55 protein-coding genes (2 of these 55 running past the window's edge) are annotated in these 55,796 nt (G+C 71.0%); 33 read left to right on the top strand and 22 right to left on the bottom strand.

Going from position 1 to position 55,796, the window contains the following annotated elements; genetic code table 11:
* From ABEB28_RS05010 to ABEB28_RS05020, 3 genes are all read right to left on the bottom strand, one after another.
* Positions 1-2,087 carry the 5' portion of a winged helix-turn-helix domain-containing protein gene (locus ABEB28_RS05010; RefSeq protein ID WP_345726775.1) on the bottom strand. 481 nt of this gene lie to the left of the window's left edge, so 2,087 of the gene's 2,568 nt are visible here — the first part of the coding sequence; it begins with the start codon at positions 2,085-2,087; its stop codon lies beyond the left edge, outside the window.
* A 101-nt stretch (positions 2,088-2,188) separates the two neighbouring features.
* Positions 2,189-3,397 carry an MFS transporter gene (locus ABEB28_RS05015; protein ID WP_345726776.1) on the bottom strand — a complete coding sequence of 403 codons (1,209 nt, stop codon included), beginning with the start codon at positions 3,395-3,397 and terminating at the stop codon, positions 2,189-2,191.
* A 99-nt stretch (positions 3,398-3,496) separates the two neighbouring features.
* A complete protein-coding gene (locus tag ABEB28_RS05020; protein ID WP_345726777.1) occupies positions 3,497-4,429 on the bottom strand; it encodes an HAD family hydrolase in 933 nt (310 codons plus the stop codon).
* A gap of 196 nt (positions 4,430-4,625) precedes the next feature.
* On the opposite strand from ABEB28_RS05020, the gene ABEB28_RS05025 reads away from it, so the two are divergent.
* From ABEB28_RS05025 to ABEB28_RS05035, 3 genes are all read left to right on the top strand, one after another.
* Positions 4,626-6,128 carry an arylsulfatase gene (locus ABEB28_RS05025; RefSeq protein ID WP_345726778.1) on the top strand — a complete coding sequence of 501 codons (1,503 nt, stop codon included), beginning with the start codon at positions 4,626-4,628 and terminating at the stop codon, positions 6,126-6,128.
* Positions 6,129-6,175: 47 nt separating this feature from the next.
* Positions 6,176-7,084, top strand: coding sequence for a formylglycine-generating enzyme family protein (locus ABEB28_RS05030; protein ID WP_345727048.1), 909 nt, complete (start codon positions 6,176-6,178; stop codon positions 7,082-7,084).
* 131 nt (positions 7,085-7,215) lie between these two features.
* The gene (locus ABEB28_RS05035; RefSeq protein WP_345726779.1) at positions 7,216-7,713 is read left to right on the top strand and encodes a DUF6069 family protein; all 498 of its coding nucleotides are present in this window, start codon (positions 7,216-7,218) and stop codon (positions 7,711-7,713) included.
* 76 nt (positions 7,714-7,789) lie between these two features.
* On the opposite strand, the gene ABEB28_RS05040 is transcribed toward ABEB28_RS05035, so the two are convergent.
* The gene (locus ABEB28_RS05040) at positions 7,790-8,122 is read right to left on the bottom strand and encodes an SHOCT domain-containing protein (RefSeq protein ID WP_345726780.1); all 333 of its coding nucleotides are present in this window, start codon (positions 8,120-8,122) and stop codon (positions 7,790-7,792) included.
* A complete protein-coding gene (locus ABEB28_RS05045) occupies positions 8,122-8,589 on the bottom strand; it encodes a DUF6325 family protein (RefSeq protein WP_345726781.1) in 468 nt (155 codons plus the stop codon). Before ABEB28_RS05045 ends, ABEB28_RS05040 begins: the two co-directional genes overlap by 1 nt.
* Positions 8,590-8,869: 280 nt before the next feature.
* On the opposite strand from ABEB28_RS05045, the gene ABEB28_RS05050 reads away from it, so the two are divergent.
* The gene (locus ABEB28_RS05050) at positions 8,870-10,327 is read left to right on the top strand and encodes a hypothetical protein (RefSeq protein WP_345726782.1); all 1,458 of its coding nucleotides are present in this window, start codon (positions 8,870-8,872) and stop codon (positions 10,325-10,327) included.
* Positions 10,328-10,332: 5 nt separating this feature from the next.
* Here ABEB28_RS05050 and ABEB28_RS05055 read toward each other — a convergent pair whose 3' ends face one another.
* Both ABEB28_RS05055 and ABEB28_RS05060 read right to left on the bottom strand, forming a co-directional pair.
* On the bottom strand, positions 10,333-11,481 hold the full coding sequence (locus ABEB28_RS05055; RefSeq protein WP_345726783.1) for an AI-2E family transporter: 1,149 nt from the start codon (positions 11,479-11,481) through the stop codon (positions 10,333-10,335).
* Positions 11,482-11,537: 56 nt separating this feature from the next.
* Positions 11,538-11,768 (bottom strand): hypothetical protein, encoded by a 231-nt coding sequence (locus tag ABEB28_RS05060; protein WP_345726784.1) that lies wholly within the window; start codon positions 11,766-11,768, stop codon positions 11,538-11,540.
* Positions 11,769-11,999: 231 nt separating this feature from the next.
* Here ABEB28_RS05060 and ABEB28_RS05065 point away from each other — a divergent pair, with 231 nt between their 5' ends.
* Positions 12,000-14,726, top strand: coding sequence for a winged helix-turn-helix domain-containing protein (locus ABEB28_RS05065; RefSeq protein ID WP_376981215.1), 2,727 nt, complete (start codon positions 12,000-12,002; stop codon positions 14,724-14,726).
* 13 nt (positions 14,727-14,739) lie between these two features.
* Here the strand turns inward: ABEB28_RS05065 and ABEB28_RS05070 are convergent, their stop codons facing one another.
* Together ABEB28_RS05070 and ABEB28_RS05075 are read right to left on the bottom strand one after the other, a co-directional pair.
* Positions 14,740-15,255: a hypothetical protein gene (locus tag ABEB28_RS05070; protein WP_345726786.1), complete on the bottom strand. Its 516-nt coding sequence runs from the start codon at positions 15,253-15,255 to the stop codon at positions 14,740-14,742.
* A 23-nt stretch (positions 15,256-15,278) separates the two neighbouring features.
* Positions 15,279-15,776: a DUF1269 domain-containing protein gene (locus tag ABEB28_RS05075; protein WP_345726787.1), complete on the bottom strand. Its 498-nt coding sequence runs from the start codon at positions 15,774-15,776 to the stop codon at positions 15,279-15,281.
* 256 nt (positions 15,777-16,032) lie between these two features.
* On the opposite strand from ABEB28_RS05075, the gene ABEB28_RS05080 reads away from it, so the two are divergent.
* Together ABEB28_RS05080 and ABEB28_RS05085 are read left to right on the top strand one after the other, a co-directional pair.
* A complete protein-coding gene (locus ABEB28_RS05080) occupies positions 16,033-16,257 on the top strand; it encodes a hypothetical protein (protein WP_345726788.1) in 225 nt (74 codons plus the stop codon).
* Between the two features lie 81 nt (positions 16,258-16,338).
* The gene (locus ABEB28_RS05085) at positions 16,339-16,920 is read left to right on the top strand and encodes an HdeD family acid-resistance protein (RefSeq protein ID WP_345726789.1); all 582 of its coding nucleotides are present in this window, start codon (positions 16,339-16,341) and stop codon (positions 16,918-16,920) included.
* A gap of 40 nt (positions 16,921-16,960) precedes the next feature.
* Here the strand turns inward: ABEB28_RS05085 and ABEB28_RS05090 are convergent, their stop codons facing one another.
* The 3 genes from ABEB28_RS05090 to ABEB28_RS05100 all read right to left on the bottom strand — a co-directional run bounded on the left by ABEB28_RS05090 (position 16,961) and on the right by ABEB28_RS05100 (position 20,765).
* Positions 16,961-18,277, bottom strand: coding sequence for a GDSL-type esterase/lipase family protein (locus ABEB28_RS05090; RefSeq protein ID WP_345726790.1), 1,317 nt, complete (start codon positions 18,275-18,277; stop codon positions 16,961-16,963).
* Positions 18,278-18,372: 95 nt separating this feature from the next.
* On the bottom strand, positions 18,373-19,569 hold the full coding sequence (locus tag ABEB28_RS05095) for a PucR-like N-terminal domain-containing protein (protein ID WP_345726791.1): 1,197 nt from the start codon (positions 19,567-19,569) through the stop codon (positions 18,373-18,375).
* On the bottom strand, positions 19,566-20,765 hold the full coding sequence (locus ABEB28_RS05100) for a cytochrome P450 (protein WP_345726792.1): 1,200 nt from the start codon (positions 20,763-20,765) through the stop codon (positions 19,566-19,568). Before ABEB28_RS05100 ends, ABEB28_RS05095 begins: the two co-directional genes overlap by 4 nt.
* A 359-nt stretch (positions 20,766-21,124) precedes the next feature.
* Between ABEB28_RS05100 and pgfA the strand changes: the two genes are divergently transcribed.
* Complete coding sequence (gene pgfA / locus ABEB28_RS05105; RefSeq protein WP_345726793.1) at positions 21,125-22,135, top strand: cell envelope lipid trafficking protein PgfA; 1,011 nt, start codon at positions 21,125-21,127, stop codon at positions 22,133-22,135.
* Here the strand turns inward: pgfA and ABEB28_RS05110 are convergent.
* Together ABEB28_RS05110 and ABEB28_RS05115 are read right to left on the bottom strand one after the other, a co-directional pair.
* Positions 22,132-22,938: a class I SAM-dependent methyltransferase gene (locus ABEB28_RS05110; RefSeq protein WP_345726794.1), complete on the bottom strand. Its 807-nt coding sequence runs from the start codon at positions 22,936-22,938 to the stop codon at positions 22,132-22,134. The genes pgfA and ABEB28_RS05110 overlap by 4 nt on opposite strands.
* 41 nt (positions 22,939-22,979) lie before the next feature.
* Positions 22,980-23,972: an ATP-binding protein gene (locus ABEB28_RS05115; protein WP_345726795.1), complete on the bottom strand. Its 993-nt coding sequence runs from the start codon at positions 23,970-23,972 to the stop codon at positions 22,980-22,982.
* Positions 23,973-24,091: 119 nt separating this feature from the next.
* On the opposite strand from ABEB28_RS05115, the gene ABEB28_RS05120 reads away from it, so the two are divergent.
* Positions 24,092-24,934: a mycofactocin-coupled SDR family oxidoreductase gene (locus ABEB28_RS05120; protein ID WP_345726796.1), complete on the top strand. Its 843-nt coding sequence runs from the start codon at positions 24,092-24,094 to the stop codon at positions 24,932-24,934.
* 31 nt (positions 24,935-24,965) lie between these two features.
* Here ABEB28_RS05120 and ABEB28_RS05125 read toward each other — a convergent pair whose 3' ends face one another.
* Positions 24,966-26,543 (bottom strand): methyl-accepting chemotaxis protein, encoded by a 1,578-nt coding sequence (locus ABEB28_RS05125; RefSeq protein ID WP_345726797.1) that lies wholly within the window; start codon positions 26,541-26,543, stop codon positions 24,966-24,968.
* 137 nt (positions 26,544-26,680) lie between these two features.
* Between ABEB28_RS05125 and ABEB28_RS05130 the strand changes: the two genes are divergently transcribed.
* The 10 genes from ABEB28_RS05130 (at position 26,681) to ABEB28_RS05175 (ending at position 35,987) form a co-directional block, all read left to right on the top strand.
* The gene (locus ABEB28_RS05130) at positions 26,681-27,505 is read left to right on the top strand and encodes a transporter substrate-binding domain-containing protein (protein WP_345726798.1); all 825 of its coding nucleotides are present in this window, start codon (positions 26,681-26,683) and stop codon (positions 27,503-27,505) included.
* Positions 27,506-27,632: 127 nt separating this feature from the next.
* The gene (locus ABEB28_RS05135; RefSeq protein ID WP_345726799.1) at positions 27,633-30,059 is read left to right on the top strand and encodes an AAA family ATPase; all 2,427 of its coding nucleotides are present in this window, start codon (positions 27,633-27,635) and stop codon (positions 30,057-30,059) included.
* A 26-nt stretch (positions 30,060-30,085) separates the two neighbouring features.
* A complete protein-coding gene (locus ABEB28_RS05140; protein WP_345726800.1) occupies positions 30,086-30,352 on the top strand; it encodes a helix-turn-helix domain-containing protein in 267 nt (88 codons plus the stop codon).
* Positions 30,353-30,544: 192 nt separating this feature from the next.
* Positions 30,545-30,988 carry a VOC family protein gene (locus ABEB28_RS05145; protein WP_345727049.1) on the top strand — a complete coding sequence of 148 codons (444 nt, stop codon included), beginning with the start codon at positions 30,545-30,547 and terminating at the stop codon, positions 30,986-30,988.
* Between the two features lie 4 nt (positions 30,989-30,992).
* Positions 30,993-31,181 carry a bleomycin resistance protein gene (locus ABEB28_RS05150; protein WP_345726801.1) on the top strand — a complete coding sequence of 63 codons (189 nt, stop codon included), beginning with the start codon at positions 30,993-30,995 and terminating at the stop codon, positions 31,179-31,181.
* Positions 31,178-32,518, top strand: coding sequence for a dihydrolipoyl dehydrogenase family protein (locus tag ABEB28_RS05155; protein WP_345726802.1), 1,341 nt, complete (start codon positions 31,178-31,180; stop codon positions 32,516-32,518). Before ABEB28_RS05150 ends, ABEB28_RS05155 begins: the two co-directional genes overlap by 4 nt.
* The gene (locus ABEB28_RS05160) at positions 32,515-34,002 is read left to right on the top strand and encodes a DHA2 family efflux MFS transporter permease subunit (RefSeq protein WP_345726803.1); all 1,488 of its coding nucleotides are present in this window, start codon (positions 32,515-32,517) and stop codon (positions 34,000-34,002) included. The genes ABEB28_RS05155 and ABEB28_RS05160 overlap by 4 nt, the downstream gene beginning before the upstream one ends.
* Positions 33,999-34,721, top strand: a complete 723-nt coding sequence (locus ABEB28_RS05165) for an SDR family oxidoreductase (RefSeq protein ID WP_345726804.1) — start codon at positions 33,999-34,001, stop codon at positions 34,719-34,721. The genes ABEB28_RS05160 and ABEB28_RS05165 overlap by 4 nt, the downstream gene beginning before the upstream one ends.
* 4 nt (positions 34,722-34,725) lie before the next feature.
* Positions 34,726-35,427, top strand: coding sequence for a hypothetical protein (locus ABEB28_RS05170; RefSeq protein ID WP_345726805.1), 702 nt, complete (start codon positions 34,726-34,728; stop codon positions 35,425-35,427).
* 11 nt (positions 35,428-35,438) lie between these two features.
* Complete coding sequence (locus ABEB28_RS05175) at positions 35,439-35,987, top strand: SDR family NAD(P)-dependent oxidoreductase (RefSeq protein WP_345726806.1); 549 nt, start codon at positions 35,439-35,441, stop codon at positions 35,985-35,987.
* A gap of 4 nt (positions 35,988-35,991) precedes the next feature.
* On the opposite strand, the gene ABEB28_RS05180 is transcribed toward ABEB28_RS05175, so the two are convergent.
* A complete protein-coding gene (locus ABEB28_RS05180) occupies positions 35,992-36,501 on the bottom strand; it encodes a GNAT family N-acetyltransferase (RefSeq protein ID WP_345726807.1) in 510 nt (169 codons plus the stop codon).
* 191 nt (positions 36,502-36,692) lie between these two features.
* On the opposite strand from ABEB28_RS05180, the gene ABEB28_RS05185 reads away from it, so the two are divergent.
* Positions 36,693-37,337 carry a dihydrofolate reductase family protein gene (locus ABEB28_RS05185; protein WP_345726808.1) on the top strand — a complete coding sequence of 215 codons (645 nt, stop codon included), beginning with the start codon at positions 36,693-36,695 and terminating at the stop codon, positions 37,335-37,337.
* Here the strand turns inward: ABEB28_RS05185 and ABEB28_RS05190 are convergent.
* A complete protein-coding gene (locus tag ABEB28_RS05190; protein WP_345726809.1) occupies positions 37,318-38,160 on the bottom strand; it encodes an MEDS domain-containing protein in 843 nt (280 codons plus the stop codon). The genes ABEB28_RS05185 and ABEB28_RS05190 overlap by 20 nt on opposite strands.
* 531 nt (positions 38,161-38,691) lie before the next feature.
* On the opposite strand from ABEB28_RS05190, the gene rph reads away from it, so the two are divergent.
* On the top strand, positions 38,692-41,319 hold the full coding sequence (gene rph / locus ABEB28_RS05195; protein ID WP_345726810.1) for a rifamycin-inactivating phosphotransferase: 2,628 nt from the start codon (positions 38,692-38,694) through the stop codon (positions 41,317-41,319).
* A gap of 21 nt (positions 41,320-41,340) precedes the next feature.
* Here the strand turns inward: rph and ABEB28_RS05200 are convergent, their stop codons facing one another.
* Complete coding sequence (locus ABEB28_RS05200) at positions 41,341-41,529, bottom strand: nuclear transport factor 2 family protein (RefSeq protein WP_345726811.1); 189 nt, start codon at positions 41,527-41,529, stop codon at positions 41,341-41,343.
* Positions 41,530-41,830: 301 nt separating this feature from the next.
* On the opposite strand from ABEB28_RS05200, the gene ABEB28_RS05205 reads away from it, so the two are divergent.
* The 6 genes from ABEB28_RS05205 to ABEB28_RS05230 all read left to right on the top strand — a co-directional run bounded on the left by ABEB28_RS05205 (position 41,831) and on the right by ABEB28_RS05230 (position 46,297).
* Positions 41,831-42,379, top strand: coding sequence for a TetR/AcrR family transcriptional regulator (locus ABEB28_RS05205; RefSeq protein ID WP_345726812.1), 549 nt, complete (start codon positions 41,831-41,833; stop codon positions 42,377-42,379).
* A 207-nt stretch (positions 42,380-42,586) separates the two neighbouring features.
* The gene (locus ABEB28_RS05210; protein WP_345726813.1) at positions 42,587-42,919 is read left to right on the top strand and encodes a TraR/DksA family transcriptional regulator; all 333 of its coding nucleotides are present in this window, start codon (positions 42,587-42,589) and stop codon (positions 42,917-42,919) included.
* A gap of 9 nt (positions 42,920-42,928) precedes the next feature.
* On the top strand, positions 42,929-44,206 hold the full coding sequence (locus tag ABEB28_RS05215) for an NAD(P)/FAD-dependent oxidoreductase (RefSeq protein ID WP_345726814.1): 1,278 nt from the start codon (positions 42,929-42,931) through the stop codon (positions 44,204-44,206).
* Positions 44,207-44,259: 53 nt separating this feature from the next.
* Positions 44,260-44,592, top strand: a complete 333-nt coding sequence (locus ABEB28_RS05220; protein ID WP_345726815.1) for an STAS domain-containing protein — start codon at positions 44,260-44,262, stop codon at positions 44,590-44,592.
* A 149-nt stretch (positions 44,593-44,741) separates the two neighbouring features.
* A complete protein-coding gene (locus tag ABEB28_RS05225; protein ID WP_345726816.1) occupies positions 44,742-45,938 on the top strand; it encodes a PucR family transcriptional regulator in 1,197 nt (398 codons plus the stop codon).
* 2 nt (positions 45,939-45,940) lie between these two features.
* On the top strand, positions 45,941-46,297 hold the full coding sequence (locus tag ABEB28_RS05230; RefSeq protein ID WP_345726817.1) for a hypothetical protein: 357 nt from the start codon (positions 45,941-45,943) through the stop codon (positions 46,295-46,297).
* Here the strand turns inward: ABEB28_RS05230 and ABEB28_RS05235 are convergent.
* On the bottom strand, positions 46,294-48,159 hold the full coding sequence (locus ABEB28_RS05235; RefSeq protein WP_345726818.1) for a RyR domain-containing protein: 1,866 nt from the start codon (positions 48,157-48,159) through the stop codon (positions 46,294-46,296). The two genes, ABEB28_RS05230 and ABEB28_RS05235, sit on opposite strands and share 4 nt — an antisense overlap.
* 61 nt (positions 48,160-48,220) lie before the next feature.
* Between ABEB28_RS05235 and ABEB28_RS05240 the strand changes: the two genes are divergently transcribed.
* The 4 genes from ABEB28_RS05240 (at position 48,221) to ABEB28_RS05255 (ending at position 51,510) form a co-directional block, all read left to right on the top strand.
* Positions 48,221-49,339, top strand: a complete 1,119-nt coding sequence (locus tag ABEB28_RS05240; protein ID WP_345726819.1) for an NAD(P)H-binding protein — start codon at positions 48,221-48,223, stop codon at positions 49,337-49,339.
* Between the two features lie 119 nt (positions 49,340-49,458).
* On the top strand, positions 49,459-50,607 hold the full coding sequence (locus ABEB28_RS05245) for a toll/interleukin-1 receptor domain-containing protein (protein ID WP_345726820.1): 1,149 nt from the start codon (positions 49,459-49,461) through the stop codon (positions 50,605-50,607).
* Between the two features lie 24 nt (positions 50,608-50,631).
* Positions 50,632-51,057, top strand: coding sequence for an NUDIX hydrolase (locus ABEB28_RS05250; protein WP_345726821.1), 426 nt, complete (start codon positions 50,632-50,634; stop codon positions 51,055-51,057).
* Positions 51,058-51,093: 36 nt separating this feature from the next.
* Positions 51,094-51,510 (top strand): hypothetical protein, encoded by a 417-nt coding sequence (locus tag ABEB28_RS05255; protein WP_345726822.1) that lies wholly within the window; start codon positions 51,094-51,096, stop codon positions 51,508-51,510.
* A gap of 41 nt (positions 51,511-51,551) precedes the next feature.
* Here the strand turns inward: ABEB28_RS05255 and ABEB28_RS05260 are convergent, their stop codons facing one another.
* Both ABEB28_RS05260 and ABEB28_RS05265 read right to left on the bottom strand, forming a co-directional pair.
* Entirely contained in the window at positions 51,552-52,220 is a 669-nt protein-coding gene (locus ABEB28_RS05260; protein ID WP_345726823.1) for an NADPH-dependent F420 reductase, read from the bottom strand.
* Complete coding sequence (locus tag ABEB28_RS05265) at positions 52,217-53,248, bottom strand: LLM class flavin-dependent oxidoreductase (RefSeq protein ID WP_345726824.1); 1,032 nt, start codon at positions 53,246-53,248, stop codon at positions 52,217-52,219. Before ABEB28_RS05265 ends, ABEB28_RS05260 begins: the two co-directional genes overlap by 4 nt.
* A gap of 73 nt (positions 53,249-53,321) precedes the next feature.
* Here ABEB28_RS05265 and ABEB28_RS05270 point away from each other — a divergent pair, with 73 nt between their 5' ends.
* Both ABEB28_RS05270 and ABEB28_RS05275 read left to right on the top strand, forming a co-directional pair.
* Positions 53,322-53,801, top strand: coding sequence for a MarR family winged helix-turn-helix transcriptional regulator (locus ABEB28_RS05270; protein WP_345726825.1), 480 nt, complete (start codon positions 53,322-53,324; stop codon positions 53,799-53,801).
* Between the two features lie 113 nt (positions 53,802-53,914).
* Positions 53,915-55,342: a diguanylate cyclase gene (locus ABEB28_RS05275; protein ID WP_345726826.1), complete on the top strand. Its 1,428-nt coding sequence runs from the start codon at positions 53,915-53,917 to the stop codon at positions 55,340-55,342.
* A gap of 84 nt (positions 55,343-55,426) precedes the next feature.
* On the opposite strand, the gene ABEB28_RS05280 is transcribed toward ABEB28_RS05275, so the two are convergent.
* Positions 55,427-55,796: the 3' portion of an amidohydrolase gene (locus ABEB28_RS05280; RefSeq protein WP_345726827.1), read on the bottom strand. 1,532 nt of this gene lie beyond the right edge of the window; only the last 370 of its 1,902 coding nucleotides appear in the window; its start codon lies off the right edge, out of view — the gene reads right to left on this strand; the stop codon is at positions 55,427-55,429.

Below are 55,796 nucleotides of genomic sequence, written 5' to 3' on the forward strand. Positions count from 1 at the left end.
TACCGCAGCAGTTCCTCGGCGCGCCGCAGGTCGTGGGCGGCGAATGCGAACCGGGCGCGGGCCACTCGGTGGGCGAAGTCGAGTGTGGCGTCCGGAGCGAGCGTGATGTCTGCCCGGTGGGGCTGCTCGGACCCGCCGGAGGCGAGGTCCACCTCGGCTTCGATCAGCGACATCCAGCGGTCCAGCGTGGGGGCGTGCAGTCGAGGGCTGCGTTCACGACGGGCCTCGTCGAGGAAGAGGCGTGCTCGGGTCGGCTCCCTGCGGGTCACCGCCAGCCTGGCCTCGATGCCGAGCGCAACGAGCCGCTGTGCGGCTTCCGGGTTGCCGTGGTGGGCATGGGTGCCCTGACGCAGTGCCTCTTGGGCGGCGTCGAGGTCGTGACGCTCCAGCTCGACGAGTGCTTGGGCGAAGTGGGCGGCCACCGTCTGCAGTGAGTATCGCCAGCCCCTCCGCTCGGCCAGGGTGCGGACGCCGGTGGCGAGTTGGGCGGCCTCGTCGGCCGAACCACAGAAGATCTGCAGCAGCGCCAGGTGGCCGGTGGCGTTCATCTCGGTCAATTCCAGGTCCGCCGTGCGCGCTGCGCTGGCGGCAGCTCGGAGGTCGCGGGCTGCGGCCTCCGGTCGGCCGGTCCACAGCAGTGCGAGACCCCGGTGATTGAGGGCGACGGCGCGTTGCTGGGTGGCGACCAGGCCGTCGGCCGACGCGTCGGCGGCGAGCAGGTCAAGCAGCTGGGTGCTGACCGCGATGACCGCCCGCATGTTCCCGACGGCACGTTCGGCCAGCATCTCCGGGGTCAACAGCATGAGCTCGGTGGGGCGGCGAGTGGCGGTGTCACCCCGCTGCCCGAGCATCTCCCGGGCGCGAGCGATACGTGCCGGGATGGCCTCGTAGTTGCCGGCCTGGAAGAGCAGCACCACGCTGCAGAAGATCAGCTCCGGCGTCGACGAGCTCTGGTCCGGCGGCACTCGTTGGAGGATCTTGAGGAACGCGTCTTGCTGCGGGGAGAGGATGAGTGGGGCGCCCTGGGTGGCGACGAGCTGTCCGACGTAGGGCCAATCCTGAGCGGCGAGGGAATGGTCCAACGCCTCCAGGACCGAGTTGTTCGCGGCGTACCACCGGGCGGCCCGGCGGTGCAGTTCGGCCACCGCCGCGGGGTCCTCCAGCGACAGCCGGTGCCTCAGCGCGTCGCGCATCAGGTGGTGGTAGCGGAACCACAGCGGTTTGGCGCCGAGCCGAACGACGAAGTCGTTGCTGTGTTCCAGCTGTTCGAGCGTGCGTTGTCCGTCGTGTCGCGCCGTGATCGCGTTGGCGAGGCCGGCACAGAGCCGCTCGCAGATGCTCGTCTGCAGCAGGAACCGGCGTTCGTTCGCGGGCCAGTTGGCCAGGACCTCGTTGGTCAGGTAGTCGTCGATGCTGCGGATGTCCCCGGCGAGGTCGGCGATCGAGCGCCCGCCGTTGCCGTCGGCGAGGAAACCGGCACCGAGCTGTAGCCCGGCCGCCCACCCTTCGGTCCGCTCGAGCAGTTGTCCTACCTCGGCCGCGGCCAGCTCGAGCCCGTGCCCGTGCGCCAGGGCGGCGGCCTCCTCATCGGTGAACATCAGGTCGTCCGCTCGGATCTCGGCGACCTGGCCCTCCGCACGGAGGCGTTGCACGGCCAGTGCGGGTAGCTGCCGACTGATGAGGACGAGGCGCAGCGGCGTCGGTGGCCGCCGGAGCAGATCGTTCATCTCCTGCAGCACCCGCGGATCGTCGATCTCGTGGAAGTCGTCGAGGACCAGCACTGTCTTGTTCGACAGCTGCCCGAACCCGGAGCTCAACAGCCGGCCGCGTTCCCGCTCGTCCGTGGGGACGGACCGTAACTCGGCGAGTGCGTGGTTCGGCGGGACGATGCCGGCGGCATCGAGTGCCGCGAGGACGTACCCCCAGAAGCGCTGCGGGTCGTTGTCGTGCTTGTCCAGGCTGAGCCAGGCGACCGGAGCGGTCCGCGTGCGTGCCCAGGTCGAGACCAGCATGGTCTTGCCCCAGCCGGCACCCGCACAGACCAGCGTCACCGGGTTCTGCACCCCGGCATCGAGCAGGCTGAACAAGCGCCGACGATCGACACCGGGACGAAGTCTCCGCGGGGGCGCTGTCTTGGCGACGACCAACACGGGAAGCGCGCCCGGATCGACGGGCTGCCCGAGGGCCGTCACGGAGTCCGACCGGCGCGTCGTATCTGGATCACGGCGATCCACGCCGCAAAGGCACTGCCGGCGGCGAGTGCCCCCAGAGCGGGCCCGTAGTCGCCGTACCGGGTGAAGGAGAACGCCATGAGCAGTGGGCTCAGGAACCCGGCGATTCCGGCGATCGCACAAGTCACCCCGGTGACCAGGCCAATCATCGTCGGCGGCACGGTCGCGGCGATCTGGGCGATGACGGTGGTGTTGACGATGCCGAGGCCGACCGCCAGAACGGGCAGGGTACCGGCCAGCGTCAGGGCCAACGGCGGGGTGAACGCCTGCACCGCCGTGGCGACGGCGAGAACGATCATCGCGGCGGCGAGGGGCCGTGCCGGCGTCAGCCGATCCGCCAGCCACCCGCCGACGGGCCGGGTGAACACCGAGACGAGCACGAACACCGCCAGCACGTCACCGGCCCGAGCCGCACCGAGGCGGTAGGTGTTGACCAGGTAGAGCGGCAGGGTGGCGGAGAACGTCGCGAACAGGGCGAGGCTGACCGTGTACCAGAGGGTCGCCTGTCGGGTGATCGGCAGCCGCAGCACCGCGGCGACCCTGATTCGCGCCGCTCCCGCGCGCGGTGTCTGCGCCGGCGCGTTGCGCGCAGCCGCGCCCGCGACCAGCGCGAACACGCCAAGAGCGGCGGCGGTGACCAGATAGGGCGCGGCCATGCCGTACTCCTGGGTCAGCCGGACCGCGGTGAACCCGCCGATCGCGTTACCGCACAGGCCGGCGCCGACCGCACCGATAGCGAGGCCCCGATGAGCGTCGGGGAACCAGGCACTGACGAACGGCACCCCGACGGTGAGCATGGTGCCCGCGACGCCCAGCAGCGTCGCACCGATCAGCAGACCCCCCACCGATCGAGTTCCGAACGTGGCGAGCACCAGCAACGCGACGATCGTCGCGCCGGTCACCAACACGAAAACCAGCCGACCACCGAACCGATCGGTCAGCGCGCCGACCGGTACCCGCCCCAGCGTGCCCACGACCACGGGTAACGACACCGCGAGGGCCTGCTGCATCGGAGTCAGCCCGAGAGCGTCGTCCAGCAGCGGCGCCAGCGGCGCCATCAACGCCCATGCCCAGGAGGCGAGCACGTACCCCAGGACCGCGACGGCGAGCATCGCGCGACGGTCCGGCCGCCTCGTCGGTGCGGTCACGGTACGAGCCACTGCCATCACGGCACCCCCGGTGTCCCCAGCGGACTATTCCAGGCATGCTTGCAGCGATCAATGGCATTGTCTGGCTACGGCCTCAGTGTCTGGGTGTCGCCGTCTTCAGTCGAAAACGGTCGACCAGTCGTCTTTCATGCTGACGACCGTCCAGCCGAGCCGGTCGGCCTCGTCGAAGGCTTCCTCGGCACCCGCCGCGTAGGCGAACTCCCGATCCTTGTCGTCGTGCCGGACGAGCAGACGCAGGAACGGCTTGTCCGCATGCTGGGTGAAGTGCAGCATCGGGACGTCGCCGTTCGAGTTGCCTGCGGCGAGCAGCGGTCGACGGCCGGTTCGATTCCAGATCCGCACGGGCTTCTCGTCGCCGTCGTCCAGGTAGTCGGCCTCCGGACGGCGGATGATCGTGCCGCCGCTCTCGTCGCCGCGGTAGGCCAGCGCGACGGCGCTGCCGATGACCCGCTCCCGGGAGATGCCGTACACCTCCTGGCTGATCGGCCGCATGAAGTCCCGTCCGCCGCCGGACACGATGTAGTTGGCGAAGCCGTGGGCGGAGAGGTAGTCGAGCAGCTCGACCATCGGCGTGTAGCCGCAGCGCAGGTAGGCCCGGCCCAGCGTCGGGTGCTCCGCGGTACGCAGGAACTCGCCGGCTCCGGCCTCGAACTCCTCCACGGAGATCCCACCGTGGGCAGCCAGGATGCCGCCGGCGATCACGTTGGCGTTGCGGTCGTCGCCGGCGTAGTGCTCGACCAGCGCCGCGTCGAGCCATCCGTAGTCGCGTTCGTACGCCGACTTCCACGGTTGCCGGTCCCGTAACGCCGGATCGGCCTCGGCCATCTCGACGAATCGACGCAGGATGAAGTCGAGCTGGATCGGCAGTGGTTTCTCGCACCACAGTGTTCCGTCGTTGTCGAACACGGCCACGCGTTCTTCCACCGGCACCTCGGAGGAGGCGCGCCGGACGAACTCGACGATGCTGCGCTTCGCGTCGCCCTCGCGCCAGCTGGGGAGCGCCGGTCGATCTTCAGGAATGGAGGTCACCGGTCCACCATCGGCCGGCACGTGGTGCGCGGCCTCATCCCGCACGAGTGATCGCAGCGCACGGCACTTCGGCTCGCGGCGGCCAGGGACTCCGGTCCTCGGAACCTTCATCCACGCCGGATGAGGCGGCCGGAGGAGTGCCCATCGTTCACTCGCCAGGAACGGTACTGATCTGTCCACGACGTGGAGGCCAACGATGCCGACAGACCGGCCCAACATTCTCGTCATCTGGGGTGACGACATCGGGATCGCCAACCTGAGCTGCTACACCGATGGGCTGATGGGCTACCGCACGCCGAACATCGACCGCATCGCCGCCGAGGGCGCCCGCTTCACCGACTACTACGGCGAGCAGAGCTGCACCGCGGGACGCGCCGCCTTCATCTGCGGCCAGAACCCGATCCGTACCGGCCTCACCAAGGTGGGCATGCCGGGCGCGACCGTCGGACTGCAGCCGGAGGACCCGACGATCGCGACCGCGCTCAAAGCACACGGCTACGCGACCGGCCAGTTCGGCAAGAACCACCTCGGCGACCGCGACGAGCACCTGCCGACGGCGCACGGGTTCGACGAGTTCTTCGGGAACCTCTACCACCTCAACGCGGAGGAGGAGCCCGAGCTCGAGGACTACCCGACGCCGGAGGAGATGCCCGACTTCCACAAGCGGTTCGGTCCGCGCGGGGTCATTCACTCCTGGGCGGAGAAGGACGGCACGCAGCGGATCGAGGACACCGGTCCGCTGACCAAGAAGCGGATGGAGACCGTCGACGAGGAGTTCCTCGCGGCCGCGTCCGGCTTCATCCGGGACAAGGCCACCGCCGAAGAGCCGTTCTTCATGTGGTTCAACTCCACCCACATGCACTTCCGCACCCACGTCAAGCCCGAGAGCAGGGGCCAGGCGGGGCGGTGGCAGTCCGACTACCACGACGCGATGGTCGACCACGACAAGCTCGTCGGCGAACTGCTGGGGCTGCTCGACGAGCTCGGCATCGCCGAGAACACCATCGTCGTCTACTCCACCGACAACGGTCCGCACATGAACACGTGGCCGGACGGCGGCATGACGCCGTTCCGCGGGGAGAAGAACTCCAACTGGGAGGGCGCCTACCGGGTACCCGCTGTGGTGCGGTGGCCGGGACGGATCACCCCGGGCACCGTGTTCAACGGGATGGTCAGCCACGCCGACTGGTTCCCGACGCTGCTGGCCGCCGCCGGCGTGCCGGACATCGTCGATCAGCTGAAGGCCGGCGTGGAGCTGAACGGCACCCGGTTCAAGGTGTGCCTCGACGGCCACGATCAGACGGCGTACCTCACCGGGGAAGCCGAGGAGAGCCCACGCCGGCACTTCTTCTACGTCTCCGACGACGGCGACCTGACCGCGGTGCGGTTCGCACACTGGAAGCTGGTCTTCATGGAGCAGCGGGCCCCCGGAACGCTGCGGGTGTGGGCCGAGCCGTTCACCCCACTGCGGGTGCCGAAGATCTTCAACCTGCGCACCGACCCGTACGAGCGGGCCGACATCACCTCGAACACCTACTACGACTGGGTGCTCGACCACGCATGGATCGTGGTGCCGATGCAGTCGTACGTGTTCAACATGCTTCAGAGCTTCGCCGAGTTCCCGCGGAGGCAGGAGCCGGCCAGCTTCAGCCTCGAGCAGGTACTGGCGAAGTTGCAGACCGGGATCGGCAGCGCGTGACCGAGGCGACCTTTTCGCTCGGTCATCGACCCCAGCCGGCGGACGACATGGTCTGGGTCCCCGGGGGCACCTTCCGGATGGGATCCGACGAGCACGGGCCGGAGGAGGCTCCGGCCCGCTCGGTACAGGTGGACGGGGTCTGGGTCTGCCGGACCACGGTGACGAACGCGGCTTTCACCGCGTTCGTCACCGCGACCGGCTACCGGACGGTCGCCGAGCGGCCGCTGGACCCGGCCGACTTCCCCGGCGCTCCGCCGGAGAACCTGGTGGCGGGGTCCATGGTGTTCGTCGGCACGGCGGGCCCCGTCGATCTGCGCCACCTCAGCCAGTGGTGGGCGTGGGTTCCGGGCGCCTGCTGGCGGCGTCCGGAGGGTCCGGGCAGCAATCTCGACGGCCGGGCGCACCATCCGGTGGTGCACGTGGCCTACGAGGACGCCGCGGCGTATGCGGCGTGGATCGGGCTCGCGCTGCCCACCGAGGCGCAGTGGGAGCACGCGGCGCGCGGCGGCCTCGACGGGGCGCCCTACACCTGGGGCGACGCCCCCGAGACGCCGCAGCAGCGCCGGGCCAACTACTGGCACGGCGACTTCCCCTGGCGGGCCGAGCCGGGCTACGGGGCGACCACGCCGGTCGGCTCGTTCCCGGCGAACGGCTACGGCCTGGCCGACATGGCTGGCAACGTCTGGGAGTGGACGCAGGACTGGTACGCCGAGCGCCGTTGGGTGGACCTGTCACCCTGTTGCGCGCCTCGTGACCCCCGTGGCGGGAAGCGGGAGCAGAGCTACGACCCCGCACAGCCACAGATCAGGATCCCCCGCAAAGTCATCAAGGGCGGCTCCTTCCTCTGTGCGGACAGCTACTGCCTGCGGTACCGGCCGGCGGCGCGGCGGCCCCACATGATCGACACTGGAATGAGCCACATCGGCTTCCGCTGCGTGTCGCGGGCCGCGCACTGAGATTCGCCGGGCCCGCGAACTCCGTCGCAGCCACCCGGGAGCGCTGAGGCTTTCATCCACGCCGGGTGAGGCGAGGCGGACCGCTGGGCAGGACGCTCGGCCGGTAGCTTCCCTGCATCTCGGAGGACCACATGACCGGTATGAATGCGCCGATGACCCCCGCGCCGCGGCCGGCCGTGAACGCCGGCTTGCTCTGGGGCGGCGGCGCCGCGACCGCTGCGGTCGCGGCGCTGATCGCGATCGTCGGCATCCTGGTCGGCCGCGGATTGTTCGACGTGGCCGTGCTGGCCCCCGAGGAGAACGGCGTCTGGGGTGACGCGTCCACCGGCTGGTACGCCGTGATGGCTGCGCTGGCCGCCCTGGTCGCGACCGGGATCGCCCACGTGCTGCTGCTCACCACGCCACGACCGATGAGCTTTTTCGGGTGGGTGGTGGGGCTGGCGACGGTGGCCGCCATGCTCGCGCCCTTCGTGACCGACGCGAGCCTCGGCTCGCGGCTGTACACGGCCGGGCTGAACTTCGTTCTCGGCCTCGCGATCGGGTCGCTGGTCGCCGGGACGGCGAGGAGCGCGGTCGTGCGAGCCCCGGCGCGTCCGGCACCGGGGCAGGCTCCTTACGGATATCGCTGATCGGCGGGCGGGCCGGCGCACAGCGGTGCGCCGGCCCCCGTATCGGTGACTGCCCGTACGGAGACCGGCGCGGAATCTAGGAGGCCAGGATCCGGGCCTTCTGCTGCTCCACCTCAGCGTCGGTGAGCACGCCCTGCGCCTTCAGCTCGCCGAGCTGCTTGAGCTGCTCCAGTTTCGCCGACATGGCGTCCGGCGGCGGGGTGGGCTGCGGTGCCGGCTGTGGGGGCGGCGGCGGAGCGTAGTACGGCTGCTGCTGGGGCTGTGCGTACTGCTGCTGCGGCGCCGGCTGCTGCGCCGCCGCCTGCTGCGACCACCGGCCGGCCTGCCGCCGGGAGACGCGGTTGGACACAGTGGTCGCGGTGCCGGCGACCACCGCGGTACGGGCAATGCCACGAAGTAGACCCGGCATCAGACTCCCCTTCCTCCCGCGACGGCCGCGCGTTCGGCGTCCGCCTCGATGTCGTCCAGCGTCGCCAGCAGTTGCTGGACCGGGATACGGCCACCCGCGACGAGGCGGGCGCCGGAACGGCGCAACGCGACGGCGAGCGGCGCCGCCCACAGGTTCTCGTAGACCAGGATCGCGGCCGCCGCGCCCGGCTCCAGGATCTCGCCGGCCTCGCGCAGGTCGTCGCCGCCGAGCATGCCCGACGACGCGCCCTGGAACACCCCCAGCCCGCTGAACTCGACGGCGCTCTCGTCCAGTGCGATGACCGTGCCGTCGACGTTCTTGCGGACGAACATGATGTCGAGGATCCGGACGATTCCCCGGTCCACCAGGTCGACCAGGAGCGGCAGCGCAGTGCCGTCGAGGCTGCCCTGGGGGAACTCGATGCAGAGGTAGTCGACCGGACCCATCTCCTGCAGGTCGTCAGCCATCGGTTGGTCTCCTGCCCATGGTTTCTCCTCGGATTCGTCGTGGACGGTGCCGGCCGGGGCGGGGGCAACGCCGGACGAAGTCCAGCGTGCGCTGTCGGGGGAGGGTCAACGTCATCCGCCGGGGATGAACGGCGGGCCGCGGCAGCGCTCGCGCACGGCACAGCCGTCGCAGGGCGTTCATCCCTACCGGATGAGGCGACGGTGGCGGTTGCCGTGGAAGGTCGGCGGGACTTGGCGAGCACCTCAGTGGGGTGCGGCCACCTGGTGCGGAGGAAGAGACATGACAGCGACTCCCTCGCCCGCGACCTCACCCGGCGGGCAGCCGACAGCCGGGCAGCCGACAGCGGCGGACCAGAGCCTCGCCCCGGAGCCGCACCACGACGGGGACACCAGGCCGCCCGGGGCCGTGCCCGACGACGACGAGCTGGTAAGGCTCCGCGCCGAGGTGGCTGCGTTGCGCGAGCGTCTCGCCGCCCCGCCCCGGCAACGAACCGGAATCACGACGGCGCGTCGCTTCGTCGCCGCGACCCTGGTGGTGATCGCCGCATTCGCGCTCGTCACCAGCGTCGTCGGGCTCTGGGCGGCGCGGACCACGCTGGAGACCGACCGCTGGGTCGCCACGGTCGCGCCGCTGCCGCAGGACCCGAAGGTGTCGGCGGCCGTCGCCGAGTACGCCACGACCGAGTTGTTCCGGGTGCTCGACGTCGACCAGCGACTGCGCGAGGTGCTGCCGCCGCAGGCCGGGTTCGTGGTCGGACCGCTCACCGGCCAGATGCGTGAGCAGGTCCGCCGGACCGTCGACACCGTCCTGACGAGCGACCGGTTCCAGGCCATCTGGGTCGGGCTGAACCAGGAGCTCCACCAGCGTCTGCTCGCGGTGATCGAGGGGGAAAGCGACCTGATCACCGCGCGCGACGACCGCATCCAGATCAACCTGTTGCCGCTGATCAACCAGGTACTGCGAGAGCTCAGCGCCGAGCTGCCCACCCTGTTCGGCAAGCAGATCAGCCTTCCCGACCTGAGTAGCGGCGAGATCCCAGCGAACCTGCGGGCCCGCGTGGAGTCGGCCCTCGGCGTCGCCCTCCCGGCGAACTTCGCCCAGTTCACCGTCTACGACGCCGGTCAGCTCCAGGCGGCCCAGGAGGCGGTGGCGACCGCGAAGCGGGACCTGGCGATCTTCGTCGGTGCCACCATCGTGCTGCTGCTCGCGGCGTTCGCCATCTCGCCGCTGCGCCGGCGCACCGCGGTCCAACTCGGTATCTGGCTCGTCATCGCGGCGGTGGCGATCACCGCGATCCTGCGCGCGATCCGACGGCAGGTCCTGGCCGAGGTGCCGGACGGTGTGTATCGCGACGGCGTGGACGCCGCTCTGACCACCGTGCTCAGTTCGCTCCGGGAGCGTGGGACGCAGCTGATCTGGATCGGGATCGCGCTCGCGCTGATCGCCTACCTGGTCGGGCCGGGAGTGCTCCCGGTCTGGCTGCGCCGACAGGTGCGCCGCGGCGCGGCGGGCGGCGTGCGCTGGACCCGGACCGGAGCCGGTGCGCTGGCCACCCGAGGGCCGGGCTTCGTCGTGCGCTACCTCGACCCGCTGCGCATCGTCGGCTTGGTGGTGGCCGGCATCCTCGCGCTGGTGTTCTCGTCGTGGACCGCCCTGCTGATCATCCTGGTCGTGCTGGTCGCGTACGAGGTGACGGTCACCCTCATCGGCCGCGGGCAGCAGGAGCGCCTCGCCTGACCGCGTCAGCGCGCTGAGCCGCGTGGCGGGGGAGACTCCGTCGGGGCGAGCGGCTCGGCCGGCCGACCGCCTGCCAGCAGTCTGTTCAGCCAGGAGGCGGACGGATCGATGTCGATCAGCAGTCCTTTGGCGAGCAGGCTCAGCGGGATCGCGAGCAGCGCGCCCAGCGGGCCGAGCATCCAGGCCCAGACCACCAGGGACAGGAACGACACGGTCGCGGACAGACCGACCGCATCGCCGACCACCTTCGGCTGAATCAGCGACTGGATGACGAAGTTGACGGCGCAGTAGAGCAGGATCACCGTCACCATCAGGTCGGCGCCGCCCTCCAGCAGGCCCAGCAACGCCGGCGGAACCAGGCCGATCACGAAGCCGACGTTGGGTACGTAGTTCGTGATGAACGCGAGAAGGCCCCACAGCACGGGTAGCGGTACGCCCAGCGCCCACAGCATCAGGGTGTCGATGATGGCGACGATCAGTCCGAAGACCGTCGAGACCAGCAAGTACCTTCGCGTGCCGTGAGCGAACGTACGGAGCGCGCTCACCACCTGGGGGCGCTCGGCGATGGCGGAATGCAGCCGGGCCGGGAAGTGCACCGCGTCGACGCACAGGAAGAACAGCACCGCGAGCAAGAACACCCCGTTCGAGAGGACGCCCGCGAGGCTTCCGGCTACCGTCCCCACCAGTCCCGCCAGAGCGGTGGGATTGACGCCTGCGACCGCGTCGCGGATCTGCTCGGTGCTGACGCCCAAGCCGCTCAACCCCTCAACCATGTCTTCGCGCAGCGTGGCGAATCTGGCGGCGTACTCCGGCAGCAGATCGATCAACTGGGCTGCCGAGACGATCAAAGCGCCGCCGAGGCCGATGAGGATGAGATAACTCGCGACGATGGTGGCGGTGATCGCCAGCCAGACCGGGGTCCCGTGCCGGCGCAGCCACTGGGTCAGTGGGCTCACGGTGATGGTGAGCATCAGCGCGAGAAAGACCGGTGCGACGATGTCGGCGACTCCGCGTACGCCCGCGACGACGACCACCGCGCAGGCCGTTCCCAACAGGACTACGACGCCGCGCGGTAGTCCGGTGGGCGGGCTGGGGACCGGGGGTCCGTTACCGCGGCTGTCCGGCCACGGCGCGAACCGCTTCCGACCCGGCACCGGCCGCGGCCGTCTCCGCGGCCGGACCCAGCCGGGCCTGGCTTCCGACGTCCCTGTCACGGCCGCACGCGATCCGGGTCGACTGACGCGGCCGATTCGAGGCTCAGGCAGAGCACTTCGACTCCGGATCCGTCCAGGCGGGCGAGGAGGCGATCCAGGTCGTCCTCGGTCAGCCGACCGCGGATGGTGCTCTGCCGGGGCAGGGCGCGGCAGCGCACGTCGCCGAGGGCGAGCCGCAGCACCGGACCGAGGAGGCCGCGTACCCGGACTTCGTAGCGCGCGTGCATGGCGTGTCTCCCTGTCTGCCGGCGGCCCGGTCTCCCGGCGGAGTGCGTCCCCGAGACTGCCCGCGGCTGCGGCGCGCGACCTCACCCGACAGGAATGAGCGGGGGAAACCGCCGAGCGCGGAGTGACGGAAGTGGTACGAGGGGTTACTACTATCCGATCCGGAGGATGCGGTGCGGTGGTGGCGGGCCGAGTCTGAACGCGGAGTGCAACCGGGTCGGCCTCCGAAGGGAATGGACGTGACGACGGAACTCATCGCCAATCCGCCCGTGGCTTCAGGGGACCAACCGGCTTCCGAGGACCACCCGGACAGTTCGTTGCTCGCCTCCAAGTTCGCGATACCGGCGGCCCCGCCGTTCATGGTTTCCCGACCGGCTCTGCTGGCCCGGGTGACCGAGGCGGTACGCGGCCCGGTCACGCTCGTCACCGGTCTGCCCGGAAGCGGCAAGACCCAACTGCTCGCGTCGTGGGTGCGGAATCGCGTCGTCGACTGGCCGATCGCCTGGATCACTCTCGAGGACGGCGACGAGCACGCGTCGACGTTCTGGACGTACGTCATGGAAGGGCTGCGCCGGGCCGGTGTGCCGGTACCGCTGCTCACCCCGGCGGCGCCGGGGGCGGCGGTCAGCCGTCCGACGCTCGGGCGGCTCGCCGCCGCGATCGAGGAGCATCCCAGCCCGGTCGTCCTCGTGCTGGACGGGGTGTCGCAGCTTCCCGGCCGGGACTGGGCCGACGGCCTCGATTTCCTGCTCACCCACACGCCGAAGCTGCGACTCGTCCTCACCGGCCGATGGGACCCGCCGCTTCCGCTCTACCGCTACCGGCTCGCCGGGGAGCTCCAGGCGCTGCGGACCGCGGATTTGGCGTTCACGGCGGCCGAGGCCGGGCGGCTGATGGAGCTGCACGGCGTCATGCTGGGGAAACGCGAACTCGACGCGCTCCTCGAACACACCGAGGGCTGGGCGGCCGGAATCCGGTTCTGCGCCTGCGTACTGCAGGGCAGCGGCGACGCGGAGCGGCTGGTGTCGACCATCTCCGGCGGGGAGTCGACCATCGCCGAGTACTTCATCGGAGAGGTGCTCCGGCTCCAGTCGCCGTTGGTGCGACAGTTCCTCCTGGAGACGAGCGTCCTGGACACCTTCACGCCGGAACTCGCCGCCGCGGTCACCGAACGGCCGGACGCGCACCGCATGCTCGCGACCCTCAGCCGGGAGAACGCGTTCATCCAGCCGGTCGCCGAGGGTTCGGACGTGTACCGGTACCACCGGCTCTTCGCCGAGTTGTTGCGGGCTCAGCTCGCGTGGACGGAGCCGGAGCAGGTGGCGGTCCTGCATGCCCGGGCCGCCGAGTGGCTGGCCGAGAACGGTGAGCTCGTCGAGGCGGTCGGTCACGCGATCCGGGCGGGCGACTGGAGCCGGGCAGCCGCGATGCTGATCGAGGGTTACGCGGTGGGCCGGCTCCTCATCGAGGGCAGCGCCGGACGGCTCGGCGGGCTCTTCGCCGAGATGCCGGACCACCTCGAGCATGCCGAGGCGGTGATGATCCGCGCCGCACTGGCCTACGGCGACGGTCGGCCCGCCCACGCCGCCGAGCAGCTGGCGTACGCCGGGGATTTGCTCAGCGCAGGGGGCAGCGACAGCGCCGACGGGCTCACGCTCACCTGCTTCGTCCTCCAGATCCTGCTGCTCGCGGACGGAACGGACGCGGCGCAGGTGGGGGAGTTGCTCCCGGTCGTGGACGCGTTCCTCGGCATCACCCCGAAGCACCTGCTCGCTCGGCATCCGGAACTGCGGGCGCTGCGGCTCGCGGCCGAGGGAAGGGCACTCAGCGGGACCGGCGCCGTCGATGCGGCTGCGGACGTTCTCGGCGCCGCCGCGGCGGCCGTTCCGATCGGTAGCGAGTCGCTGAAGATCAGCTGTCTGGGTCACCTCGCGCTGATCGAGGCCTACCGGGGCCACCTGTCCCGCGCCGAGAGCGCGGCCCTGCAAGCCCTCGACCTGGCCGGTCAGTGCGGCCTGAGAGGACTTGATCTCGGGCGCTGGCCGGCCGCCGCGGAGGTCGCGCTCGCCTGGGTAGCGCTCGAACGGTACGACATCGACGCCGCTGACCGGCACCTTCGCGCCGCGCAGCCGCTGTGTCAATCCGACGCCGACGCGCTCCCTGCTGCGGCGTACGCCCTCGTGAGGGCCCGCCGACTGCAGACCCGGGGAGATGTGCGGACGGCGATGGACGTCCTGCGCGCCGGCGTCGAGAGTGGCCTGACTCCGCCGACCTGGCTGGGCCGGGAGATCGTGCTCAGCCGGGTCGGCATGTCGATCGCGGTCGGACACCCGGACGAGCCGGCGGTCGAATCGTTCGACCGGTTCCCCGATCCGCACGCGCCCGAGGTGGAAGTCGTGCGTGCGGCACTCCTGCTCCTGCGGGGCGAGCGGCGGCAGGCGCACGAGATCGCGCGGACCGTCGCCGACGCGGCCGGGGTCTCGGTGCCGGTCTCCCTGGATGCCTGGCTCTTGCTGGCGACCATCGCCGCGAGTCAGGACGACGCGCCGGGTGCTCGCGAGGCGGTGCGCAGGGCGATGCGCGTCGCCGGGCCCGAGTCGTACCGCCGGCCGTTCCATCAGGTCTGGGGTGGGCTGCGCCGGGTGCTGCGCGACGACGAGCGGCTCATCCTGGGCAACCGTCCACTCGGAACCGAGCCGACACCGAGCCGCCTGGCGCCGGCCGATCCGGCACGTACCGATCCGGCGAACGCCGAACCGATGATCGTCGAGGCGCTGAGCAAGCGGGAGCTCGACGTCCTTCGGGGGATGGCGGAGATGCTGCCGACCGAAGAGATCGCGGCGACCATGTACATCTCGGTGAACACGGTCAAGACGCACGTGCGGAGCATCCTCCGCAAGCTGTCCGCCTCTCGGCGCAACGAGGCGGTACGGCGGGCCCGTGCACTCAACCTGATCTGAGGTCGGTGCCGGGTCAGTGCAGCAGCGTCTTGAGCGCGATGAAAGCCGCGCCGAAGAGGCCGGCGGTCACCGCGGAGGCGAGCCGTTCCATCGGGCTGAGCCGACCGTTCACGCCGATCCGCCAACCCGCGAAACAGAGCAGAACGGTGGTGCAGGTCAGCGAGGCGATCTCCGCGACGATCAGCCGGGCCCCGGCCAGCCTGGCGACGAGCAGGACCAGGAGGGGCAGGCCGGAGGCGGTCACGAGCTCCCATCCGCTGGTGAGCTGCCGGCGGACGGTGCGCCAGGCCGGCCGGTGCCCCGCGTGGATGCGTTCGGCCACGATGCGGGCGTAGCGTTCGGCCGCCCAATAGATCACGAGCGTGCCCAGGACGGCCAGGGCCACGGCCGCGGCCCGCGCCGCGTGGGAGGCGACCAGCACCGCGGCCCCGACGATCAGGCCGTAGATCCCGGCCGCCGTCGCCTCCTCCGACTCGTGCGTGAGACGTACCCAGAGGGAGCGGCGGGGCCGGGAATCCGCGTCGGTCATGCGCGGTAAACCTTTCGCCGCTTCTACGACCGCTGTTCCGGGCCGTGCAGGGCGTCCTGGAGCTCAGCCTCGGCGTCCTTGGACAACGAGGACTTGAGCACGGTGCCGCCGTACCGGCTGAGTGCCTCGACGGCCCGGTCCGGGGTGACCTTCTCGACGACCAGGAACAGGGCCGACGTACCGGGCTGGAGCATGTCCCGCACCTGCTCCTCGAACTGCTTGCTGACCGCGTTCTTGGTCAGCTTGCCGGTGAGTGCACCGAGCCCGGCACCGACCGCCATGCCCAGCACAGGGATGAAAAAGAGGATACCGAAGAAGAATCCCCAGAACATGCCCCAGCTGGTGCCGGTGCGTACCTCCTGATGACTGGTGGTGACGTGGAACTTGCCCTCCTTGTCGCGGATGATCGCTGCGATCGCGTCGGGCTGGATGATGAGGTCTTTGCTGAGCCGATGCGCCTCCAGTGCCGCAGCTGTCGCGGTGGTCTCGTCCGGATAGCCGATGGCGACAAGTGTTGCCATGATCCAGGGCCCTTCCCTTCAGTTCTCGTGCGTCGTGCCCCAAGTCCACCCGTGCCGGGTCGGCACGTCGTCACCCCCACCGGATGAGGCGCAGCCCGGTCGGGCGACCGCCGGCGTCGGTCACGATGCGGCGTCCGGGCTCATCCCCGCGGGATGACGTGCCCCCGGTGCGATCGGCACAGGCTTAGGCCGGCGGGATCGATCTCCGGGCCGCACTACCCGGAGGTCGGACGTGGCGGGCGGAGGGAGTGCATCGATGCCTGAGGCGACATATCAGCTCAGGGTCTCCGGGGTGATTCCCCCTGAACTACTGGCTGAGCTGCGCGACCTCACGGTCAGCGTGGAGCCGCCGGAGACCGTGCTACACGGATCGCTGCCGGACCAGTCGGCCGTAGTGGGACTCATCGCCCGGATCCACGGCCTCGGGCTGCACCTCGTCGAGGTGCGGCGGCTTCACCCGGACGACGGCCCGGACCAGTGACCGGCTCCGTCTCACTTCCCCCCGCGTTCGCCCGCCGGGGATGACGCATTCGAGCCGGTCTCGGCTGACAAGGAGAGAGTGATGACGTACGACACCGAGCACCGTGCCGACCGCATCAGCGGAAACTCGGCGGATAGCTTCCGCGCCTGGAACTGGGTGCAGTTGGCCGCGGGCATCGTGACGATCGTCCTCGGCATCGTCGCGTTCGCCTGGCCCGACGCGACGTTGCGCGTGGTCGCGTTCCTGTTCGGCCTCAACTTGCTGGCGACCGGGGTGTCGCGGACCGCGCTGATGTTCTTCACCACGGGGACACCGCTGCTGCACCGGATACTCGGCATCATCTTCGGCGTCTTCGTCGCCATCGTCGGCATCCTCTGCATGCGCAACGTCACCGGCTCCCTGGCGCTGCTGCTGGTGATCGTCGCGATCGGTTGGCTACTCGACGGGCTCGCTGCCATCGTTCTCGCGGTCGGCTCCGGTGGGCCGGCCAAGGGCTGGCGGATCGCTCTGGGCGTGGGTGCCATGATCGCCTCGATCGCGCTGCTGGTCTGGCCCGGGCTGAGCCTGACCGCGTTCCTCTACATCGGCGCGACGACGCTGATCGTCCTCGGTGTCGGCCTGACGTACGTCGCGATCGCCGCCCTGCGTACTCGCCCCGCCTGAGACACCTGCGCGGCGGACGCCCAGGCCGGAGCCATCGGCCTCAGGCAGCACAGCCGGGGGAGGCGAGCAGGTTCAGGTCGACCGTCTGGGCCATCGCTCGGTACCCGGCCGGGCTGGGGTGCAGGTTGTCGACGGAGGCGTACTCCGCGCGCAGCACGGAGGGGTTCGACGGGTCGCGCAGCGCGAGATCGAAGTCGACCACACCGTCGGCGAGATCCTGTTGCCGGATCCAGGTGTTGACCTGCTGCCGGTTCCGTTCGCTGTCGGGCGCGAGAAGGGTGCCGTCGATCAGGGCGTTGGACGCGGGCAGGATGGTGCCGAGCCAGACCTTCACCCCGGCAGCGTGTGCCTGGTCGACCAGGGTGGTGAGCCCCGCGATCAGGCTGACGGCGGAGCTCCGGGTCAGACCGAGGTCGTTGATTCCTTCGAGGAGCAGGACGCCGGTGACGCCGGGATGCGCCAGAGCGTCCTGACCGAAGCGCTTCACTCCGCTCGGCCCCAGCATCAGCGGCGTGCCGTCGGTGAGCAGCATGTTGCTGCCGATCCCCGCGTTGACGATCGAGATCGGTGCCCCGGCGTCGAGAAGACGGCGTTGGAGGAAGTCCGGATACCGCTGGTCGGTGTCGGCGACGGACTTGTCCGCGGGGATGCTCAGCGGGCTTCCTCCAACGAAGCCGTCGGTGATCGAGTCACCGAACGCGACGACCGCGTGGGTGGAGGTCGGGGCCTCGACGTCGAGGCCCCCGAGGTAGAGCCAGCTACCCGTTCGGGTCGTGAACGGCGCGCCGCTGGTCTCGGCGGTCCGGTCGCCGCTCAGCGCCGGGGTGAGGTACGACGTGGCGTTGGCGTTCCAGTGCTTGGTGACCGACTCGGCGCGGCCCGGGACGTACATGCTGACCGCGAGGTGGTCGAAAGCGGCGAAGGTGAACTGCGTGGCGTCGCTGACGAGATCGGATCCCGCCGGGACCGTCACGCTGGTCTTGCCGCCGAACAGGACCGGAGTAGCAGCCCCGATCGCGGCGCCGCGTTGCTGTTTCGCCACCGTCACCCGGCCGAACGTCACCGGCGACGAGCCGAACCGGTTCGTGAGCCGGATCCGCAGCGTCGAACCACCCAGGTGCGGGCTGATCATCATCCGCAGCGTCTGGCGTGTGACGCTCGTCGGTGCGGGACCGCCGCTGGCGTCCACTGGCACCAGCGCGTCGGTGGGGCTGGCCGCCCAACTGGCGACCCAGCCGCTGCCCGTGCACGCCGCCGAGGCGGCGGTACCCGGAGAGACGAACAACGTTCCGAGGAGGAGCACGGCCGTGAGTGCGGCCCCACCGTGACTGCGGCGGAGCTTTCGCCTACGCGACATCTGCGTCTCCTTTGATCCCAGCGTCGTCCGGCCAGGCACAGGGTAGGGAGATGAAACGAGACAAAAAACCACCCGCGAATCTCGTTGGTGCGCGGTCACCCGTCGCGAAGCGTCGGCTTGCGCCGCCGCAGGAGTTGCCGGACCCGGAGCGCCATCTCCAGCTCCAGGCGGTGCGCCGGGTCGCGCAGCGCTTCCTCGCCCAGGACCGCGCGAGCCTGGCGAATGCGGTGGTGCACGGTCTGCGGGTGGACGCCGAGCCGGGCTGCTGCCGACGCGACCCGTCCGCCGCAGTTCAGCCAGACGAGCACGGTGTCGACCATCCGGTCCTGCTGCTTCGCGGTGAGGCGGGCCAACGGACGCAGGTGCCGATCGACGAGCGGACCGAGCACCGCCTCGTCGCGGAGGAGCAGCACGGCGTCGAGGTGGTCGGTCGAACGAACGGCGGTGCCGGGCGGCGGCGGAGGCAGTATGCCGCGACGGACCAGCTCCAGGCAGTTCCGCGCCACCCGCAACGACGAGCGCAGGTTCGCCACCGGTACGGCCGGACCGGCGATCACCAGCCACGAGGGTGGTACCCACCCTCCGGCGTCCGCGGCGCGTTCGGCGGCGTGGGCGCCCGGCACCACCAGGAAGGCGTCGTCGGTCGGACCACTCAGGACGTCCGGCGGTACGACCGGTTCGTCGGACGGGGCACCGCGGCGGTCGAACGCGACGCCCGCCGCGGTCTCCGGAATCGGCCAGCGTGCTGCCCGCGCTGCATCGGCCAGCGCGTCGGACGGGGCGTCCGACACGCTGAACAGCAGGTACAACAGACGATTGCGGGCGCGCACCAGCGGCTCGCCGGCGAGCGCCTGCGCGGAGGCGTAGCCGTCGGCGGCCCAATGGGCGACCTCGCAGGCGTGTGCCAGGACGGCGTCGCCCAGCCAGTAGACCGCGGGCAGCGGAGTTCCGAGGGTCTGCCCGAGGTCGGTCCAGCGGCGCCAGGACAGCCGGGCGCCGATCCAGTAAGCCGCGTGCATGGCGTCGGCGCTCCGGCCGATCCGCTGTTCGCCCCGCCCGACTCGCCGCGACGCCTCGATGACGTCGCAGGCGTGCGCCGGATCGGCGAGGTGCCCGAGAAAGTCCCCGAGCGTGTGCATCACGACGCGCCGGAGCTCGTCCCGCTGCCAGGTGTCCGCCCCCGACGCGTAGCCCGGGACGGTGGTTTCGATCCCCCAGGCGATCGCGTCGGCCAGCGCGGGTAAGTCGTCGCGCATCGACGAGGTGAGTACGTCGGGGACTCTGGGTGTCACGGCAGGCGGATCGGCAGTGTCTCCCAGCCGCGCACGGTCGACGTGGGAGACATTCTGGCTGCCGACAGATCCACGTCCCAGGTCGGGAACCGCTTCAACATCTCCTCGAGGACGACCCGCCCCTCCAGCCGGGCCAGTGCGTTGCCCAGGCAGAAGTGGATGCCACCGCCGAACGAGAGGTGCGCGACCTTGCGCCGGATGTCGAACGTATCCGGGTTCTCGTAACGCCGCTCGTCGCGGTTGGCTGCCGCCAGGATCGCCATCAGGACGCTGCCGCGCGGAACCGTGGTGCCGTACCACTCGACGTCGCGGGTGACGTAGCGGCAGAAGAACGGGCCCGGCGGTTCCAGCCGCAGGATCTCCTCGATCGCGCCCGGGATGAGCGAGTGGTCGGCGACCAGCTCGCGTCGTTGTTCGGGGTGCTCGGCGAGGAGCTTCGTCGCCCAGCCGATCAAGCGTCCGGTCGTCTCGTTGCCGGCGCCGGCGAGCACGGTGACGTAGGTGACGATCTCCTGCCGGGCGAGCCGCCGGACGGTGCCGGTCTCGTCCTCGATCTCGGCTTGCAGGAGCTGGCTGATGATGTCGTCGGACAGGTGGTCGGCCCGCCAGTCGACGTACTGCGTGAACGCCTCACCGTCCACCAGCAATTGGTCCTGGCTCATCGGCTTTCCCGGCTCGGTGCGCAGCGACTCGTCGACCGCGTCGCGCACCGCCTCCTGCTCGGACTCCGGAATGCCGAGCAACATGCCGATCGCGCGCATCGGCACTTGGGCCCCGAGGTCGGCGATGACGTCGAAACCGCCGGAGCCGACCAGCGGGTCGAGCGCGCGCACGCAGAAGTCTCGAATCTCCGGTTCGAGCGCGGCGATCCGCTTCGGGGTGAAGATCCGGGACAGGATCCGGCGGTGGATCGGGTGGATCGGGGGGTCCTCGAAGATGAGCACGCCGGGCGGGTACTCGATATCGGCCTGGATGAGCTCCAGGATGTCGCCCTTCGCGCTGCTGTAGGTCGTGTGGTCCTGCAGGACCGCCGACACGTCGTCGTACCGGCTGAGCGCGAAGAAGTCGTGCGTGTCGTTGCGGTAGAGCGGCGCTTCGTTGCGCAGTCGCGCGAAGACCGGATACGGGTCGGCGACGATCTCGTGGTCGTACGGGTCGAAGTGGACCTGGTTGGTGCCGGTGGTGCTCGCGGTCATGACCACTCCTCGGTGAGCGCGGGTGTCATCACTGGGGCCTCCGAGGAGCGCCCGAACCCGGGATTTCTCCTACAGGTGTCCGACATCCTGGCACGCGCTCGGGGGGCCCGCAATAGACCAATCCCGGACAACCCGGGTTTTCTATAGATAGTTCGTTAACTATTGACGAGTCGCACGGGCTGCAGCACGCTGTGGTCTCACTCGTGGCGCCGACAGGCCGCTGAGGCGAGCGATCAGCTCCACGAACCCCCAATCCGCAGAACCAGCCCGGTGAGGGCAGATCGACGGCGATCGGACGGTTCGACATGTCTGCTGCAGCAAAATCCACTTCCGCGTCCCATCGGACCAGGCAACTCCCGGTGGCCGACGACGCCGAACCGGCGGCGAGAACCCCGGCTCCGCGACGGCATCGGCGTCGCGGCATCGGGCGCCATCTGTGCCTCGCCGCCGGCTGTTTCGCGCTCACCGCTGCGGTGCTGCTGCCGCTGCTGGTCTACCCGCGGCTGGCGGTACTTCCCGACGACCCACAGCAGGGGCAGACGCTCACCGCCTCCGATGCGACGGTGCTCGTCCCGGACGCGAGCGCGCCCGCCGGGGCCCGAGTGCTCCAAGACGTGGACGTGACCGTCGAGAACTTCATCTCCGGGGCGCCGTCCGGCCGGTCCGGCAACAGCGTCGTCTGGCAGATCGCGACGCGGTTCAACGTGGACGGCCGAGGCATGGTCACTGCGCGGTTCGAGCGCATCTCGCTGAATCGGCACACGAGCCGGCCCACCAACTGCTGCGGCGACCGGATCGTGACCGCCCTCGAAGACCCCAGTGGCGAACTCCTCACCCACGACGGATACCTCGCCTGGCCCTTCGACGTGCAGAAACGCTCCTACCGGCTGTGGGACGTCAACCTTCGGCGCGCCAAGACCGCGGAGTACGTGGGCGAGGAGACCCAGCACGGCCTCCGCACGTACCGGTTCCGCAGTGTCGTACCCCTCCAGAAGGTCGGCACGATGGACCTACCCGGTGCCCTCTTCGGCAGCACGGCCCCGTCGGTGACGGCCGACGCCCAGTACGCGGATGTCCAGACGTACTGGATCGAGCCGCGGACCGGCGACGTCGTCCGGCTCGAGGATCAGGTGACGCAGCAGTACGTTCACGCCGGTCGGACGCTGACCGCCTTCGCGGCGCAGCTGGAGACCCCGCCACCCTCCGCTGACCGCTTGAGTGCCGACCGGCAGGGCTCGATTCTCCTTCCGTTGATCCGGATTCAGGCGACGCTGGTCCTGGTACCGCTCGGACTGCTCCTGATCGCGGCCGGCCTCGTCCTCACTCGACGCAGCCGACGCGGCGCCGCCGGGGAGCGCGCAACGGCCTAGGGCCGATGGCCGCTGCCGATCAGGGTGGTGGCGTCGAGTTCGGTCACCCCGTCGGCGCGCAGCGAGGCCAGGTACCGCTCGCGGACGCCCTCCACGACGTCGGGAGAGAGCTTCACCAGCGCGGCGCGGTAGCCCGACCCGAGGATCACCAGCCACGCCACCTCGGGGCTCATCGTCAGGTGCCTTTCCTCGACCGTCACGTCGACGTCGGTGAGGCCACGCTCGGCGAGCCAGGCCGCGTAGCTGTCGGCCTGGTTGATCCGGTCGATGAGGCTGGGTGGGCGCTGGCCGAGGGCCGGGGTGTTCGTCGCCTCGGCGACGGCACGGCCGAGATGATGTCCGGCGGCCGCCATCGCGTCGCCTCGCCAGATCGTGAGGGCCACTCGGCCGCCGGGGCGTGCGCGGCTGATCAGGTGCTCGGTGCCGGCGGTCATGTCCGGGAAGAAGAAGATGCCGAGGGCGCACTGCACGACGTCGTAGTCGGCGCCCGTCCAGGTCGTCACGTCGGCGCGGTGGCCGCGGAGCTGCGGGAGTCCGGTCGACCGTCTCCGCAACTCGTCGATCAAGGGCCCGGACACGTCGACCGCGTCGACGGCGCCGTGTGGCCCGACTCTCCGTGCGGCGGGCAGGGCGGAGGCCCCGGTACCGCAACACGCGTCGAGGACCCGCGCGCCCTCGGCCGGCGCGGCGATCGCGACCATGGCCGCGCCGATGGGGTCCCATAAGTAGGAGCCGAGCGCGGTGAAGTCCGCCGCAGCCGCGTCGAACCCGCGCCGGAGATCGTCCTGCCGGAGGTCGGTCAAGGTGTTACCGCCGTTCGGTCGAGGGGCCAGTCATACACGATTCACCGCGAGGCGGTGCTCAGGGCGGTAGGCGCTGGGTCGTTCAGCGCGGCGGGGCCGAGCACGAAGTCCGGGTCGACCTGCGCGGCCAATTCCAGGCCGGCCGCCTCGTTGCCCCAGGCCGCGGCGTTGCGGAGATGGAACTCGACGGCCTGGCGCGTGTAGCGCTGCCAGTCCCGGGGCGTCGCGTCGAGGGCCGCCTGAATATCGGCGAGTGCCCGGTGATCGGTCTCGGGCAGAGCGCTGAACACCAGCGGCTGCCCCCGCTCGGCGGCGCGGATCGCGGGGGAGAGCCCGACGTGCCCGAGTAGGTCGGAACCGATCTGGTCACGCAGGAAGCTGGCGTCGCTGTCGTCGACGACCTTGTTGCCCACCACGGAGATGGCCACCTGGTGCTCGGCGGCGTAACTCCGGTACTGGTGGTAGACGCCGACGCTCTTGCGCGTGGGCTCCACCACGAGCACCGTGCGGTCGAAGCGGGTGAACAGGCCCGACGCGAACGCGTCCGCGCCTGCGGTCATGTCGACCACCACGTACTCGCCTGGTCCGTCGACCAGGTGATTGAGCAGGAGCTCCACCGCGCCCACCTTGCTGTGGTAGCAGGCGACGCCGAGGTCGTCCTCGGTGAAAGGCCCGGTGACGAGCAGCCGGGCACCGTCCACCGGGTAGCCGTAGCGCTCCCACAGCGGCTCGTCGTCCGACACCCGCAGCAGGCGGGAACCGCGGCCGGGTGGCGTCGTCTTGATCATCGCCTCCGCCGAGGTGATGAGCGGGTTGTCGCCGCGGAGGTAGTCCTTGAGCGCCGCCAGGTTGTTGCCCAGCGGGGGCAGGCCCGCGGCAACGTCGTCCGGGAGCCCGAGTGCCGCGCCGAGGTGCTGGTTGATATCCGCGTCGAACGCCAGCACGGGAAGCCGCTGCGCGGTGAGCGACCGGATGAAGAGTGAACTGAGCGTGGTCTTGCCGCTTCCGCCCTTGCCCACGAACGCAATCTTCACCACTAGGCTCCCTTGATACTTGGCCGAACCGGACCACTGTTGAAAACGACTACCACAACCAGGTTACTCATCGTGATCCGCTCGTGTCGTGGTAGGTGGTGTGTGTCGAGAGGACTTCGATGACGAACAGCAGCACGGGGCGGGTGGCCGGCAAGGTCGCGTTCATCACCGGCGCCGCCCGGGGGCAGGGGCGCGCTCACGCGTTACGGCTGGCCGAGGAGGGCGCGGACATCATCGCCGTCGACCTCTGCGGCGACGTCGACACCGTCGGCTACCCGGGCGCGACGGAGGCGGATCTCGCCGAGACCGTCGCCCAGGTCGAGAAGCTGGACCGGCGGATCGTCGCCGCCAAGGCCGACGTCCGGGATCTCGAGGGACTGCGGGCGGCGCTGGAGCGCGGGGTCGCCGAACTCGGGCGGCTGGACATCGTCGTGGGCAACGCCGGCATCGCCGGCGACGGCACGCCCACCGAGGCGCTGGCCGAGCACACCTGGGCCACGATGCTCGACATCAACCTCACCGGCGTCTGGCACACCGCGAAGGCTGCCATTCCGCACCTGGCCGACGGCGGGGCGATCGTCCTCACCAGCTCGATGCTCGGTCTGCGCGGCGGTGGCTACATGGCCCACTACGCCTCGGCCAAGCACGGGCTGGTCGGCTTGATGCACGCGCTCGCGAACGAGCTGGCACCACGGTCGATCCGGGTCAACTCCATCCACCCGGGTAACGTCCGGACCCCGATGGTGGAGAACGAGCACTTCATTCGGTCGATGCGTCCGGACCTGGCCGAGCCGACGCTCGCCGACGTCGGCACCGTGATCGGGCACTACCACCTGTTGCCGGTGCCGTTCGTCGAGGCGCGTGACATCAGCAACGCGGTGCTGTTCCTCGCCTCCGACGAGGCCCGGTACATCACGGGCGTCGCGCTCCCGGTCGACGCCGGAGCGGTCGCCAAGTTCTGACGCGACCTCCCGGACCGCGCCGCCCCCCGGTCTACTGGTGCTCGAACCGGTCCGACAGTTCCCGGAGTCCGTGGGAGAGGCGAGCGAGCTCGACCGCCGCCGCCTCCGTCTGCGTGGCGGCTTCGTGCGTCAGATGGCTGGTCTGCGTCAGCCGGGCAACCGAACCGGCCACGCCGGCGGACGAGTTCCCGGCTACCCCGACGCTGTCGGCGATCTGCCGGGTCGCGGTGGTCTGGGTGTCGACCGCGCGAGCCACCTGCTGCTGGAGCTCGTCGATGCGGCCGATCACATCGCTGATCCGGCCGATCGCCTCGGACGCGCGGGAGGTGTCCGCCTGCATCGCCGAGACCTTCGAACCGATGTCCTCGGTGGCCGTGGCGGTCTCCCGGGAAAGCTCCTTCACCTCCCCGGCGACGACCGCGAACCCCTTCCCCTGCTCACCGGCGCGGGCCGCCTCGATCGTGGCGTTCAGCGCGAGCAGGTTGGTCTGCTCGGCGATGTCGGTGATCAGGCTGACGACCGTGGACACGTCGGTGCTGGACGTGCCGAGCCGCCCGATCGTGTCGTGCGTGGCGGCGGCGAGGCGGACCGCCTCCGCGGCGACTGCGGCCGCCTCGGTGACCGCCGTGGTGATCTCGCTGATCGAGGCTTGCAGGCCGTCCGCGGCTTCGGTCGTCTCCGCCATGCTGGTGGTGACGCGGTCGATGTTCTGGTCGGCTTCCAGCGCCTCGGCCAGCACGGCGCCGGCGCCTTCGGACAGCTGGCGGCTGGTCGCGGTCAGCTCTTCGGAGGCGGCCGCCACCGACTCCGCGTTCTCCTTGATCTCCGACAGGGCGCCCCGCAGCGATCCGACGATCGCGTTCAGGCTGGCTCCCAGCTCGGCGAACTCGTCGCTGCCGTCGATCGCCACGGTGCTGCGCAGATCATGGGCCGCGACCTGCCTGGCGGTGCCGAGGCACCGGTCCATGCGCTGGGCGATCCGGCGGGCGAGCAGCAGCGCGGCACCACCCAGCACCAGCGCGGCGACGAGGCCGGTGATCAGCGTGAGTAGCTTCACCTGGGTCGCGGCGGTCGCGGCCTGGTCGGAGGATTGTTTCACCCGCTCCCCGATTGCGGCTTCCAGCGTGTCGAGGGCCGTGGAGACCTGCGTGTCGACCTGCTCGTAGGCGGGTCGGGCGGCCAGCGCCGCCCGGCGACTGGGGTCGGAGGCGACCCGGCTCGCGAGGGTGACCATGCGCTGCCCGGACGCGATCAGCTCGTCGAAGCGGGCCAGCGCCGCGTCGGCCTGGGGCCGCACCTCGGGCGTGTACCGGATGACGTCGTCGATGCCCGCCCTGGCGCTGGCGACGTTCACGCCGAGACGGTCGAGCACTTCTTGACGTTCGGTGGGGTTGTTGGTCACCAGAGCGGCCAGGACGTTCGCACGGTAGGACGCGCGCGCGACGTCGACCGTCTGCGCCGCACGGTCCGCGGTGGCCGCACGCCGGGCCGCCGCCTGTTCGTCCGCGAGCTGGGAGACACCTCGGTATCCGATGCCGCCGGCGGTCGTCACCAGCACGAAGCCGACCACCGCAAGGCCGGCGACCTGGCGTCGAAGTGTGAACCGCACGAAGGCCCCCTCGGCTGTCTCAACTCCGTATCGGCCGGCCGGGACCGGAGTTGAGCGCTCAGGTCGGTGCGGTCCGTGCCGATGAAGCGGATATGCGTCCGACCGAGGGTCGTGGGCTGACGGGCAGGAGCGTCAGAGTGCTGGCCGCCCTTCTGCTCGCCGTCACCAGCGCGTGCTCCTCCGCCTCGCAGTCGATGGGTCGGCCGATCGACCGGATCGCGGAGGCCAAGGAGGCGCTGCCGACCGCGATCCGCGACTCCGGGCAGCTCGTCGGCGGGACCGATCCGACGTTCGAACCGATGACGTTCCTCAAGGGGGGCGTGCACACCGGCCTGGACGTGGACATCGCCGAGGCCATCGCGGCCGAGCTCGGGCTGCGGGTGAAGTGGCAGACCGTGTCCTTCGGGGAGCTGCTGAACCAGGTGGAGGGCCACCAGATCGACTTCTCGATCTCCTCGATGTTCGACCGTGCGGAGCGGCAGAAGAAGGCGGACTTCGTCGACTACCTGAACGCTGGAACCTCCATCGTCGTGCGGAAGGGCGTCGGGGACGTCGGCGGCATGCCGGGTCTGTGCGGCCGCCGCGTGGCGGTGCAGCCGGACACCGTCTTCGTCGACATGGCCAGCCAGCAGAAGAAGGCGTGCGGCGCTCGGACGCTGACCGTCGTGCTCTCCGACACGCCCTCCGCGGCGGTCCGCGACGGCCGGGCGGACGGTGCCCTGAACGACTTCCCGATCGCGGCGCTCGACGTGAAGAAGATGCCGGCGCTGGAGCTGTCGGGGCCGCAGATCGAGGCGATCCCGTACGGCATCGGCGTCGCCAAGGATCGGAAGACGCTGACCACGGCGTTCCAGACGGCGCTGTACGCGGTGATCAAGGACGGTACCTACGACGAGCTGCTGAAGAAGTGGGCCGTTACCGAGGGCGCACTGCGCACCGGCGCGATCAACGGCGGTGCATGACGGACTGTTCCGGACATCCGGCCTAGCGCGGCACGAGCCTGCACTCGGAGGCCTGTACGACGCATCGCCCTCATGCCAAGGTAACGATCGACCACATGGCTGAGTCGAGCGTGCGGGGGCGCGGGCGATGGCGGGCACCGGGAGCGGTCTGATCGATCGGACGAGCGAGCGCGAATCGCTCGACCGGCTACTGAACGACGCGAGTGGCGGCGTGAGCCGCGTCGTGGTGCTGCGCGGGGAGGCCGGCGTCGGCAAGACCGCCCTGCTGCGCCACCTGGTCGACCGCACCCCGGACTGGTGCGTGCTGACCTCGGTCGGCGTCGAGTCCGAGATGGAGCTCGCCTACAGCGGCCTGCATCAGCTCTGCGCGCCGCTACTGGGTGCCCTCGACCGGTTACCGGCCCCGCAGCGTACCGCGCTCGCGACCGTGTTCGGCCTGAGCGACGGCCCGCCGCCGGACCGCTTCCTGGTGGGGTTGGCGACGCTCTCGCTGCTCGCCGACGCCGCTGACCAGCAACCGTTGCTGTGCCTGGTCGACGACGCGCAGTGGCTGGACCAGGCCAGCGCGCAGATCCTCGCGTTCGTGGCGCGCCGGGTGCTCGCCGAGCGGCTCGCGCTGGTCTGTGCGGCTCGCACCGGCACCGACGTCCTGCCGGGGCTGCCCGACCTGACCGTCGGCGGGCTCGCCGACGCCGACGCCCACGCGCTGCTCGGACTGAGCCTGCCGGGGGTGCTGGATACCGCGGTGCGTGACCGGATCGTGGCGGAAGCCCGCGGGAACCCGCTGGCGCTGCTCGAACTGCCCCGGACCTGGCGCACGGCCGACCTGGCCGGCGGGTTCGGCGTGCCGGACGGCGCGCCGCTGATCGGCCGGATCCAGGACAGCTACGCGCGGCGCCTGCGCGAGTTGCCCCCCGAGACCCAGCTGCTCGTGCTGGTCGCCGCGGCGGAACCGCTCGGTGACCCCGGTCTGCTGCACGACGCCGCGCACACGCTCGGCGTCGACCTGGCCGCGACCGCGCCCGCCGTCGACGCCGGGCTGTTGCAGGTCGGGGCGCGGGTCCGGTTCGCGCATCCGCTGGTGCGGTCCGCCGCCTACCAGATCGCGTCGGCCGCCGAGCGTCAGCGTGCGCACCGGGCACTGGCGGACGCCACCGACGTCGGGACCGATCCGGACCGACGAGCCTGGCACCGGGCGCGGGCCGCCCCCGGACCGGACGAGGAAGTCGCCGCGGAGCTGCAGCAGTCGGCGAGCCGTGCGCGGTCGCGCGGCGGATCGGCGGCCGCGGCCGCGTTCCTGACCCGGGCCACCGAGCTGACGCCGGACCGGTCGACGCGGGCCCGTCGCGCGCTGGACGCGGCGTTCGCCGCGGTCGACGCCGGCGCGTTCGACGCCGCCCGCGCGCTCCTGCCCGTGTGCACGGTGGTGCCGGTCGACGCCTGGCACGAGGCACGAATCGACCTGCTGCGGTCGCAGCTGGCGTTCGCGTCCAGCCGCGGCAAGGAGGCAATCCCGCTGCTCCTCACCGCGGCGCGTCGGCTGGAGCCGCTCGACCTGGAGATGGCCCGCGCCACGTACCTGGACGCGCTGGTCGCGGCGGTGATCGGATCACGCCTCAACGACGGCGTCGGACCGGCGGAGGTCGCGAAGGCGGTGCGGGCGGCGCCGCGCCCGTCCGGCGGGCCGTCGAGCGGTGATCTCCTCCTGGACGCGTTCTGCGCGCTGGTCGAGGAGCGCGAGGACGCGGTCGGGACCTGCCGCGACGCGCTGGCCGCACTTCGTAGTGATCCCGAACCGAAGCTCCGTCACCTGTGGGAGAGCACGATCCTCGCGATCGCGCTGTGGGACGACGAGAGCTGGGACGCCGTGTCCGAGCGGCACATCCGGCTCGCCCGGGAGACCGGTGCGCTCGGCGAGCTGCCGTTCATGCTCGGCAGCCGCGTCCATTTCCTCGGGTACTGCGGTGATCTGTCCGCCGCCGCCGCGCTGGTCGCGGAGGAGCATTCGGTGGTCGAGGCGACGGGCTCCGGTGGTCCGGCACCGTACGGCGCGCTGTGCGTCGCCGCGTGGCAGGGCCGGGACCGCGACGCACGGGAGCTTCTCGGCATTGCGCGGCGCGTCGCCACCGCCAGCGACGAGGGCACCGGCGTCGCTCTCACCGAGTGCTGGCACGCCCTGCTCCGCAACGGTCTCGGGGAGTACGAGGCGGCGTTCACCGCGGCGGCCCGGGCCACCGAGGATCCCAGCGAGTTCGCGACCCAGTGCTGGGGCCTTCCCGAGCTGATCGAAGCGGCTGCCCGGACCGGACGGGCCGACGTCGCCGCCGACGCCCTGGAGCGGCTGACCGAGCGCACCACCGCCAGCGGCAGCCGATGGGCACGCGGCCTGGAAGCCCGGTGCCGCGCCCTGGTGACCGGGAGCGAGGAGGACTACCGGGGGCGATCGACCAGCTGGGCCGGTCCCGTGCCCGCGCCGACGCGGCTCGCGCCCATCTGCTGTATGGGGAGTGGCTGCGCAGGCAGAGCCGCCGGAGCGACGCTCGGCGCGAGCTGACGATCGCGCACGAGACCGCCGCCGCGATGGGCCTCGGGGGATTCGCCGAACGGGCCCGCCGGGAGCTGCACGCGCTGGGGACGCCGGTGCGGACCCGTACCCCGGAGGCGCGGACCGACCTGACCGCCCAGGAGGCGCAGATCGCACGGATGGCCCGCGACGGCCTGTCGAACCCGGAGATCGGCGCGCAGTTGTTCCTCAGCCCTCGAACGGTCGAGTGGCACCTGCGAAAGGTGTTCGGAAAGCTCGGCATCACGTCCCGCCGCCAGCTCCGGAGCGCGCCGACCCTCTAGCCGCCCGGGGCAGTGTGCACTGTGGCCGCCTATGGCCCGCCGAAGTGCACACGGCCCAGCGCCGGCGCCAGGGACACCCCCGGGTAGACCAGTGACTTTCCCTGGGTCGGAGACGGCACCGACGGAGCGACAGTGGACGGGCCGGCGCCGATCGGGTGCCGGCAACGATCCCACGAGGAGCTGACCGTGGCCGTGGACCTGAAACTCGAAGTCGTCGTCATCCCCGTCTCCGACGTCGACAAGGCCAAAGACTTCTACACCGGTCTGGGCTGGCGCCTGGACGCCGACTTCACCACCGACGAGCACTTCCGCGTGATCCAAGTGACGCCGCCCGGCTCCCCGGCGTCGGTCATCTTCGGCACCGGCCTCACCACCGCGACGCCCGGCTCGGTCCAGGGCCTGCACCTTGCCGTCGACGACATCGAGGCCGCCCACGCCGAGCTGTCCGGGCTCGGCGTCGGCATCAGCGAGGTGTTCCACGACGCCGGGGGTGTCTTCCACCACGCCGGCACCGAGGGCCGGGTGCCGGGTCCGGACCCGAAGCGCGGCAGCTACGCCTCGTTCGCGTCGTTCGCCGACCCGGACGGCAACGAGTGGGTGCTGCAGGAGATCACGACTCGCCTGCCCGGCCGGTGACCCGGTGGACGCCAGTACTCTGGCCGCCCTGCTGAAGGAGGCCGAAGAACACCACGGCGCGTACGAAGCGGTCGCGCCGACGCACCACTGGTGGGACTGGTACGCGCCGTACATCGTCGCCCGCGCCGACGGGCGGACCGTCGACGAGGCGGTCGCCGACGCCGGTCTGCACATGGAAGTCGTACTCCGATGACCCTCGATTACGACGTCATCGTGGTCGGCGGTGGTTCGCCCGGCGAGCACACCGCCGGCGCGCTGGCCGACGGGGGCCTGCGGGTGGCCCTGGTGGAGCGCGAACTGGTCGGCGGGGAGTGCTCGTACTACGCGTGCATCCCGTCGAAGACGCTGCTGCGCCCGGGGGAGGCCACGCAGGCCGCCCGGGACGCGGCGAGCACCGCCGAGGTCGACGTCGAGGCCGCGCTGGCCTGGCGCGACTTCATGGTGTCCAACTACTCCGACGCCGGCCAGGAACGCTGGCTGGCCGGCAAGGGCATCGATCTGCTACGCGGCACCGGCCGGTTGGCCGGGCCGGGCGCCGTCGAGGTGGGCGGCGTGCGCTACACCGCGCGGGACGTTGTGCTCGCCACCGGCGCGGACCCGATCGTGCCGCCGATCCCCGGCCTGGCCGGCTTGCCGGGCGTCTGGACCAACCGCGAGGCCACCGGCATGACCGAGGTCCCCCGACGGCTGGTCGTGCTGGGCGGCGGTCCGGTCGGCGTCGAGATGGCGCAGGCCGTGCGCCGGCTCGGTGGGGAGGTGGTGCTGGTCGCGAACGGGCGTCTGCTCTCCCGGGAACCGGCGCCGCTGGGTGCGGCGCTCGCGGAGGTGCTACGGCGGGACGGCGTCGAGCTGGTGCTGGACGCCACCGCGACCGCGGCCCGCCGCGAGGACGACGACTACGTCCTCACCCTCGGCGACGGGCGCGAGGTGCGAGGCGAGCGGCTGCTGATCGCCACCGGCCGTCGCCCTCGCGTCGACGGTCTCGGTCTGGAGACGGTCGGGATCACCGCGGACGGCCACGGTGTACCGGTCGACGCGCGCTTGCGCGCGGCCGACCGGCTCTGGGTCGTCGGCGACGCGACCGGCCTGTGGATGCTCACCCACGTCGGCAAATACCAGGGCGACGTGGTGGCGGCGAACATTCTCGGCGAACCGCGAGAGGCCGACTACACGGCGGTGCCCCGGGTCGTGTTCACCGATCCGGAGGCCGCCGCGGTCGGGGACGTCGAGGCGCCGTTCGCCGGGACGGCCCGGCTCGCGGACGTGGCGAAGACCGCGACCTACACCCGGGCGTACGCCCAGTCGGTGGGCTTCCTGACGCTGCTCAGTGACGGGCAGCGGCTGGTCGGCGCCTACGCGGTGGGCCCGGAGGCGGGGGAGTGGCTGCAGCAGGCCACGCTGGCGATCCGGGCGCGCGTCCCGTTGGACGTGCTCCGCGACACGATCCAACCGTTCCCGTCGTTCTCCGAGATCTTCGTCGCGGCGCTCGGCGCCCTGGATGCGGAGATCCGCACCGCGGTGCCGGCATGAGCACGGTGGTCGCCCCCGACGAACTGGTCGGCTTACGTAGCCCGACCGGGGTCGCGCTGATCGCGGCGACGGTGCTCGCCTCGATGGTCAGCTTCCTGGACGCCAACGTCGTCAACGTGGCGGTGCCGGCGATCGGCCGCGACCTCGGGGCGGGCGTGTCCGGGCTGCAGTGGACGCTGACCGGGTACCTGCTGAGCGTCGCGGCGCTGCTGCTGTTGTCCGGGGCGCTGGCCGACCGGTTCGGCCGACGCCGGATCCTGGTGATCGGCCTGCTGGTCATGCTGGTCGCCTCGGTGTTCTGCGCGGTGGCTCCGTCGATCGAGACGCTGATCGTGGCGCGGGTCATCCAGGGTGCGGGCTCGGCCCTGGTCGTGCCGACCAGCCTGGCGCTGCTCAACGGCTTACTTCGGATCCCGGACCGGGCCCGGGGCATCGGGGTGTGGGCGGCGGTCGCGACGGTCGGCACGACCGTCGGCCCCTACGCCGGCGGCTGGCTGGTCGACCACGCGTCCTGGCGGTCGGTGTTCCTGCTCAACCTCCCGCTGATCGTCGCCGGTCTGCTGGCGCTGCGCTGGGTGCCGGAGACGCCGACCGGGCGGCAGCGGCTCTCCCCGGACGTGCTCGGGGCGCTGCTGGCGGTGCTCGGGCTCGGCGGCGTGATCTACGCGCTCACCGAGGCGTCGTCGGCCGGCTGGGGTGCGGCCTCCGTGCTGGTGCCAGGCGTCCTAGGAGTGATCGCCCTCGGCGGGTTGGTGCCCGTGGAACGACGCCTGCGAGCACCGATGCTGCGGTTGTCGCTGTTCGCGTCCCGGCAGTTCACCGCGACCAACGTCACCACGGTCCTGTTCTACGGTGGTCTGGCCGCCGCCGGATACCTCTTGGTCCTGCAGTGCCAGCTGCAGTTGGGTTACTCGGCCACCGCGGCCGGGGCGGCGCTGATCCCGTCGTCGGTCGTGTTCCTGCTGGTGTCGCCGGTCAGCGGCGAGCTGGTGGCGCGGCTCGGCCCGCGGTGGTTGATGGTCGCCGGTATCGGAACCGTCGCGGTGTCGGTGGTCTGGCTGTCCTGGGCGCAGCCCGGCGCGTCCTACCTGCTCGCGATCCTGCCCGCGGCGCTGCTGTGGGGTCTGGGGCTCGGCCTGGCGGTGGCGCCACTGACCGCGGCGGTGCTGGCCGCGGTGAGCGACGACGACCTCGGCGAGGCGTCGGCGGTGAACGACGCCGCGTCCCGGCTGGGTGGGTTGCTGGCGATCGCGGGAGTGCCGCTCCTGGTCGGCGCAGGGAGCGGCGACGGGTTGGCGACCGCGCTCGCCGACGGCTACCGGCCGGCGATGTTCGTCCTGGCCGGGCTATGTGGGCTGGCCGCACTGGTCACCGCGGTTTTTGTTACCGATCGTCCGCCGTCGACGCCGGCCCCGCGGATCGTTCCGGCGGCACCGCACCACGGCTGTGCGCCGGCGATCACTACCGAACGGAGCACCCCATGACACTCGTCGGCCAAACCGTCGTCCTACTCGGTGGCAGTTCCGGCATCGGCCTGGAGACCGCCCGCCTGGCCCCCGCCGAGGGCGCGGACGTCGTCCTGGTCGGACGGAACCCGGATCGCCTCGCGCAGGCTGCGGCGGACGTCGGCGTGGTGGCCACGGCGGCGTTCGACGCCGCGGACCCCGACCGCCTGCGGGAGTTCTTCGACGGCCTGCCGGAGCCGATCGACCATGTGCTCAACACGACCGGTGGCGCCTACTACGCGCCGGTGGCCGATCTGGACTTCGCCGAGGCTCGCGACAACGTCGACGAGCATCTGTGGATGCCGCTCCACCTGGCGCAGGCGGCGATCGGGCGAGTCCGGCCGACCGGGTCGCTCCTGTTCATCGGGGGCACCGGCGCCCGACGGCCGGCTCCGGGCCTGACGCTGGCCGCCGCGATGACGGCCGCGCTGCCCGCGTTGACGGCGAACCTGGCGCTGGAACTGAGCCCGATCCGCGTCAACCTGATCGCCGCGGGTTTCGTCGACACGCCGCTGTCGGCTCGGTTGCTCGGCGACGATCTGGACTTCCGGCGTGAGCAGCTGCGCAAGGCCCTGCCGATCGGCCGGGTCGTCGGACCTACCGACGTCGCCGCGCTCGCCGTCCACCTGATGGCGAACACGGCGCTGACCGGCGCGACCTACGACATCGACGGCGGCCAGCAGTTCGTACGGGCGTGACCGGATGAACGAGTTGCTGGCCCTGGCCCTCGAGGCCCACGGTGGGCTGCCGCGATGGCAGCGGTTCACCTGGTTCCGCGCGGAGGTGTCGATCACCGGCGCGCTGTGGGCGTCGCAGGGCTGGGCCGGCAGCCTCGACCCGATCGTCCTGCACGGAGAGACCAGAAACCAGCGGGTGATCCTCGCTCCGTTCCCGTTCCCCGGCTGGTACGCCACGTGGGAGCCGCACCGGCAGACGATCGAGACCGCGGCCGGGATCGCCACCGCCGAGCGGCGCGACCCGGCCGCGTCGTTCGGCCGCGGCTCGCCGTCGGACGATTTCCAGGTGGCCTATCTCGCCGCCGAGGCGGTCTGGAACTACCTCGCGGCACCGTTCGTGCTGGCCCGCACGGACTTTCTCACCGAGGAGATCGCACCCGGCCGGGAGGGGTGGCGCCGCCTGCTCGTGACCTACCCCGACGACCTCGCGACCCACTCCCGCCAGCAGATCTTCTCCTTCGACGACACCGGGCTGCTCCGCCGCCTGGACTACACGATCGACCTGCTCGGCGGTGGCCCCGCCGTGCACTACCCGTCGGACTACCAGAGGTTCGACGGCATCCAGATCCCCACCCGCCGACGCGTCTACGTCGCCGATTCGGACGGCAGGCCGGTCCGCGAGCCGATCTCGGTCGAGATCGGCGTCGACGACGTCGCCTTCCGCTGAGGAGGTCGGCGGTGAAGGGCACGGTCGCGCTGGTCACCGGCGCCAGCGGCGGGATCGGGGTGGCCACCGCCCGGCGGCTGGCCTCCCTCGGTGCGGCGGTGGCCCTGGTCGCCCGGCGACGCGACCGCCTCGACGAGCTCGTCGCGACGATCGCCGCCGACGGTGGTACCGCGCTGGCCGTCCAGGCCGACGTCGCGAACCGGAACGAGGCGGTCAGCGCCGTCGAACGGACGGTCGCCTCGTTCGGCCGCCTCGACACCGTCGTCAACAACGCCGGGGAGAAGGGCCTCCTCTACGTCACCCACGCCGCGCTGTTGCCCGTGGTGCGTGCGGCGGCCGACTCGCCCCGGCGCGTCGCCGACCTGGTGAACATCGGCCCCACCATCGCGTTCTCCGACGCGATCCGCCGGCAACTGGTCGGGCAAAACGTCCGCGTGAGCGTCGTCGGCTGCGGGAGTCCGGACGACGTCGCCGCCGCGGTGCTCCGCCTGGTCAGCCGGGAACCGAACGGCGCGAACCCGTCCGACGAGCGGCCCCAACGCGCGGCAGCCCCGCGCTGACCGGCTACCGACCGTGCGGGGTGTCGCGGACCATGCGGATCTCCCGCACGCCGTCGTCGATCTGGACCGTCCCGTCGGGAACGAAGCCGTGCTTGCGGTAGAACGCCTGTGCCCGAGGGTTCGGGTCGGCCACCCACAACGCCGCCGACTCACCCGGGTCGACGACCGCCTCCAGTAGCGCCCGCCCAGCGCCTGTGCCGTGATCGGCGGCGGACACGTAGAGCACGTACAACTGCCTCGCCCACGTCGCCGCGGCGTCCAGGGGCGGGCCCGACATGGCGATCCCGATCAATCCGCCGTCCCGCTCGGCGACGGCCACCCGGTTCTCGCGGTAGCGCTCGTCGGTCAGCGCGGCCGTCCAGAACCGTTCCCGGGCAGCCAGGAAGCCCGGGTCGTCGAGGACTGCGTCCGGCATGAGCCCTCGGTAGGTCTCCCGCCAAGACCGGACGTTCACGCGCGCCATCTGCGCGGCGTCCTCGGGTCGGGCGGGGCGAATCGTCAGCGACGAACTCACCCACGAATCGTAGTGCGGCGCTTCGCGGCTTCGGTCACCGATGCGTGGCGGGCGACCACCGGACCTGGCATTGGACGTCATGCCCCTCGGGCGGCCATCCTCGCTTCAGGACGGAGCGGATCCGGCTGTAGGGACCGTTTCTGTGCCATCGATGAGAAATAGCCGCCGCGATTATTGAAGGAGCACCTGCCGTGTCACGTGCCCGCGTTCACAATTTCTCCATCTCGCTCGACGGTTTCGGCACCGGCGAAGGCCAGAGCCGCGACGAACCGTTCGGTCACGCCGGCGAAAGGCTGCACGAATGGATGTTCGCCACCCAGTGGTGGCGCGGGCCCGACGAGCCGGGCGGTAGCAGCGGCGTCGACGACGCCTTCACGCGGTTGTTCGACGTGGGAATCGGCGCCGAGATCATGGGGGCGGGGAAATACGGCTACCCCGGATGGCACGAAGACCCGGAGTGGAAGGGCTGGTGGGGGGCCAACCCTCCGTTCCACACACCGACCTTCATCCTCACCCACCACACCCGCCCGTCGATCGAGATGGAGGGCGGCACGACCTACCACTTCCTCAACGCGTCGCCCGCCGAGGCCCTGGAGACGGCGCGCAAGGCCGCGGAGGGCCAGGACGTCCGCATCGGCGGAGGCGCCACCATGATCCGCGATTTCCTGGCCGCCGGGCTCATCGACTACCTGCACGTCGTGGTGGTCCCGATCCTGCTCGGCAGGGGTGTACGCCTCTGGGACGGAATCGAGGGACTCGAGAAGGACTACCAGGTCGAGACCACCTCGTCGCCCAGCGGGGTCACGCACGTGACGTTCACCCGAGCGGGTGCCTGAACTCCAGGTACTCGAAGAGGAGAGCGACGGCACCATGGCAACCGACGAAACGGACGCCGGCGGGTACTCGTTCGGCCAGACTGACCAGCGAGGCGCCGATCGTCGCGTCGGCGTGCTGGAGACCGGTCAGGTCGACGACCAGCGGACCGCCGCGGTCGGAGTGCCCGTCGACGGCCGTATCCAACATGCTCTGCACGGCACGCCGGTTGCTGACGTCGGCCTCACCGACGAGAGTGATGCCGTAGGGCTCGCGGGTGCGCCGGAGCCGCAGCTGAGGCGTGGCTGGTAGGCGCCGTGTGGTGGCGGGATGAGACTGGATGAGCACCCGCATCAGATCGGTGGCGGTAGCGTCCTGGTCGTAGAGGCAGGCGCCGGAGGCGTGCCCGTCCAACGCCAGCGCGTTGACTGCGGTCTCGTACTCGACCAGGTCGGCGGTGTCGACCTCGCTCGACTGGACCCAGGTCATGTCCGCGGCCACCTGCAAGCCGGCGTATCCGCGGCGGAGCGCCTCGTCGATGCAGGCAGCCATCGTCGCGCACACCCGAGGATCGAATTGGCCGCCGGTCAGGTAGATCTCCTGCGCCGGGAGTACGCGCACCTGCCCGCGGTCCAGAGCGGAGGTTGCGCCGGGCACGCGGTCGGCCAAGACGTCAGCCATGGTCGACGGTGGCGCGGCCGAGGTCAGGACCATCACCAGCTGTCCGCCCGCCAGGCCGTCCGCGACGACCGTGCTGATCGCCGCCGCTCGTTCTTCGTCGCTGGCGGTCAGCACGCAGAAGTGGTCGCCGAGGTCGACTGAATCGCTCGCGGAAACCCAGCTCATTTGCTCACCCCTCCGAAGGGATGGGTGCACGCGGTCGACCGAGCCCGTCGTCGCAGCGGGGGAAGTGACCGAACGCGGGGGACCTCCGGATCGTAGCGAGCCCTCGGTGCTTCAGCAGTCCCGAAACGTTTCGGTCGCCGCACTCCAACGGGCAGAGTCGATCGGGACACGTCGGTAAGGCCGCGGATCCGTGGCCGCGCGACCGGGGAGGCGCTGAATGGGTGGGGCTGACAACGTCGCGGGACACGACTCCACACCGAGCCGGACATGCGCGCCGCACACGCGCTCTCCGCGCGCCGCGGCTATCGACGCGAGCAGAACCGGGATTGGCAGGTCAACGGTTTCCGCATGCTGGTCTACCGAGAGTCCCTGGTCGTTTCGTGAGGGAAGCGTCAGTCCGGGGGGACGACAAAAGTAATGGCAAGAAGTTCTCACTCCTTGCCATTTTCAACATATAGCGCACCTGGGGGCTTGCGGCAAGACCCGGGTCGGGACGCAGAATCGGCGGCCGGACTACGAACGGATGGCCACATGATTCGACCGGCCAGTGCAGAACAACGGAGCACGGCCACCACCGTGTTGGGTCTTCACGCGATCGACGCGACGCAGATCGCGATCGTCGGCGGCAAAGGCGCGCACCTGGGCGAGCTGTCGCGGATCGACGGCATCCGGGTGCCGGCTGGCTTCTGCGTCACGACGGACGCCTTCCGACGGATGATGGCGGAAGCGCCGTCGATCGACGATCGGCTCGATCAGCTGTCGTGCCTGCACCCGGACGACCGGGAGGCGATCCGCACGCTCAGCGCGGAGATCCGCCGGACCCTCGAAGAGGCCGCCGTCCCGGACGATCTCGCGGCGGCGATCACCGGCGCGCTGGCCCAGCTCGGCGAGAGCGGTGCCTACGCCGTCCGATCCAGCGCGACGGCAGAGGACCTGCCGACGGCCTCCTTCGCCGGCCAGCAGGACACCTACCTGAACGTCGTGGCCCCGGCCGCCATCCTCCAGCACGTCAGCCGGTGCTGGGCCTCCCTCTTCACCGAGCGGGCCGTGGCCTACCGCCAGCGGAGGGGTATCGACCACCGTTCGGTGCAGATGGCCGTGGTCGTGCAGCAGATGGTCTTCCCGCAGGCGGCCGGCATCCTGTTCACGGCCGACCCGGTCACGTCCAACCGCAAGGTCGCCACCGTGGAGGCGAGCTTCGGCCTCGGCGAGGCCCTGGTCTCCGGCCTGGTGAACGGGGACGTCTACACGGTGCGCGACGGCGAGGTCGTCGAGAGGGCGGTCGGCACCAAGCAGCTCGCCGTCGACGCCTCCCCGGCGGGCGGGACGCAGGAACGGGCGATCGACCCGGAGCTCCAGGCCCAGCCTGCGCTGACGGATGCTCAGGTCGTACGGCTCGTGCAGCTCGGCCGCCGGATCGAAGCGCACTTCGGCCGGCCCCAAGACATCGAATGGTGCCTCGTCGACGACGACTTCCAGATCGTCCAGAGCCGGCCGATCACCACGCTGTTCCCCGTCCCGGGGCCCGCCGACGGGGAGAACCACGTCTACCTCTCCGTCGGTCACCAGCAGATGATGACCGACCCCATGAAGCCCCTCGGGCTGTCCTTCTGGCAGCTGACGACCCCCGCGGCCATGGCCGAGGCCGGCGGCCGTCTGTTCGTCGACGTCACCCGGAGGCTGGCCTCGCCGGCCAGCCGCGCCGGACTCCTGGAGGCCCTCGGGAGATCCGATCCGCTGACCGGGGACGCGCTGCAGACGATCCTCGAGCGCGACGGCTTCCTCCGGCCGCTCCCGGACGAAGGTCCCCCGCGCCCACTGTTCGGCGGTACGCCGGCTCCGATCGAAGCCGATCCCGCGCTCGTCACCGAGCTGATCGAGCGCAGCCAGGCGTCGGTCGCCGCCGCGGAACGCGACATCCGGACGAAGTCCGGAGAGGCGCTGCTCGACTTCATCGAGGCGGACCTGCAGGAGCTGAAGCGGATCCTGTTCGATCCGCGGAGCCACCAGGTGTTCATGTCGGCGATGGAGGCCGCGTGGTGGCTCAACGATCGGCTGCAGGAGTGGCTGGGGGAGAAGAACGCAGCTGACACGCTCACGCAGTCCGTCCCCCACAACGTCACGTCGGAGATGGGGCTGGCGCTCCTGGACGTCGCCGACGTGATCCGCCCGTACCCGGACGTGGTCGCGTTCCTGCACCGGGTCGAAGACGAGAGGTTCCTGGACGAGCTGCCCAGGCTGCCGGGTGGACGGGAAGCGCGAGACGCCATCGAGGCGTGGCTGGCGAAGTACGGCATGCGCTGCGTCGGCGAGATCGACCTCACGCGGCCGCGGTGGAGCGAGCGCCCTTCCACGCTCCTGCCCGTGATCCTCGGCAACATCAAGAACTTCGAGCCGGGTGCCGGCGCGCGGCGCTTCGAGGAAGGGCTGCGGGAAGCCGGGGCGAAGGAACGGGACGTGCTGGCGCGCCTGCGGGCGCTGCCGGACGGGAAGGCGAAGTCCGAAGAGGCCAAGCGGATGATCGACCGGGTGCGGACGTTCATCGGGTACCGGGAGTACCCGAAGTACGGCATGATCAGCCGCTACTTCGTGTACAAGCAGGCCCTGCTGCGGGAGGCCGAGCGGCTCGTGCAGGACCAGGTGCTTCGCGAGAAGGAAGACATCTTCTACCTGCGGTTCTCCGAGCTCCGCGACGTCACGCGCACGAACCGCGTGGACGACCAGCTCGTTCGCCGACGCAAGGACGCGTTCACCTCGTACCAAGCACTCACGCCGCCCCGGGTGCTCACCTCGGACGGCGAGGTCCTCACCGGAACGTACCGACGCGACGACGTGCCGACCGGTGCCCTGGCCGGCCTGCCGGTCTCCGCCGGGGTCGCCGAAGGACGGGCCCGCGTCATCCTGGACATGGCGCAGGCCGATCTCGAAGCGGGCGACATCCTGGTCACGGCATACACGGATCCGAGTTGGACGCCGCTGTTCGTGGCGATCGCGGGGGTGGTCACGGAGGTGGGGGGCCTGATGACCCACGGCGCGGTGATCGCCCGGGAGTACGGCTTGCCTGCCGTCGTCGGCGTGGTCGATGCGACCCGGCTGATCCCCGACGGGCAGCGGATCCGCGTGCACGGAACCGACGGGTACGTCGAGTTCCTGCCGTGACCGTGCGGCCGCTCTGAGCGGCTAGGAAGCCGCGGCGGCGAGGGCGGCCGCGATCGCGGTCGTGTCCTGGTACTCCCGCCAGCGGACCACGTGACCGTCGCGGGCTCGGAGCACGCCGATGAACGGCGCGGACCTTCGTGAACCGTCCGGAAGGCTTCCGCCGAGCCGGTACTCGACGACGATCACCTCTGGATCGGCGGTCTCGTGCACGACGACGTCACTGAGCTCGTCGAGCCGGAGCGGAAGGCGGCGCGCCCCGCCGTGGTGTACGCGAGCACGTTCTCGCGCCCCTCGAACCGGGCCGGTTGGCCGGGTGGGGCGAACGGCATCTCGAGAACGGCGTCCTCAGCGAGCAGAGCGCCGTTCGGTGCGGAACGGCTGAGCCACTCCTGAGCCATGCGGTCGAAGACGTCGCGAGGGGTATTGGGCACAGCTCCTCCATGGGCATAAAGTGAGTGGAGACTCATGATGAGTATCATGAGTGCTGACTCAGGTTGTCAATGGAGGCTGGATGAGCGCGATGCGGGCCGACGCCCGGCGCAACCGCGAGAAGATCCTGGCGGCGGCCGCGGCGGTCGTCGCCGAACAAGGCCACGCCGCCTCCACCGAAGAGGTCGCAGCGCGGGCCGGAGTCGCGGTCGGCACCGTCTTTCGGCACTTTCCCACCAAGAAGGACCTGCTCGCGGCGCTGCTGAAGGACCTGTCGACGCAGCTGATGACGCAGGCCACGACACTCGCCGACGACCCCGGAGGGCTGTTCGAGTTCTTCACCGCGGTGGTCGAGCGCGCCGCCGGACAGCGCACGGTCGTCGAACTGCTCTCCGCAGCCGGGATGGACGTCGACGCGGGCCGGTCGCTCGAACCCCTGCGCGACGCCGTGGCGGTCCTGACCACCCGCGGCCAGGCCGCCGGTCTGGTCCGGAGCGACGTCGATGTGGACGAGGTGCTCGCGATGCTGACGCTGGCCACCCACAGCGTTCTCCAGCAGCACTGGGACGACGCGTTGCGCCGCCGCACGACCGCCCTGATGCTCGACGGCCTCCGCGCCGCACCAGTCTGAGACGGACGCCTTCCTTGCCGGGCACCGGTAACGAGGGCGTCGCTGGATTGGCCGGTCGTTGCCCTTCTCGGGTCCAGGGCGCCGGGGCACGCTGGAGGCAGGCACCTAACGCCCGTTCGGCTGACGGCACCGCACCGCGTGTGCCACGAGCCGACCTACGCGCGTCCCGTTCCGCGGGACGCGTTCTGCTTTCTGAGGGAGATGACCATGTCTGCAGTTGCTGCTACCGCGAGCGTTTCCTGCGGCTCGGAGGCCCGAGGGGAATCGTTCCGGGCCCTTTTGGTGGCTCAGCGCGAGGACTGTGTTCGGCAGCGGCAGCTGACGGTGGCCGAGGACACCGCTTCTCCCGGTGACCCGGTCGTCGCCGGCCGGGCCGCGGATCTCCTGCGCACGATCGAGGAGATCGACGCAGCCCTCGAACGCATCGAAGCGGGCACCTATGGACGGTGCGTGCGCTGCGGCGGCTCGATCCCGGACGAGCGTCTGGAGTTCCGTCCGCACGCCGCCGGCTGTGTCGCCTGCGCGCGGTCCGGACGCTGAGGAGGCCGAATGTCTTCCCAGCCGAACGGTCCGGCGCTGTCCGCCGGAATGCCACACGATGTCGCGGTGGTGGGCGCCGGGATGGTGGGCCTAGCCACCGCCTGGTTCCTGCAGGAATCCGGTGTGAAGGTCACCGTCTACGAGCGGCGCCACGTCGCCGGGGGCGCCTCCTGGGGCAACGCGGGATGGCTGACCCCTGATCTGACCGCGCCGCTGCCCGAACCGGCGGTTCTTCGTTACGGGCTGCGGGCGGTGCTCAGCCCGGCCTCCCCGGTGTATCTGCCGCTGCGAGCCGACGCCAGCCTGCTGCGTTTCCTCAGCGGGTTCGTCGCGCACAGCACGAGCCGGCGGTGGCGGCGCGGAATGGCTGCCTACGTTCCGATGAACCAGCGCGCACTGGAGGCGTTCGACGCCCTGGCCGCCGGTGGGGTCAGCGTGCAGACGCGCCGCGCGGACACCTTCCTGGCGTGCTTCCGCACCCGGCGGGAGGCCCGGGGACTGCTGGCGGAGTTGACCGCGATCCGCGAGGCCGGTCAGGACCCGAGCTACCGAACCCTGGCGGGTCGGCACGCACGGGCGCTGGAGCCAGCCCTGACCGACCGGGTGGGCGCCGCGGTGGCGATCGAAGGCCAGCGTTACCTGGACCCTCCGGAGTTCGTGCGTGCGCTGGGCCTGGCGGTCACCGCCCGCGGCGGCGAGATCCTCGAGGCCGTCGAGGTGACCGAGGTGCAGCCCGGCGTCGCGGGAGCGACCGTCGTCCGCGCCACTGGGGAGCGGCAGGTGCACGGCGCGGTCGTGATCGCGACCGGCGCGGCGCTGACCCGGTTGGCCGGGCGGTTCGGCGTGCGCCAGCCGGTGCAGGCCGGCCGCGGCTACAGCTTCAGCGTGCCCGCCGATCCGCTGCCCACCGGACCGCTCTACTTCCCGAGGCAACGGGTCGCGTGCACGCCGCTGCGCGGTCGACTGCGGGTGGCCGGGATGATGGAGTTCCGCCGTCCCGACGATCCGCTCGACCCCCGACGGATCAACGCGATCGTCGAGGCCGTCCGCCCCTTCCTGACCGGAGTGGACCTGGAGGACCGGGCGGACGAATGGGTCGGCTCGCGGCCGTGCACCTCCGACGGGTTGCCGGTCATCGGAGCAACCGCCGCGTCGCGGGTCTTCGTCGCTGGGGGGCACGGGATGTGGGGCATCGCGCTCGGCCCGATCACCGGACAGCTACTGGCCCAGGCCGTACTCAAGGGCGAGACGCCGACGGAACTCGCCCCCTTCGATCCGCTCCGCTGAGCCGGCGCGGCAATCGACAAGGCCGGTTCCTGTCTCGCTGAAAGGAGCACACCGTGGCGAACCATCCCGCCGCCGCTCGTGACCCGGAGCACCGGCAGCTCCTGTCGATCACCCCACGCTCCGGCCGGCTGCCCGGCTGTGCGGTGCTCGACGTCGTCGGCCGCGTCGATCGGTCCACCGTGCCGCTTCTGCAGGTCTGCCTACAGACCCAGCTCGGCCGTGCAGACGTCCAGGAACTGATCGTCGATCTGCGACGAGTCACCGAATTCAGCACCGCAGCCAGCGATGCGCTGATCCGGTGCCACCGGCTGAGCCGCTTGAGGGGCATCCGGTTGATCGTCCGCCCGGTTCGCCGACCGTCGCTGCGAGGGTCGCAGGCCGGATGACGGCCCAGCCGCAGTGCGTCGGCGACGTGCCGAGGAGGGGTCGAACAGGGACAAGATCCGCCGGAACGGGGAGGCTGAGGTTGCCGACCATCGGCAGCGAACGATCCAAAGACCGAGTCGCATCGTGGCGCGGCCGCAAGGAGGAGTAGATGGTACGCCGACCGGAGCCCGTCGCCACGCCGGCGCCGACCGACGAGTGGCTGGAGTCGGTCTCCGTCGCCGCGGCGGCCGCGTGCCGGGCACCTGCCGACCTGCTCGGGGAGTACCTGCCGATGCTCGCCGACGCCGCGATTCACGGCCGCCGCCCCGCGTCCTGGCAACTCGACGCGATCCGCGCGCTCGGGCGACGAGCCGCCGAATCGGAGGTCGACGCCGGGCGAGCCGTCGACCTCTACCTCTCGGCCACCTGGCGACTCTGGCGCGAGCTGCCCACTGTCGCTCGCTCCTCCGACCCGGAGAAGGTCCGTAACGCCGCCACTGCGGTCCTGCGTGTTCTCGACGACGCCATCGGCGTCCTCGTCGACGGGCACCAGTCCCAACGACGCGACATGATCCGCCGCGAAGAGGCGCAACGAGCAGCCTTCGTCGACGACCTGCTGCGCGGTGACGCCGACGTGTCGAGCCTGGTCGAGCGCGCCGAGCCCTTCGGCATCGACCTGGGCAAACGGCACTCGGTCACGCTCATCACCGCAGGCGAGCCCGGCAGCAAGGTAGAGCAGACCGCCGCGGCGCTGGAACGGATCGTCGTCGAGGCGTTCGGTGACCGGGAGGTTCTGGTCGCTATCAAGGACGGGCGAATCGTCGCGATCGTGCCCGCCGGATCGAACGACGGCGAGGTGGGATCGACGCTCAAGCAAGGGCTCGCACGGCGTCGGATCACCGGACGATGGCGGCTGGCGACCGGACGAGGCTTCCCCGGCGCCTACGGCATCGCTCGGTCCTACGAGGAAGCCCGCGAAGCCCTCGAGTACGCCGACCGGCTGAACCTGGACGACGACCTCGTGCACGCCCGCGACCTCCTCGTCTACCGAGTCCTCGGGCGCGACCAGGCCGCCATCGTCGACCTCGTCCGCGACGTCCTCGGCCCACTTCACCAGATGCGTGGCGGCGCAACGATCGCGCTGGAGACCTTGCAGGAGTACTTCGCCACCGGCGCCGTCGCCACCGACACCGCCCGACGGCTGCACGTCTCCGTCCGCACCGTGACCTACCGTCTCGCACGCATCGCTCAGCTGACCGGCTACCACGCCGCGCACGCCGACCAGCGCTTCACCCTCCAGGCCGCCGTACTCGGCGCACGTCTCCTGGACTGGCCCACCGTTCCGTTGCCGTCCGACACCGAGTAGACATGGGCTCGCTGTGGATCACGCTCTCCGGTGCAGTCGCGAGTTCCACGGCTGTGGAGGCCGTCCGGAGCTATGTAGACGGCACTCTCCCGCCGGCTTCTGCCGTCGACGTCACCGCGATCGTTGCCGAGGTCGCCGAGCAGGTCATCGGACCCACCGCCCGGGGCGGGGAACTGATCCTCAGCTGCCGTGACGGCATGCTGCTGATCGAAATCCTCAGCGACGGCCCACCGCCCGCGCCGATGAACACTCGGCGGTCGGCTTCGGCCTGCACCTGGGGGAGTCACCGCGTCAGCGGCGGCACCGTCACCTGGATACAGGTGCCGCTGGCAGGAGTCGATTCACCGGACCGGGTCTAAGCCGGGGTGGCGTGGCCGTCCTCGTTCCGGACCGGGGTCAGGCGGACCACCTGCAGCCCGACCGAGGCGAGCAACGCCGGAATGGTCCGGACGGCGTTGCGGTCGGCCTCGCGGCTCTCTTCGGTGAGGTTCCGCCAGTCGACGAGATCGGGATGCTGCTTGTGATCCGGATCGCGTCGCGGCCCCCACGTCCACCCGTCGTCGAGGAGCCGTTTCATCCATCGGGTGTGCTCGCGCTGGGCGAGCTGGGTGATCTCCACATCGGTGAACGCGAACGGCTCGGCGTCGCCCGTGGTGGGCGTCATCACGCAGCCGATCGCCCGTAGCTTGACGCCGATGTCCTCGGCCTGGGCTCGGTTGCTCTCCTTCAGCTCGTCGGACAGCTCGTCCCAGGACCGTATCGACGCGTTGGTCTGCGGTGTGTCGCCCTGCCGCTGACGAAGAGCGACGTACTGCGCGTGGATCTCCCGCGCCAGACGCTCGTTCGTCCCTAACCGGAGTTCGCCGATGTCGTACACCTCCTCGGTGACGTTGATCGTCGTCAATCCGGCGGGGCCCAGTATGGCAGCGGTCTGATCGGGGGCGGCCGTAGCCGTGCTGCCGAACCCGCTCCACCGCGTCACCGCGACCACGACGCGCGGCGCCGGCTGGAGCGGGGCACGGAATTCGTGGAGCAGACGGAAGCCGGCCTTGAGAGCGTCCGTATCGCGATCGACGCAGACGTAGACGTGCGGCGGCGGGGCACCGACCGCGGGTAAGGCGTTGACGCGGGCGGCGATGCCGCCCTCCACCGTGTCGACGGCGAGGCGGATGGCCGAGCGGTCGTGTGTGGGCAGCGTCGTTTTCTCGTCCTCGTCGGGCACCAGGACGAGCACGTCCAGCGGGGGTAGGTCGTCGCTGGCTCCGCCGGGCCTGGTCGCGGTCCACCAGCGGGCGATCTCCGACAGCAGCGCCTCGGCCAGTTCCGTGCGGCCGACGACCACGATCTCCGGAGGGCCCGCCGTCGCCGCAGGCGGGTGCTGCGCGACGATTCGCCGGGCCGCCCGGTCGTGCCGGTTGAACAGCTCCAGCCGCGCCCCGGCGCTCCCGGCGGCGCTGAGCTCCTGCGCGATCAGTGCGCTGAGCAGGGCCCAATCGTCGACGTGGACCTGGCAGCGCAGCGCAGCGCCGTGGCGCGGCGTGGTCTGCATCAACCTCAGCACGCTGACCGCAACCTGCGCGTTCGTCGCCGTGTCACCACCGACCGCGAACACCTCGCGCGCCCGGGGCACCCCGGCCCGGCGCAGCACCGGCACGTCGCGGGGATCGCCGGTCACCCGGTACACGTTGCGGGCGGGCAGTAGCGCCGACGGTGCTTCGCTCTGCACGATCACGACCCGCCGCCGCTCGCGGAGCACCTGGCGGACCAGCTCGGAGACGGCCGGACCGTCGCCGACGACCACCGTGTGGTCCTTCGCCCGGCGGGCACGGACCTGCTCGACTTGCCGTGCCAGGACGGCTTGGGCGGTCAGGACGATCGCGTACGCCGCCGTCGCCGGCGCCAGGAACCGGGCCACCTGCAACGTCCACGGCAGCGAACTGCCGGAGCCGACGGGATCGGAGTCCAGGACGAACAGCTGGAGGTCGTAGTAGATGATGTCGGCGACACCGGAACCGAAGTGGACGCCGGCCGCCCGGTTCAGCGCGTCGACGTGATCGCGCAGCCCGAGGTAGCCGAGCACCAGCGCCGCACCGGCCGCAATCACGACCAGAGCGAGCCCTCGCGCCGAGACCACACCGGACCTCGACGAACCTTCTTCCGACGCCATGACCGCCCCCCGGTCCGTGGTGCCGACCGAGCGGGCTGCCCGGCCGTCGTCCATCGTCGCATCCGGACGCGCGCCTGCGACCCGAGTTGGAGACGCTCCACTACTGTCGTCGCTCATGGCTGCGCCGCGGATCGTCGTCGTCGGCGGTACCGGCTTCTACGGTCGGTATCTGATCGCCGACGTGCTGGCCCACTCCGACGCGGAGGTGCGGGTGGTCGCGCGCGGCCCGGCCCAGCCGCCGTTCCCGGACCCCCGGGTCGAGGTCGTCGCGGCCGATCACACCGACGTCGCGGCGCTGGCCCGGCTAGTGGCGGGCGCCGCCGCGGTGGTGCACTGCGCCGGCCCCTACCAGGCGATGCCGGGGCGCGGCCTGCCGCTCGGGCCGGCTCTCGCGGCGATCAACGCCGGCGTGCCCTACGTCGATCTCGCCGAGGACGGGCCGTTCCGGCGGGCGGTGCTCGACGTGGCGACCGGTGCCACCGCTCCGGTCCTCACCGGCGCTTCGGTGGTGCCGGGGCTGCAGGTCATCGCCGTGGCCGAGCTGGCAGCCGGCCTCGACCGGGTGGACGAGATCCGCTGCGCGGCCGCGCCGGACACCCGACGGCACCGCGGTCCGGCGATGTTCCGGGCGATGCTGCACGGCCTCGGTGCACCCTTCGACGCACCGCGCGGCGGCCGACCGACGAGGGTGTACGGCTGGTCGGAGCCGGAGTGGGTGCGCTTTCCGCCGCCGGTCGGGCGTCGCCTGGTGTACCAGGTCTACGAGATGGCCGACCTCGCGGTGCTGGCTGAGCTGTACGGCGCCGGCACGATCAGCTTCAAGGCGGGCACCGAGCATGCCGGGCTCAACCGGCTACTCGGGTGGGCCGCCGCGGCGCGGGCGCGCACCGGCAAGCCACGCCGCGCCGAGCGGTTCACACCGGTGGTGCGGGGCCTCTCCTGGCTGGCCGGACGGGTCGGGAACGAGGCGGGCGGCTTCCTCGTCGAGGTACGCGGAGCGCGGGCGGAGCGACCGGTGCGGTGCGCGCTGGGGATGACCGCCGCCGTCGGCGGCGGTCGCATGCCGTCGCTGCTCGCCGGTATCGCGGTCACGGAACTGCTCGCCGGGCGGCTCACGGCGCCGGGTCCGGTAGCGCTCGACGCCTGGCTGTCGCCGGAGCGCGCCTGGGCGGAGCTGGCCGCGCGAGGTGTCGCCCTCTGGCGCGACGACGGATCCGGCTGGCAGCCGCTGTGACGCCGGAGCCCGAGCCGCTGCCGGCGGCTGGTGCGGGCGCCGCAGGCCTTGAGGACGGCGCCCGAGTGCCGATAGACAACACCGGCGAGGAGTCGCCAGGGGGACAGGGGCGGGGACCAATGGGCCAGTTCGTCTTTCTCAGTTACAGCCGTGCGGATCGTGCGTATGTCCAGCGGCTCGCCGCCTACCTCGCCCAGGCCGGAATTCCGGTCTGGTGGGACCGCGACCTGGCCGTGGGCGACCGCTTTCCCGCGGAGATCCAGGACCGCATCGACGAGTGCGCCGCCTTCGTCGTGGTGCTCTCCCCGTCCGCGGTCGGTTCCCACTGGGTCCTCGACGAACTCGAGTACGCCGTGCATCAGAACAGGCCGGTCCTTCCATTACAGCTGGCGCCATGCCGGCTGCCGCTGCGCGCGGTCAGCCTCCAGGTTCTGGAGATCCGGGGCGGCGCCATGCCCGGCGACGGGTTCGTGGCACGGCTGCGCTCTGCGTCGGGGCTTCCCCCACCGAGCCGTCCCGAGGCGGTCCGGAGCGACGACGCGCCGACGGTCGTCTCGAGTGGGCAAAAGCCGGACGCTTCCGCGGTGCTGCGGTTCCTGGAAGGGCTGGAGCAGCGCCAGAGCGGCTATCGCGCGGCGGACGTCGTGGCTGGAATGGGCGCGCTGCTGGAGCGGATCAGTGACCCGGACGCGTGCATCGGCCTGATTCCCCCCTATTTCCGCGCTGTCCGGTGGCCAGGGCAGGGCTATCCGCGCGCGGAGGTCGATGCGTTCGTGCTCGGGCACCGCCCCGCTCCGGCAGATTTTGATCACGCCCTGCGGCTTTACCTCGCCGATCAACGTTTGCTCCTCCCGGACGACGTCGGGGCGTTCCCGCGCTGGGCTCGCAAGGGCCAGGAGGCGACCCTGACGTACAGCAGTCATCCGCGCGCCCTGCTCCGGATCCCGAACGGTTGGCTGGCTGTCACCGACTCCGACCTCCGCTTCCGGATCGGTGGATCCTCCGTCACCGTGCCGTTCGCCGATCTCGACCATCTGCGGTTGGATGTCGAGTGCCGCGAGGAGGGCTGGGCCTACGACGGAGCCGCTGCCGGGAGCACAACCATGGGGCGGCTCTTGGTCTCGTATCGCGGCCGCGACGTCTGGACCGGGGATTTCAACTATCACGCCAGCGACATCCAGAACCTCGTGATGTCCCGGGTCAGCTACCTGGGGCGACTGTGGCGCGCCTTCGCGACCCGGAACGCCAACACCGCACCCACAGCCTGACCGACCGGTGGAAGGTGGCACCAGATGCAGCAACCGGAGCGCCCACGGGGGCGCGTGTCGGTGAAGGGTGTGGTGTTCCAGCGAGGACGGGTCCTGCTGCTGCGCAACGAGCGGCAGGAGTGGGAGCTGCCCGGAGGCGGCTTGGAGCTGGGTGAGACACCGGAAGAGTGCGTCGTGAGGGAGATCCGCGAAGAGACCGGCTGGTCGGTGCGGTGCGGGCGGCTCCTCGACACCTGGATCTACCACGTGTCCCCGTCAGACGGTGAGGTTCTGATCGTCACCTACGCCTGTGGGTTGCTCGACCCGGAAGCCGTGCCCGTCCTCTCCGACGAACACGCCGAAGTCGGGCTCTTCGGCCCGGACGAGATCGACGATCTGCCGCTGCCCGATGGCTACCGGGCGTCGATCCGGGCGGCAACCGCCGGCTCCTCTGTGGACGTCGGCAACTAGGGTGTGCCGGACCGGACCGTCACGGGGGCGTCCGGTGTGAAGAGAGGAACGCGCACGTTCCGACGTGCCACCACGGCGCTGTTACTGACCACCCTCGCGGTCGTCTCCACGCTGGTCGCGGCCAGCCCGGCCCATGCTTTCCCGCGCGGGGCGTGCGACAGCACGCTCGCCCCCGAGGGGCGGCCGGGGAGGTACTTCGACGGACCCAGCCCTCTCAACCGCAGCGTCTGGACGCACAACATGAACGCCACCCAGATGCTGTGGCAGCAGGACGGCAACCTCGTCCTCTACACCGCCGGGTACGCGCGGGCGGTCTGGTCGAGCCGCACGCACAACAAGTGCACCGGCAGCAGGTTCCCGTACTTGACGACGCAGAGCGACAACAACCTGGTCATCTACTGCGGCGCCGAAGGAACGAACGCGCTCTGGGCCAGCAACACCGCGGGAATCTAGGCGCTACTTCGCCGGCCGGCCCGGGCGCGCGAGCGAGGGGGTCAGGGAGACGGGCTCAGCGGGGCGCGGCGCGTGCTGGGGGAGTACCGGTCCAGTATCGCGCGAACCTCGGCGGCGTCGGTGTTGGCGCCGAACAGCTCGGTGCCGGGCTGCATCCGGACGCCGTCGGCGAGCGGCCCGGCGACGACCGGATCGAAGCCCAGCGCGTCGACGAGGGCCCCGACCGTGGTGAGGGCATCCGGATCGTCGCCGGCGACGGCGATGGCCTTCCGCTCGGGTGAGCCGACCGGCCGCGCGCCGTCCTCGAGATCGTGGTAGCCCATGTGGTTGAAGGCCTTGACGACCCGCGACCGCGGGAGGAAGGCCTGCACGATCTCGCTGGACGAGGTGCGCGGATCGGTGAGGTCGTCCCGGACCCCGTCCACCTCCCACCAGTAGTTCATCGCGTCGACGACGAGCTTGCCCGCCAGCGCCGACGCCGGCACCGTCCGGTACTTGCCGAGCGGCAGCGCCAGGACGACGACGTCGGCGCGTTCGGCGGCCTCGGCGGCGGTCACCGCGACCGCACCGGGCGCCAGGACGTCGATGATCAGCGCGATCTTCGCCGGGTCACCGGAGCCGGCGATCAGGACGTCGTACCCGGCGGCGACCGCCAGCCTGGCCAGCACGGTGCCGACCTTGCCCGCCCCGAGGATGCCGACGACGCTCATCGCGTCACCATCTCGCGGACCATCGGCGCGACCTTCGCGCCGAACAGCTCGACCGCACGCAGCCGGGCGCTGACCGGCTGGGCGCCAGCGGTGTAGATCAGGTCGAAGCGGCCCACGCCGAGACCGGTGATCGCGGCGGCGATCCGGCGAGCGACGGTCTCGGGCGCGCCGACGTACATCGAACCGTGCTCGACCTCGGCGTCGAACTCTTCCCGGCGGAGCGGCGGCCACCCGCGGAGGGCCCCGATCCGGTCCCGGATCACCTTGTAGCTCGGGTAGAACATCTCCTTGGCCTCTTCGTCGGTGTCGGCGACGAAGCCGGGCGAGTGCATCCCGACCGGGTGCGCGACCGTGCCGAGTTGGTCGGCGGCCCGGCGGTAGAGATCGATGTAGGGCCGGAACCGCGTCGGGGCTCCACCGATGATCGCCAGCATGAGCGGCAGCCCGTGCCGCGCTGTACGCACGACCGACTGGGGCGAGCCGCCCACGCCGACCCAGGCGTCCAGGCGGCCGGACTCGGTCTTCGGGAAGACGTCGGCGTCCTCGAGCGCGGCGCGGGTGGTGCCGCTCCACGTCACCGGCTTCTCGTCGAGGAGCTTCACGAAGAGCTCCAGCTTCTCTTCGAAGAGGACGTCGTAGTCGCTCAGGTCGTAGCCGAACAGCGGGAAGGACTCGGTGAACGATCCGCGGCCGAGGATCGCCTGGGCGCGGCCGTTCGACAGCGCGTCGACCGTCGCGAAGCGCTGGAACACGCGGACCGGGTCGTCGGAGCTGAGGACCGTCACGCCGGAGGCGAGCTTGATGCGCGAGGTTCGGCTCGCGATGCCGGCCAGGACCGTCTCCGGGGTGGAGATCGAGTACTCCGGGCGGTGGTGTTCGCCGAGTGCGATCACGTCGACGCCGAGTTCGTCGGCGATCACGGCCTCGTCGACGACCTGCCGGATCGCGGCGGCGTGGGGAACCGGGACGCCCGTGTCGTCGACGGGGACGTCGCCGAAGGTGTCGAGACCGAGCACGAGATCTGTCATGGCGCTGTCCTCCGAGTGATTGACACGTCAACTATGCATCAATATGATTGACGTGTCAATCAAAGGAGTGGTCATGGCCGGGTCACGCAAGCTGCCGACGCGCGATGAGCTCCGGACCTGGCGGGAGTTCGTCGAGACGACCGAGGCGCTGCGCACGGTGCTCGCCGCCCGGCTCTCCAGCGACACCGGACTCTCGCCAGGCGACTACGTCGTACTGCTCGCGCTCAGCGAAGCCGAGGGCGCCAGGCTCCGCTCGTCCGAACTCGCCGCCGCCGTCGGCTGGGAGCGCAGCCGTCTCTCCCACCACCTCGGCCGGATGGAACGTCGCGGGCTGATTCGCCGCGAGGACTGCCCTACCGACAGCCGCGGCGCGGAGATCGTGCTGGACGCCGCCGGAGCAGCCGCGTTCCGGGCCGCCACCGTTCCGCACCTGGGCGCAGTCCGCGAACTGTTCGTCGACGCACTCACCCCGGAGCAACTCGCCGCCGCCGGCGAGATCGCCGCGGCGCTCCGGAAGCACCTCGACCTGTCCCCGCCGGCCGATCGGACGTAGGCCGGACGCGATTCGTCCGGCCGAGGCCGCCGGCCAGGTGCAGGGCGGGAGCAAGCCGGGTTTGTTCGGTTCCGGTTCCTTTTGTCGGCTTCCGATCCACCGAGTGCATGGGCATGAGCGCCCGAAGAGTCTCCGTGTTCCTCGTCCTCGCCTTTATCGGCGTGGCGATCAGCGTGGCTGCGTACAACACCACGGCGGGTGCCGTCGGCTACCTGGTCGGCTACGCCGTCGTCGCCGGACTGAGCTGGTGGGCCGCTCTCCGACCGAACCGGCAAGACCGGGGCCCGGGCGTCCTGATCGCGGTCGCCGTCTCGCTGTGGTTCACCGGCGACCTGATCGAGGTCGTGCAGTACTACTACTTCACGGTGCCCGACGTCGGCGTGGCTGACATCTGCTGGCTCGGTGGCTACCCACTCGTGGCGATCGCGCTGATCCAGATGGCACGTCGGCGCGCGCCCGGCCAGCTCCTCGGCGCGGTGCTCGACGGGCTCACCCTGTCGCTGGCCGCTGCCACGCTGAGCTGGCAATTCTTCATCGAACCGACGTTCGATCTGGGGTACGGCGTGCTCGCGTCGGTGGTGCCCGCGCTCTACCCGGTGGCCGACGTGGTGCTGCTCACCGGCATCCTCATCATCGTGCTCTCACCGGGCGGCCGAACCACCCCGACCCGGTACCTGCTCGCCGGCGTCACCGTCTTCCTGGCGGTGGACCTCGGTTACAACCTCCTGCCGTACGTCGTGCACGGCGACTGGGTGAGCCGGCTCGGCCCGTTCGTGCTCGCCGGCAACGCACTGCTCGTCGCGTCCGGACTGCACCCGGCGAGCGCCGAGCTGACCCGGCCGGGTACACAGCTGCGCACGCTGCACGCGGCGCGCGTGCTCTTCCTCGGCTGCGCGCTGATGACCGCACCCACCCTGACGATCCTGCGCTCGGGTCCGGACGGCACGGAGGTGGCGGCGCTGCTCGCCACCGGCGCCTGCGCCGCGTTCGTCCTCGTCCGGTTCACCGCGGCGGTGCGCGAGCAGGAGCGTGCGCAGGCCCAGCTGGCGTTCCAGGCCAGCCACGACCCGCTGACCGGGCTGGCGAACCGGTCGGTACTCGGCGACCGGCTCGGCGAGATCCGGTCCCTGGTCAACTCCCCGGTGGCGGTGCTCTACCTCGACCTCGACGGCTTCAAGCAGGTCAACGACCGGCTCGGGCACGAGGCCGGCGACGCAGTGCTCCGGGCGGTCGCCGCCCGTCTCTCGGCGGCGGTCCGGCAGTCCGACGTGGTGGCCCGGCTGGGTGGCGACGAGTTCGTCGTGCTGTGCCCCGGTGCGTCGCAGGACGAGGCGATCGGCCTGGCCGAGCGGATCCTCGCCGAGGTCGCCGCGCCCGTGCCCTACCGGGAGGAACTGCTCCAGGTGGCCGCCAGCATCGGCATCGCGTCCCGGGCCGACTCGGCGGACGCGTCCCCGGCGACGTTGCTGCGCTCGGCCGACATGGCGATGTACGACGCCAAGCGGGCCGGCCGCGGTCGGTGGGTACTGGCCGACGCCTGAGGCCGTGCGGCGCGCTACGGAACGAGGAGTGTTCCCGCGCCTTCGAGGCGGCGCACGACCGGCGCGGTCTCCGTGCGGGACACTTCAGGTGAGCGCCCGTTCGCTCACCCGGCAGCAGCACATGCCGTCCTCGAGGCACGCCTTCCCTCGCTCGGAACTGAACCCCTGCACCAGTGCAACAGCAGGTTCGGCGTCCCGCGCGGCGGACGTCGTGCGGTCGTAGACGACCTCGCCACCGACGATCGTGGTGCTGACGGCCAGACCGGGGAGCGCTTCGGGGGCCGTGCCGAGGACATCACCGTCGACGACGCAGAGGTCGCCGACGAATCCTTCCTGCAGCGTGCCTTTCCATCCGTCGGCGTGGTCCTGCCAGGCCGGCGTGCGGGTGTAGGTGACCAGGCTCTCCTCGACGGAGATGCGCTCAGCCGCACCGGCGACCGCGTCACCGAACTGG

The sequence above is a fragment of the Cryptosporangium minutisporangium genome, from assembly GCF_039536245.1.
In the GTDB taxonomy this organism is placed as follows: domain Bacteria; phylum Actinomycetota; class Actinomycetes; order Mycobacteriales; family Cryptosporangiaceae; genus Cryptosporangium; species Cryptosporangium minutisporangium.

Bases quoted from the DNA above. Each gene is read 5' to 3' on its own strand.
- ABEB28_RS05015 (WP_345726776.1), bottom strand. From the start codon at position 3,397: ATGGCAGTGGCTCGTACCGTGACCGCACCGACGAGGCGGCCGGACCGT.
- ABEB28_RS05025 (WP_345726778.1), top strand. From the start codon at position 4,626: ATGCCGACAGACCGGCCCAACATTCTCGTCATCTGGGGTGACGACATC.
- ABEB28_RS05030 (WP_345727048.1), top strand. From the start codon at position 6,176: ATGGTCTGGGTCCCCGGGGGCACCTTCCGGATGGGATCCGACGAGCAC.
- ABEB28_RS05035 (WP_345726779.1), top strand. From the start codon at position 7,216: ATGACCGGTATGAATGCGCCGATGACCCCCGCGCCGCGGCCGGCCGTG.
- ABEB28_RS05040 (WP_345726780.1), bottom strand. From the start codon at position 8,122: ATGCCGGGTCTACTTCGTGGCATTGCCCGTACCGCGGTGGTCGCCGGC.
- ABEB28_RS05045 (WP_345726781.1), bottom strand. From the start codon at position 8,589: ATGGCTGACGACCTGCAGGAGATGGGTCCGGTCGACTACCTCTGCATC.
- ABEB28_RS05050 (WP_345726782.1), top strand. From the start codon at position 8,870: ATGACAGCGACTCCCTCGCCCGCGACCTCACCCGGCGGGCAGCCGACA.
- ABEB28_RS05060 (WP_345726784.1), bottom strand. From the start codon at position 11,768: ATGCACGCGCGCTACGAAGTCCGGGTACGCGGCCTCCTCGGTCCGGTG.
- ABEB28_RS05065 (WP_376981215.1), top strand. From the start codon at position 12,000: ATGGACGTGACGACGGAACTCATCGCCAATCCGCCCGTGGCTTCAGGG.
- ABEB28_RS05070 (WP_345726786.1), bottom strand. From the start codon at position 15,255: ATGACCGACGCGGATTCCCGGCCCCGCCGCTCCCTCTGGGTACGTCTC.
- ABEB28_RS05075 (WP_345726787.1), bottom strand. From the start codon at position 15,776: ATGGCAACACTTGTCGCCATCGGCTATCCGGACGAGACCACCGCGACA.
- ABEB28_RS05080 (WP_345726788.1), top strand. From the start codon at position 16,033: ATGCCTGAGGCGACATATCAGCTCAGGGTCTCCGGGGTGATTCCCCCT.
- ABEB28_RS05085 (WP_345726789.1), top strand. From the start codon at position 16,339: ATGACGTACGACACCGAGCACCGTGCCGACCGCATCAGCGGAAACTCG.
- ABEB28_RS05090 (WP_345726790.1), bottom strand. From the start codon at position 18,277: ATGTCGCGTAGGCGAAAGCTCCGCCGCAGTCACGGTGGGGCCGCACTC.
- ABEB28_RS05100 (WP_345726792.1), bottom strand. From the start codon at position 20,765: ATGACCGCGAGCACCACCGGCACCAACCAGGTCCACTTCGACCCGTAC.
- ABEB28_RS05120 (WP_345726796.1), top strand. From the start codon at position 24,092: ATGACGAACAGCAGCACGGGGCGGGTGGCCGGCAAGGTCGCGTTCATC.
- ABEB28_RS05135 (WP_345726799.1), top strand. From the start codon at position 27,633: ATGGCGGGCACCGGGAGCGGTCTGATCGATCGGACGAGCGAGCGCGAA.
- ABEB28_RS05140 (WP_345726800.1), top strand. From the start codon at position 30,086: ATGGGCCTCGGGGGATTCGCCGAACGGGCCCGCCGGGAGCTGCACGCG.
- ABEB28_RS05155 (WP_345726802.1), top strand. From the start codon at position 31,178: ATGACCCTCGATTACGACGTCATCGTGGTCGGCGGTGGTTCGCCCGGC.
- ABEB28_RS05160 (WP_345726803.1), top strand. From the start codon at position 32,515: ATGAGCACGGTGGTCGCCCCCGACGAACTGGTCGGCTTACGTAGCCCG.
- ABEB28_RS05165 (WP_345726804.1), top strand. From the start codon at position 33,999: ATGACACTCGTCGGCCAAACCGTCGTCCTACTCGGTGGCAGTTCCGGC.
- ABEB28_RS05170 (WP_345726805.1), top strand. From the start codon at position 34,726: ATGAACGAGTTGCTGGCCCTGGCCCTCGAGGCCCACGGTGGGCTGCCG.
- ABEB28_RS05190 (WP_345726809.1), bottom strand. From the start codon at position 38,160: ATGAGCTGGGTTTCCGCGAGCGATTCAGTCGACCTCGGCGACCACTTC.
- rph (WP_345726810.1), top strand. From the start codon at position 38,692: ATGATTCGACCGGCCAGTGCAGAACAACGGAGCACGGCCACCACCGTG.
- ABEB28_RS05205 (WP_345726812.1), top strand. From the start codon at position 41,831: ATGAGCGCGATGCGGGCCGACGCCCGGCGCAACCGCGAGAAGATCCTG.
- ABEB28_RS05210 (WP_345726813.1), top strand. From the start codon at position 42,587: ATGTCTGCAGTTGCTGCTACCGCGAGCGTTTCCTGCGGCTCGGAGGCC.
- ABEB28_RS05215 (WP_345726814.1), top strand. From the start codon at position 42,929: ATGTCTTCCCAGCCGAACGGTCCGGCGCTGTCCGCCGGAATGCCACAC.
- ABEB28_RS05225 (WP_345726816.1), top strand. From the start codon at position 44,742: ATGGTACGCCGACCGGAGCCCGTCGCCACGCCGGCGCCGACCGACGAG.
- ABEB28_RS05230 (WP_345726817.1), top strand. From the start codon at position 45,941: ATGGGCTCGCTGTGGATCACGCTCTCCGGTGCAGTCGCGAGTTCCACG.
- ABEB28_RS05235 (WP_345726818.1), bottom strand. From the start codon at position 48,159: ATGGACGACGGCCGGGCAGCCCGCTCGGTCGGCACCACGGACCGGGGG.
- ABEB28_RS05240 (WP_345726819.1), top strand. From the start codon at position 48,221: ATGGCTGCGCCGCGGATCGTCGTCGTCGGCGGTACCGGCTTCTACGGT.
- ABEB28_RS05245 (WP_345726820.1), top strand. From the start codon at position 49,459: ATGGGCCAGTTCGTCTTTCTCAGTTACAGCCGTGCGGATCGTGCGTAT.
- ABEB28_RS05250 (WP_345726821.1), top strand. From the start codon at position 50,632: ATGCAGCAACCGGAGCGCCCACGGGGGCGCGTGTCGGTGAAGGGTGTG.
- ABEB28_RS05260 (WP_345726823.1), bottom strand. From the start codon at position 52,220: ATGAGCGTCGTCGGCATCCTCGGGGCGGGCAAGGTCGGCACCGTGCTG.
- ABEB28_RS05265 (WP_345726824.1), bottom strand. From the start codon at position 53,248: ATGACAGATCTCGTGCTCGGTCTCGACACCTTCGGCGACGTCCCCGTC.
- ABEB28_RS05270 (WP_345726825.1), top strand. From the start codon at position 53,322: ATGGCCGGGTCACGCAAGCTGCCGACGCGCGATGAGCTCCGGACCTGG.
- ABEB28_RS05275 (WP_345726826.1), top strand. From the start codon at position 53,915: ATGAGCGCCCGAAGAGTCTCCGTGTTCCTCGTCCTCGCCTTTATCGGC.